Here is a 57,671-nt window from a genome sequence, read left to right on the forward strand (position 1 = left end):
GCCGGACAAAAAAGTTGAAAATTATGATGTCATAGTCATCGGAGGCGGAGCAGCAGGCATGACGGCAGCGATATATGCCGGACGAGCCAGGCTTTCCACCCTGCTTATCGAAAAGACGCTTATGGGCGGTCTTGCAACTTATACTAACGAAATAGAAAACTATCCGGGCTTTCCTGAAGGCACAAACGGGGAAGAACTTATGAAACTTTTTGAACGTCAAATGAAGAAGTTTAATGTTAAGACAAAACTTGCCGATGTGCGGCAGGTGGACTTAAACGGCGATACCAAGATAGTAAAAACCCTTCGCACCGATTACCATGCAAAAGCTGTGGTCATTGCAACAGGCGGTAAACCCAGGCTTACTGGCGCAAAGGGAGAGGAGAAGTTTTTATTCGGCCGCGGTATATCCTTTTGTGCAACTTGTGATGCGGCTTACTACACCGACAAAGAAGTTCTTGTAGTAGGCAGTGGGGATGCAGCTATTGAAGAAGCAATTTTTCTTTCAAGGTTTGCCAAAAAAATATACATCTCAGTAATTCATGATGAAGGAATCATGGATGCAAATAAAGTAGCGCAGGAACAGGCTATGAAAAACGAGAAGCTGCATTTCATCTGGAATACCGTAGTAGATGAATTTGTAGGCGAAGAACAGCTGGAAAAGGTAATGCTGAAAAACGTAAAAACCGGAGAAAAAATTCCGGTTAAAGTGGATGGTTGTTTCTTATTCATCGGCTACCTGCCGAATACTGAGATTTTCCGCGGAATGGTAGATATTAGCGACAGAGGTTATATAATCACCGATGAAAACATGCAGACAAATATCCCCGGGGTCTATGCTGTAGGAGATGTGCGGGAAAAGGCACTGCGTCAAGTCTCAACGGCTGTAGGGGATGGAGCTGTTGCAGGCTATATGGCTGAAAGATATATTGAAGAAACCAATGTTTTTCAGAGGGAATTCAAAGAATACACAGGTATGCAGCTTGTTATGTGCTATGACCCTACTGACGCAGTGAGCAGAGAGAAGTTAGCTATTGTGGAGGGATTTGCTAAAGAAAATCCGGGAATCAAACTCAGCAAAATCGATGTGTATAAAGGCAAAAGCATGGCTAAAAGACTGGGTGTTGAAGGCGATCCCTGCCTGGTAGTTATGAACGGCGGATATGTGGACTATACCATACCTCTTTCTGAACTTAGCGAAGATATGCTAAGACATTTGAAAGAAGATAAGGCTGCAAATCTCTAAAGTTTAATAAAGCGGCACAATTTAATATAGCAAAGTATGCGGCATGTAACCTTGAGTTATTTGCTACAGCCTGCAAAATTTAAATTTACCTTCCGAGACTGATGTCTTTAATTCGGAAGGTAAATTTGTATTTCAATGCTGTATTTGCATATTACAATTGCAGCTTTTGCGCTGTACGATATAATGTAACAAGGCAACTTGTGCGAAAAATATGTTTATCATATAAAATAACAGGAGGTTTTGTTAGTTGAGGATAGTTTCATGGAACGTAAATGGTCTTAGAGCATGTCTTGACAAAGGATTTTTAGATTATTTTAAAAAAGTAGATGCAGATATATTTGCAATACAGGAAACAAAGTTGCAAGAAGGGCAAGTAGAGCTTGAACTGGAAGGTTATGAGCAATACTGGAATTATGCAAAGCGAAAGGGATACTCAGGCACAGCGGTTTTTACAAAAATAAAGCCCATTTCCGTTTCATATGGAATAGACATAGAGGAACACGACGGGGAGGGCAGGGTTATAACCCTCGAATTTGAAAATTTCTACTTTGTAAATGTGTATGTGCCTAATTCTCAAAGAGGCCTGACCCGCCTGGATTACAGGATGAAATGGGAAGACGACTTTAGAGAATACCTCATAAAGTTAGATGGTACAAAACCGGTGATCTGCTGCGGGGATAAAAACGTGGCTCATCAGGAAATAGATTTAAAAAACCCTAAAAGCAACAGAAAAAATGCAGGCTTTACTGATGAAGAACGGCAGAAGATGACAGAGCTGCTAAGCTCCGGCTTTATAGATGCATTTCGATATCTTTATCCTGACAGAAAAGATGCTTATACCTGGTGGTCTTATATGTTCAAGGCTCGAGAAAAAAATATCGGTTGGAGAATTGACTATTTTATAGTATCCGAAAGATTAAAAGATAAAATAAAGGATGTGGAGATTCATTCAGACGTTATGGGAAGCGACCACTGTCCGATACTTTTAGATATCGATATATGAACTACCTATACTTATAGAAGTGGATGGCTTCCCGTTTAGCTGAACTTGCCCGATAACTAGGTCTTATATGCTATTTGCAGGCTTTAATCGGGCAGTTTCTGCCCTAGATGGCGATATTATCAGCATCTCTAGCACCTTGGATATTTTACAGATAGAAGAAAAAGCTTATAGCGTAATTATCGCATTTTCAGTTAAAAGCGAAAAAGGCGAATCTTTCGCAGGTGAAATGGAAAACATGGAATCGAAAATTTTTATTCAAGTAAGCAAAAAACCAACAAAACTACAATATATATTTATTATTCTGACAGCAGGAGAGGAAAATGAAGATTACAAGCAAAAATAGTAAAATGCGTATTGGAATTGTTTCGTGCATAATCATTGGCATTTTTGTATTTCTATATGTAGAAGCAAACTGGCTGCAAGTAAGCGACTACACGATTGTATCGCCTAAAATCCCCAAGGAATTTGAAGGTTTCAGGATAGTTCAACTTTCTGACTTGCATAGCAAGGAATTTGGAAAAAACAATGAGCTTCTTATACAAAAAATTAAGGCTCAAAATCCTGATATTATTGTAGCAACAGGGGACATGCTAAGTTCCGGCGATGATAGAGGGGAAGTATTCTATGATTTAGCAAGAGAACTTGTGAAAAACTATGATGTATATTACATAAAAGGAAATCACGAACAAATAACGGAATTTAAAGCGCAAGAAGTAGGTTCCGAATGGTTTAAATCTTACATAGACAGCTTAAAGGAACTAGGCGTTATTGTATTAGAAAATGAAAAAGTCAGCCTAAAAAAGGATGATGCTTCAATAAATCTTTATGGTCTTGAGACTTCTCTGCTGCTTTACAGGGGAAGATACTCTTCTAACTATAGTGGAGAAAAATCCATAGATGTACCCAGCATTGAAAAAAAATTAGGCAGGTGCGAAAGAGAAAAATACAATATACTGCTTACCCATAATCCAGCGTATTTTCAGATATACAGCCAGTGGGGCGCGGATCTTGTTTTATCGGGTCATGTTCACGGAGGAATTGTAAGGCTGCCGTTTTTAGGCGGGCTGCTTTCCCCTGATGCCACATTTTTCCCAAAATACGATGCAGGCGAATTTGAACTTGGCGACTCAAAGATGATAGTAAGCAGGGGATTAGGCAACAGCACCCTAAAACTTCGAGTCTTTAACCGCCCCGAAATAATAACCATCACCCTGCACTGCTTAAATGCCAAAACTTAAAAATTATATATTTATACCTTAAACAGGCTCCAAACTATTTTCGTTTATCGCCTTACATGATTGGCGTATAATAAACTTTGTTTTAAGTAGAGTCCGCTGCTGGGTTTTTCTCCCCTCGATTAAATTGAATAACACTTTTGCTGAAACCTTTCCCAATTGTTCTATAGGAACATCTATAGTGGTGAGTTCAGGACTCATTATTGTAGAGTATTCATAATTATTATGACCCACTAAAGAAATATCATCAGGGATTTTTAAGTTCAATTCTTTGATGGCTTTATAGGCGCCAATTGCTTTAATATCATCTGTAGCAAAGATAGCAGTGGGAGGAGTAGGGCTTTTTAATATATTAATCGCGGCTTGATATGCATCATTTATTGTGTATTGACCATTTTCAATAATAGAATAGTCAACAGGGAGTCCTGATTCTTTGTGAGCGGCTATATATCCTTCAAGCCTGTCCACGCTTACTACATATTTTAGGGGGGCGTGTATACACCCTATTCTTTTATGGCCTAATTTTATAAGATAACTGACCGCTTCTTTGCAATCATTAAGATTATCTGTATCAACGGAGTAAACCTCATTTGCAAGTCTTTCGTCAACAACTCGGCCCACTACTACAAAAGGTATGTTAGACTGATATAGCTTTTCTATTAGCCTGTCGTTCATTCTTGAGCTAAGAAGTATAAGCCCTTGAACAATCTTACTTTCAATCATTGATAAGCATTTTTCTATTTCTTTTTCTTCATTAAGCGCATTGTTAAGAATAATATCGTAATTTTTTTCTTCAGACACTTCGCCAATTGCCTGTATCATCAAGCTAAAGTATGGATTATGAAAAGCTTGCTGCAAAGAACGTGTAGAGACAACTCCGATGGCATTGAATGAACCGCTGCCCAAACTTTGAGCAATTCTATTGGGTTTGAAATTAAGTTTTTTTATGGCATCCATAACATTTTGCCTTGTTTTATCATTAACATTAGAAGCATTGTTTATAACTCTCGAAACGGTTGATACAGATACTCCTGCCAGTTTAGCCACATCACGTATTGTTGCACTCACCTTATCATCCCCTAAAATATTTCTATATCTGCGCTCTTAGTACATAATTATAATCCTAATAGTATAAAAAAGTCAATGAAAAAACCGGTTTCATAACATATAATGTGACAAAATATTTTAATAATGAAAAATGAAGAAAATCAAAGAAAAATCAAGTATATGCGGAAAATTTATTTTAAGTTCCTTTAAAACGAAACATTATAAAATTGTAAAAACGGTTTCATAATGTTATAATGAAAACCAATAATAAAATTAAAAGGGGAGTTAGAGATGAAAAAGTTTTTAGCCCTGCTGATAGTTATGGTTTTAATGGTAAGTGCTGTTGGTTGTGCATCAAATTCTTCAGAAAATACTACCCCAGGAAAAGATAGTGAGACAAGCGAAGAAGTAAAAATTCAATTCATGCACACGATGATTGAGCAAGAAAGGCAAGAGATAATCGATGGCATAATAAAAGATTTCGAGGCGAAGAATCCAGGTATTAAAGTTGAGCAGATGCCTACTGATGAAGACAGCTATGAAACAAAAATTACTGCATTAGGTAATAGCGGAGAGCTTCCGGCTATAATGGAAATGAGTCAAGATCAGGCGAAACTCAATGCAAAAAATGAATTTATTGATTTTGCCGCAGTTAAAGAGGTTATTGATTCAAAGGGCGAGAGCGCTTTCTTCGATGGAATTTTGAACGTTATCAAAACTGAAGACGGCACAAACTATACGGGAGTGCCTATAGGCGGTTGGGTACAAGGAATATGGTATAACAAAACTGCATTTGAAGAGAAAAATTTAGCGGCGCCAGATACTTGGGATAATATATTAGCTGCAGCGAAAGCCTTTTCCGATCCCGCTAACAAAAAGTACGGCATAGCAATACCAACTGCCAATGATGGTTTTGCCCAGCAAGGTTTTTCACAGTTTGCCCTTTCTAACAATGCGAACGTTTTGGATGCAGACTGCAAAGCAACATTTAACACCCCTGAGATGATTGAGGCTTTGGCATTCTACAAATCGTTATATGAGTACACTATGCCGGGCTCAAATGATGTAACTGCTGTCAGGGATGCGTTTATGAATGGATCAGTGCCCATGGCAATTTACTCTACATATATGATTCCGTCTCTTTATGAAGCAGGTAAGATGGAAGAAGTAGGTTTTGCCATTCCTAAAAATAAAGTAAGCGCAGCATACGGGCACGTGGGCTTGATAACAATAAAGGCTGATATGCCTGAAGCAGAAAGGACCGCGGCTATAAAATTTGCAAGTTATTTATTAGATGATGAAGTGAATATAAAATGGCTGCACATGTCACCTGGTGGCCAGCAACCGGTCTTAAAATCTGTAGCGGCTTCGGATAAATATTTAGACAACCCGGTTATCCAATCTTTTGCCGGAATCGCCGATGATATTGCAGGAGCCTTTAACAGTTTGCAAGCCTTTGGTTCAGTTAACGGTAAAAATTTCTTGATAATGGGCGATATTACAAGCAGTGGGATTATATCTAATGCAGTAAATCGAGTTACAGTCAAGGGCGAAGATCCGGCAAAGGTCGCAAATGAAACAAATGCTGAAATAGAAGCTCTGTTAGAACAATAAAGATAAGTGCGGTAAAATATACTTGTAGAAGAAGCTAGTACTGTTTCCCCTGTATATTGAAATTACACAGTTATTCGCGGTATGCAGGGGAACGTTTTCTTCACCTAAAAATAATCATTAGGAGCATAAGCTGTGAAAAGATTAAAAGAATCCCATTTTGCTTATATATTATTGGCACCATGTATCTTACTTGTTTTGCTGCTAATCGGCTACCCTATGATTAATAATATCATAATAAGTTTTTATAAAATTCCGTTAAATCCTAAACTTCCATCTTACTTTATAGGATTAAAGAATTACATTGACACATTTTCTGATGTAAATTTTTATAAGTCATTAGTTACTACAATCCTATTTACAGCCTCAGTAGTTGTACTTAGCACAGCGTTAGGTCTGTTTGTAGCCATATACATAAATAGAGAATTTAAATTTAAAAAAACAGTAAAAGCGCTAATAATCCTGCCTTACATTGTTCCATCCATTGCTTTGATTTTTTCATGGAAGTATATGTTTAATAACATATATGGCGTTGTCAATTACATTCTAGTGGATGTTCTTCATTTATTTAATGCTGCTCCTCTTTGGTTTGACAATGAATACAGCGCATTTATATTAGTTGTTTTATTTTCGGTGTGGAGATTCTTCCCGTATGCCTTTATATCCTTTTATGCAATATTACAAACCATAGATAGCAGCCTATATGAAGCAGCGGAAATTGATGGTGCCAACGGTTGGCACAAGTTCAAATATATTACAATACCCGAAATAATGCCTGTATTAGCAACAATAGTAACATTGAGGACAATTTGGGTTTTTTATATGTTTACGGAAGTTTACCTTTTAACAAAAGAAGTTAATACTATAAGCGTCTACCTTTACATGGTTGCCTTTGCAAGAAAAGATATGGGCAAAGCGGCTGCTATTTCTATTATTCTATTTATAATAATATTTACTATAATACTCAGCGGCAGAAAGAGGGTGCTCAAAGATGCCGGCAGTGAATAAAAAGATTTTAAAAAATATATTATTTTATGTTGGTTTAATAGTTTTTTTAGCGGCAATACTGTTTCCTTTTTTAATTATGTTTGTAGTTTCTATAAAAACTACAAACGAAGCTATCCAATTTCCACCGACATTTTTACCTAAAAACATAACTTTCGAGCATTACAAGAGTATTTTTAATCCTAGGATATTTCCATTTTTGACATATTTTAAAAACAGTATGTACGTCTCCGTGTTGTCCTCTTTTATTTCCGTGGCTTTGGGGATTTTAGGGGGATATAGTCTGTCAAAGTTGAAATTTATGGGGAAAACGGTCATAAATAATGGCTTTTATTTAGTATATATGTTTTCGGGCATACTTTTAGTAGTGCCTCTATTTAAAATAATTTCAGCAATTGGATTGTACAACCATAGAGAGGCGCTAATAATTACAATGATTGTGCAGACGCTTCCCACGTCTATTTATATGTTAAAAAGCTATTTTGACACAATACCCGTTGAAATAGAAGAAGCCGGACGCATCGACGGTCTGAATAGGTTACAAGTCATTACTTATATAATTATTCCACTTTCGCTATCTGGCATAGTTTCGGTTTTTGTATACGCCTTTATGGTTGCATGGAATGATTTTTTGTTTGCTTCTATTTTCTTAAGCTCATCAGATATGTTTACTCTATCTATAGGCTTAAACTCACTGTTTAATCGACCTGATTACATTTGGGGCAGGATGATGGCATCCGCCATAGTAACCTCAATACCCGTTGTCCTAATGTATGGAGCAAGCGAACTGCTTATGCGCAAAGGCGCAACTGAAGGTGGAGTAAAGGGTTAAATAGTAGCTGCTTATACTTTATAGGAGGATTTCTATGAAAAGCCTAAGAATAACATCAAACGAAGATGCAAAGATATATTTATTAGAAGAAGAAGTAGATGATCCATCTGATACACAGGTTCAAGTGGAAGTGATAACGTCAGTAGTGAGCCCGGGGACCGAAAGAGCATTTATATTGAGCATGGAAAACACTGATAAGAGCTATCCCAGAACTTTAGGTTATAGTGTTGCGGGCATAGTAACAAAAGTCGGCAGTAATGTTAAAGGATTTAAGCCTGGAGACAGAGTTGCAGGAATCCTTGCCCATAGGACAATCGGTAATATAGAACAGCATAATTTGGTGCATATTCCTGATGGGGTAACTTTTGAAGAAGCTGCTTTTGTTAGAATAGGTGTTATTGCTATGCAAGCCGTCAGAAAAGCAAGGATAGAGCTTGGAGAAGGAGTTTTAGTTTTTGGCCTTGGGCTGATAGGTCAAATGGCTATGCAGCTTGCAAAAGCTAATGGGGCATTGCCTATTATAGGTATAGATGTTGCTGAAAGCAAGCTTGAACTTGCTAAAATAAATGGCTGTACATATACATTCGATGCCAATATGAAAAATCTGGAACAAGAATTCAAGAATGTGAATAATGGCTGCCTGCCTCAGGTAGTAATTGAATCCACAGGTTTTCCCGAACCAATTAAATTATCATTGCAATATGCATGTAATTTTGGCAGGGTAATAATTTTAGGCAGTACTCGCGGAAACACAGAAATTAATTTTTATAAAGATATACATAAAAAAGGGCTTGTTGTTATTGGAGCGCATATTTCTACCAATCCCGCAATGCAATCCTATCCCGCCCATTGGTGTTTCAGAGATAATGCTCTTTGCTTTTTAAATCTTTTAAAAGAAAAAAGAATAAACGTAACCTCTTTGATATCACAGAAAGAAAGTTTTGAGAACTTCAACAATATCTATAAAAATGTTTTGGAAAGAAACGATGATTATATAACTTCTGTTATTACCTGGAAATGGAGATGATTAGTTGAAGGAGATTGTAAATTTTGCCATTATCGGATTAGGGTCTATATCGACAACCCATATTGCAGCCTTAAAAGAAATCGATGAAGCCAATCTAGTCGCTGTATATGACAGAACTATAGAAAAAGCAAAAAAAGTAGCAGCTTTGGAAAATATCAAGGGGTATAGCGATATTGATTTATTACTGAAAAATGAGGATATTGATGCAGTAATTATCTTGACAGCCAGTGGACTGCACGCAGATTTAGGCATAAAAGCTGCTCAGGCAAAAAAGCATGTTATAGTAGAAAAACCTATAGATATTAAAGTCAATAAGGCAAGGGACTTAATAGAACATTGCAAGAGAAACAATGTTAAGCTGAGTTGTATTTTTCAACATCGTTTTGACTCTGATATTTTAAACTTAAAGAAAGCGATAGATGAAAATAAACTGGGAAAGTTAAATTCCGGTTGCTGCCATACAAAATGGTTCCGTCCACAGGAGTATTATAATGAGGTGGCATGGAGAGGCTCTAGAGAACTTGGCGGCGGCGCCCTTATTAATCAAGGCATTCATCAGTTAGACTTATTTCAATATTTAATGGGGGATGTTGAAGAAGTCTATGGATATGCAGAAACCCTTGCTCATGTAGGTATTGATGCAGAAGATGTTGCTATGGCTGTGCTAAAGTTTAAGAATGGTGCGATAGGTATTCTTGAAGCTAATGTTTGCGCATATCCGGGTTTTAATACCAGAATAGATATCTCAGGCAATGATGGTACAGTTATATTGGAAAATAACACTGTTAAGCAGTGGAAACTGAGAAACGGTGAGGAATATGCAGGTTCAGAAACGGTTTTCCCTCACAAAATTCAATTACAGGACATTGTTTCTGCAATCAAGGAAAACAGAGAGCCGGCGGTAAACGGCGAAGAAGCACTGAAATCCTTAATATTAGTTGATGCAATATATAAATCGAGCACAACGGGTAAACCAATAAAGGTCAATTACAATACTTGATAGAGGTGCTGTATGAAATACTCAGAAAATAGCTGTTCTGATATTAATATTTGTTATATTGGCGGTGGTTCTCAAGGATGGGCATGGAAATTAATGAGTGATTTGTATTTGGAGGAAAGCTTGTCCGGGACGGTAAGGCTTTATGATATTGATAGCAAATCAGCTGAAACCAATGCCATTATCGGGAATATTATTTCAGGATATGAAGAAGCAAAAGGGCATTGGACTTACAAAAGCGTTTCAACGCTGGAAGAAGGCTTATCAGGAGCCGATTTTGTCATAATATCAATTACGCCGGGGACGTTTAATGAAATGTTTTCAGATGTTCACACTCCGGAAAAATACGGAATTTATCAGCCCGTAGGAGATACTACCGGCCCAGGCGGTATATTTCGGGCATTAAGAACGATTCCAATGTATGAAGAGATTGCAAACTCTATTAAAAGATACGCTAAAGATGCATGGGTAATAAACTATACTAATCCCATGTCGATTTGCGTGGCTACGTTATACGCCGTTTTTCCTGAAATAAAAGCCTTTGGTTGTTGCCATGAAGTTTTTGGAGCTCAAAGACTTTTGCTGATGGCTTTAAAGGAATTTGAAGGTATTGAGGAAACAGACAGGCATAATTTAAACACCAATGTTTTAGGGATCAACCATTTTACATGGATCAATGAAGCAAGCTATAAAACTTATGACCTAATGCCCATATATGACAGACTTGTCAAAAAGTATTATAAAGATGGGATTTGTGATAAGATTACCGACGTTCATTTTATGTCAAAAAACCTGGTCAAATTTGATTTATATAGAAGATATGGAATTATCGCAGCAGCAGGAGACAGGCATCTTGCAGAATTTGTGCCTGACTACGCCAGAGATAAAAAAACAATAGCTCAATGGGGTTTCAACCTTACTCCCGTAAATTGGCGCATAGAGAACAAGGCAATGCTCGCAAAATTGAGCAGAGAATATGCTAATAAAGAGAAGAAAGTACCTATAACGGCATCTGGCGAAGAGGGCGTGCGCCAAATAAAAGCGCTGCTAGGCTTAAAGGATATAATTACAAATGTGAATCTGCCAAATCATAATCAGATGGATTGCGATGAAGGCATTGTCGTTGAGACTAATGCGCTATTTACAAAAAACAGTGTACGTCCTTTGACTGCAGGCAAGCTGCCTGATGAAGTTAACTTGATAATGAGTGTTCATATGAATAATCAAAAAGCAATACTTAAGGCAGGGCTTGAAAAGAAAAAGAAGTTAGCTTTTGCTGCATTTTTAAATGATCCATTAGTTAAAAATATCAGCATCTCTAATGCAAAGGCATTGTTTAATGAGATGTTTTCAAATACACGGCAATATTTGACAGGATTTGATTCTACACCTATTAGATAGACACAAAAAATCAAGGCTTAGAACTTAAAAGTGTATAAGATAACAAACTATTATTTTTAAAAGGGTGATATATCATGCCAAGACAATTGGTAGCTGTAGCGCCGCGCGTGGCGGAAATAGTAGAATACGAAGATAGAGAAATTTTGCCAAATGAAGTAAAAGTTAAAGTTGAATATGCTGCGCCAAAGCATGGAACGGAATTGACGGATTTTAGGGGCAACAGCCCATTTTTGAAAGAAAAGTACGATAGCGAATGGCACATGTTTGTTCCGAGAGCAAAAGAGGAACAAACCGAAATAGTCTTCGGCAAGTGGAACTTAGGAAACCAATGGGTTGGTAGAATAATAGAAAAAGGCAGCGAGGTAAAGGATTATGAATTAGGTGATAGAGTATGTTCTTATGGAGGCATTAGGGAGACCCATATTGTTAATGCCGTAAACAACTACCGACTGCGAAAACTTCCAGAAAATGCCTCTTGGAAAAATGCACTGTGTTATGATCCGGCGCAATTTGCTATGGGCGCAGTAAGAGATGCCAATATAAGAGTAGGCGATAGGGTTGCGGTGTTCGGATTAGGCGCCATAGGACAGATTGCTGTTCAACTATGCAAGAAAATGGGGACAAGCCTTGTGGCTGCTATAGATCCGATTGAGATAAGAAGACAGGTAGCCAAGAAAAACGGAGCAGATGTTGTTTTAGATTCCACGACGACGGATGTAGGAATGGAGCTTAAAAAATTGACAGAAAAGATGGGAGTCGATGCAGTAGTTGAGACCAGCGGTCATCCGGCGGCACTGCAAAGCGCGTTGAGAGGTCTTGCTTATGGCGGAATCATTGCATATGGAGCATTTGGAAAGGAAATAACCGGAGGTCTAAATTTTGGGAAAGAGGCCCATTTCAACTATGGCAGAATTGTTTTTTCCAGAGCTTGCAGTGAGCCAAATCCGGAATATCCCCGCTGGAACAGGAAAAGAATAGAAGAAGTTTGCTGGCAACTCTTAACCAACGGATACCTGAACTGTGAAGATATTATAAACCCTGTAGTGCCTTTCGAAAAATCTGCAGAGGGATATATGAAATATGTAGATAGGGAGCCGCACCTAAGCATAAAGATGGGCGTGGAGTTTTAGGAGGTTATTATGAAACTTGCAACTCAGGATAAACCATTTTACTCCAGTGAAATTGAACAAAAACTTTTGGAGATAAAAGATATGGGCTTTGATGCCTTTGAAATTGATGGCGCATATCTTATTGAAAAGTTTGATAAAGTAGAGGCAGCAGTGAGAAAGACTAGTGTCGATATTTCTAGTGTATGCGGAGGATATAGGGGTTGGATAGGGGACTTCGATGAAGAAAGACGCATGCAGGCAATATCTGACATTGAAAATATACTTAAGCGCGCAGGTTCGATAGGGGCTAAAGGCATAGTAGTCCCGGCTGCATGGGGAATGTTTTCATTAAGGTTACCTCCCATGGTACCTCCAAGGAGCCCGGAAGAGGACAGATATGTTCTCTTGGACTCGCTAAAAAGGCTTGATAATATAGCAGGTTCTACAGGCACAGCTATTTTTCTTGAGCCTTTGAACAGGTACGAAGATCATATGATAAATACCTTGGAGACAGCAAAACAATTAATTTGCGACGGTGGGTTCAAAAATGTAAAAATAACCGCAGATTTTTTCCATATGAACATTGAAGAAAAGAATATTGCAGAAAGTATTTTAAAATATAAGGAATTTATAGGACATGTCCATATTGCAGACAGTCACAGGTATCAACCTGGGGACGGGCACCTTGATTTCGTCGAGGGTTTCAGAGCGCTGCTTGATATAGACTATAAAGGATACATGGCTTTTGAATGCAGGGTTTTAGGCGAAAATCCTGCCGAGGAATATAAGAAATCTGTTGAATATATAAAAGAATGTATCGCAAGGGCAAGGTGGAGTAAATGCAAAAACTAAGAGTCGGTATTATAGGTGCAGGCCAGATCGTAGAAACAGCACATATCCCTGCCTATATAAAACACAGAGATATAGTCGAGCTGACAGCTATTTGTGATATAAACGAAGAAAAAGCAAGGCATATGGCAGACAAATACGATATAGCAGCTTATTATAAAGATTACCAAGATATGCTAAAAGAATGTAAGCTTGATGCAGTAAGCGTATGTGTTATAAATCGGTTTCATGCTCAGGCTGCCGTAGATGCATTGAATGCAGGATGCCATGTATTGTGCGAAAAACCTCCTGCTATGAATTATGAAGAAGCCTTAGCCATGTATGAAGCTTCAAAGAAAAATAAAAAAATACTTACATTCAACTTTCATTTTAGACATGCTCAGGAGATTAAAATTTTAAAAGAATTGATAGACAAGGGAATGTTCGGCAACATATATGCAGCTAGGGTTCAGGCTTTGCGGAGAAGAGGTATTCCTGGGTGGGGGAACTTTATTAACAAAGAAGTTCAAGGCGGTGGTCCGCTTATAGACATAGGAATACATATGCTAGATGCAGCCCTGTATCTGATGGGTTTTCCTGAGCCTGATTATGTGGCTGCAGGAGCCCATCAGAGAATTGGAAACCGGTCCGGCGTAGGGCTTATGGGTTCCTGGGACCCTGCTAAGTTTACTGTAGAGGATTCATTATTCGGCTTTATACGTTTTAAAAATGGCGCCACATTAAATCTTGAAACATCTTTTGCCTTAAACATGAAAGAAGAATCTATTATGAATGTGCATATTTTTGGTGAAAAAGCAGGGGCATCGGCTTTTCCTCTAGAGGTATTTTCTGAAACAGATACTGCATTAACAAATATGGAATTTCCTTATCTGCAAGAAATAGATAAACGCTATGAGAGTATTGCAGATTTCATAAATAGTTGTGTTTACGGTAAAAAGCCGTTGTACAAAGCGGAAGAAAGCCTTATTATCCAAAAAATCATCGACATCATGTACAAATCCTCTGAAACAAGCCAGCCATTAAAATGGTGATATCAAAAGTTTCTTTTAGAATTAAAATATAGAACTAACAAGGAGAAAATGTAGCGATGCTGCTATATGATTGCGGAAATAAGGAATATAAAAATTGGATCATATGTGAAACTTCTTTTGATGCCCAGTTACTGGGAAAATGCGAATCAATCATGGCTTTAGGAAATGGTTACATGGGTCTTAGATCGTCAATGGAAGAAAATTATACAAAGCAAACTCGCGGCCTCTTTATAGCTGGAACCTTTAATAAGTTCGACTGTTATGAACCCTCAGAACTACCTAATGCCGCAGACGTAGTCGAACTAGAAATTGTGCTTAACAATGAAGTTTTTTCTCTTGAGAAAGGGGTTATATATTCATACCAAAGGAGTTTAAATTTAAAGACAGGCGAGTTGGCGCGCCATATAATCTGGGAAAGTCCGAGCAAAGATAAGTATGAACTTTGCTTTAAACGATTTGTTTCACTGGATAATTTACATCTGATTGGCATGAAAGTTTATATTACACCCTTGACTGGCGAATCTTGCATCCGGGTCACTTCGGGTATAAATGGCCAAATGACTAATTCAGGAGTGCAGCATTTCCGCGAAGGCGAAAAGAGAATATATGACCAAAATATAATGGAATTTATTCAGACTACTTGCCAATCAAAAATTGATTTTATATTTCATTCTGGTCATACATGGAAAATAGACAGCGACAAGCAAATTCCAACTCCAAGAATGATTATAAGCCGCCGCAAATTAGAAATGATGTATGACTTTATGATTCCCAAAGGGAAAACTTTAATAATGGAAAAAATATGTACAGTTCATACCAGTCTAGACAAATCTTATTGCTATAAAGAATATAGTTTGCAAGACTTACGTGATAAGACTTTAACTGAATTTATAGAGCTGAATCGTAAAGGATATGATTTATTATTTAATGAAAGTGCCAAAAAGTGGAAAAGGTATTGGAAAGAAGTAGATATAAAAATCGAAAGCAAAGATTCCTTTGACCAGTTGGCAGTTCGATTTGCTCAATATCATCTATTGATTATGACACCTGCTCATGACTCGAGATTTGGAATAGGTGCAAAAGGCTTAACAGGCGAAGGCTATAAAGGTCACACATTTTGGGATTCGGAGATTTTTATTCTTCCATATTTTACTTTTACAAACCCGCAAATTGCGCGAAAACTGTTGGAATACCGCTATCATACTCTAAATGGCGCACGAAAAAAAGCTATAAAAAACGGATTTGAAGGCGCTATGTATCCTTGGGAATCAGCTTTTACCGGTGATGAAGAAACGCCTGAATGGGGTGCCGTAAACATACTAACGGGAGAAGCGACAAGGATATTATCAGGATTAAAGGAACAGCACATAACCTGTGACATTGCTTATGCCTTATGGCAATATTACAAAGCTACACAAGACATAGACTTTATGAAGAAATACGGTAGTGAAATATTATTTGAAACAGCTTCGTTTTGGGCAAAGCGCGTTGAGTGGGATGAGGAGAAAAAATCTTACTGTATAAATGACGTAATAGGACCTGATGAATACAAAGAACAGGTAAATAATAATGCTTTTACTAACTATATGGCCCATTGGAATATACAAACAGCTATTAACCATTATAGAGAATGCAAAGAAAAGATGCCTCAAACCTTCAAGAGATTAAATAAGAAATTAGATTTGGAACGTCGATTTAAACTTTGGAATGAAGTAGTTGACAAGATATACTTACCTCAACCTAGAAAAACCGATAAGGTGATTCCTCAGGATGATACCTATCTATCTAAACCCTTGATTGACATAACGAAATATAAAAATGCTTCTGCCGTGCAAACGATTTTGCAAGATTATAGTCGGGAACAGGTTAACAACATGCAAGTTTCAAAACAAGCAGATGTGGTTATGCTATTGTATTTGCTAAAGGATAAATTTTCAAAAGATGTAAAAGAAGCAAACTGGCAGTATTATGAGCCGAAAACCCTTCATGATTCTTCTTTGAGTTTGTCTGTACATTGCATAGTAGCTTGCGATATTAATGACAAAAATACTGCATATGACTTTTTTAAAAAAGCAGCTCAAATTGACCTTGGCCCGAATATGAAATCTTCAGATTTAGGGATACATGCTGCTTCCCTTGGAGGGATATGGAAAGCTATTGTTTTCGGTTTTGCAGGAATCAGCATCGAAGATGATAAATTACACATAAACCCTAAAATCCCACCATTGTGGCTTAAACTGAAGTTGCCATTAAAGTTTCAAGGCTACAACATGGAAATTGAAATTACACGTGATTGTGTTCAAATAAAAAATAAAACAAAAACCGATTATCCATTAGAAATTTTTATAGGGAATGATAAATATTTGCTCAAAGAGAAGTTAAGAGTGGATTTACAAGGGGTTAGCCCGCAAAAATAGGGTTAATAATCTTGCTTCATGGTTGAAATTAAAAGCTAAATGGTATTTCCTTTTTAGCAAAAATGCATTATGTATCCATATTGGAGGTTGACGATGGTAATACAAGAAGAAATCAATTGGGAAAAAAGCATTTTTAAAAAATTAGAATTTTTATATGGAACTCAAAGTAATTTAATCCTTGAAGATATCAAAGCATTGGTTAAAAAATACAAGCATAAAAAAAAGCCTTCTAAATCTTGGGTAGATGAAAATGATATAATTTTAATTACGTATGCGGATTCCATATATGAAAACGGACAGCTGCCTCTAAAAACTTTAAAGGAGTTTTTGGTTACTTATGTTAAAGATTCCATAAGCGCTGTACATATTTTGCCATTTTATCCTTACTCATCTGATGACGGGTTTTCTATCATTGATTATCGTCAAGTCAATCCAAAGCTGGGAGATTGGTGGGATATAAAGGCCATAGGCGAGAACTATGATTTAATGTTTGATGCGGTCATAAATCACGTATCAAAAAGCAGTGAGTGGTTCCAAAATTTTTTGGCAGGACATGAAGAGTACAACAATTACTTTATTGAAGCCGATCCTAACGGGGATTATAGCAAGGTGTCTCGGCCTCGTGCTTTGCCACTTCTTACACCATTTGAAACGGTGAACGGAAAAAAATATTTATGGACTACCTTCAGTGAAGATCAAATCGATCTTAATTACAAAAACCCGGCAGTGCTGTTAGAGATTCTTGAAATTTTAGCGATGTATGCTGCTAATGGCGCTCGCTATATTCGACTTGACGCCATAGGGTTTTTATGGAAGAAAAAAGGTACTACTTGTCTGAATCTGGACGAAACCCATATGGTGGTAAAAATAATTCGCGAAGTACTAGACAAAGTAGCACCGGGTACGATTTTAATTGCTGAAGCCAATGTTCCACACAAGGAAAATATAAGTTATTTTGGGGATGGATATGATGAAGCACATATGGTATATCAGTTTGCTCTTCCGCCCCTGACCTTATTTTCTTTTTATACCGGTAACGCTCAAAAGCTGCTTCAATGGGTTGATAATTTAAAACAGACCTCAGAAATGACAACATACTTAAATTTTCTTGCATCTCATGATGGCATTGGCATGCGTCCAACAGAAGGGATTCTAGAAGAAGAAGAAAGAGACCTGATGTTAAAAACCACTATTAAACATGGCGGGCTGATTTCATATAAAGACAACGGAAATGGGACAAAATGCCCCTACGAATTAAATATAAATTATTTAGATGCTCTAACTGATAGTAAGGAAGATGATGCAACCCGTGTTAATAGATTTTTAGCCGCTCATGGAATTCTATTGTCCCTTGTCGGAGTGCCGGGTATTTATGTTCATAGCTTACTTGGTTCAAGAAACTATTATAAAGGTGTCCAAGAATCAGGGATTTATCGCAGAATTAATCGTGAAAAGCTAGAAAAAAATATCCTATTTGCTGAATTAGAAACAAACACGATTCGCAGAAATATTTTCTATGGGTTATCCCGATTAATTAGCATAAGAAAAAAACAAAGCGCCTTTAGTCCGAGAGCAACTCAGAATGCTTTATTCCTAGATAGTCGTGTATTTTCTGTTTTAAGAACTAATGAAGATACAGGAGATCAAATTTTGGCCATGATAAACGTTTGCGGCGAGACAGTGCTGATTAATACAGCTTATTCAGGATATGAGCTGATAAGTAACAGGCGATTGGAAAATCAATTTGTTTTACAACCTTATCAAATTATGTGGGTGAAAATCAGCTAATTTATTGAGGTGATATTCTTGCGGTATGAGGCGGTTATCTTTGACCTGGATGGAGTTATTGCTGACACAGCAAAATTTCATTATGAAGCTTGGAAGAAAATAGCTGAAGAATTAGGAATTTATTTCGATGAGAAAATCAATGAAAGTCTTAAGGGAGTCAGCCGAATGGAAAGTCTAGAAATCCTTTTGAAGCAAAGCGAAAAAGAATACTCCCAGGAACAAAAAAACTATTTTGCGTCAAAAAAGAATGATTACTTTAAAAGCATGATACAAAAAATAACACCCGGCGATATATTGCCCGGCAGTATAGAATTAATAAAGATATTGAAAAGATATAACGTAAAGTTAGCCGTAGCATCGGCTAGCCGCAACGCAAACACAGTTTTAGAAAACTTGGGCATAAAGAGCGAATTCGATTATATTGTAGATGCTGCAAAAATAGTAAATGTAAAACCTGATCCGGAAATATTTCTTGCGGCTGCAGAAAATTTAGGAGTAGAACCGAAAAAGTGTGTTGGTATAGAAGATTCAGTAGCTGGAATTGAAGCAATTAAAAGAGCGGGAATGTTTGCTATAGGCATAGGAGATCCGACAATATTAAAAAAAGCCGATATGGTATTAGAAGATCTAAGATACACACAAAAAATTGTAAAATTAGTTATCGGGGAATGAATTATAAGGATGATTTTAGAGTAACAATAAGACTATATAATCACCGTCTTTATTATATCATATCGAGTAACTATGAATAGCTAGTAAAATCCCGAAATACTTAAAAAAGGCCGGATTCTAAGAAATGTAAAGAATTGCAGCCAAATAAGCAGGAGATATTTCATATATTGTTAACCATAATGGAAATTAAAGTTGACAATTACCCCTCCCTTTGCTATTATAAGAGAAAATATTATGGGAAGGGGTAATTTTTATGAACATAAAGACTAGGGATATGGCTTTAATAGCTTTATTTGCCGCACTTACGGCAATCGGGGCATTTATCAAAATACCTACCCCCCTTGTCCCTTTTACGCTGCAGTATTTGTTTTGTGCTTATTCAGGCATTCTGTTGGGCGCAAAGCGGGGTCTTTACTCACAACTTTTATATTTAAGCGTTGGCTTAATGGGTTTCCCGGTTTTTACTCAGGGAGGCGGCCCTATGTATATTTTCCAACCGACATTTGGCTACATAATAGGTTTTTCACTTTGCGCATATATTATAGGCAAACTTACGGAAAGATTGGATAAAATCACACTGACCAGCCTACTAGGCCCCATTTTGGCGGGTATGTCTATTGTGTACTCATGCGGTATTATTCACTTATATTTAATCATGAATTTCTATTTGGGCAAACCTATGTCATTTAAGGCAGCTGTAATTGCAGGATTATTCCCATTTGTGTTTTCTGATTTGATTTACAGTGTAGTAATCGCCCTTACAGCTACGGCAATCGTGCCTTCACTCCGAAAATTAGGTTTAGCAGATGAACCTCGCTAAAATTTAAATTTATGGTACCTCTTTTCTATCTATTTTTGAAATAAGAAGGTCATATAGCTTGTAGTTTCTATCATGTTACTTCCAAGCAATATGCCTGAGTTGGTGTAGCTTACCAGTGTAAAATCAGGGATGCCGGCGTTTTCCATGGCAAAAAATAGTGTGGCTAAAGACGCGGGAGAGTCCAGATGGTCATTTCCCATTAAAAAAATACTGTCCCAATTGTTGTCGTTTAGAGCTTTTAAAGTTTCTTTATCCATTTTCGCCGCTTCATCAGCAGTCAAATAATGAGAAAAATCCACTGAAGCTACAACTGTTGCTCCGTTTTGAATCAAGGACAAAAGGTTTTCAGCCAGCTTCTTTGTCTCTTTTTTTGATACATCATAATGGCATATAATAGGCAGCACCTTAGTGTTTGGCAAGTAATATTTTATAAAAGGCATGAGGTTGCCCATGGAGTGCTCGCCATCGAATACATACTCATCTTCTTTTGCTATATTGTAAGATACTAAGTAATCTACAGCCTCCATGTCTGCTTCTACCGTCCCAAAAGGCGTCTGCCATCCCAGCCGACTTACTAAAATTTTTGGACCCAGGTTTTTATGGTTAGGTCCCACCAAAATCAGCAAGTTGGGCGGTGCGTTTTGCATTTTGGAAAAGACATCGGCTATCATCCTGTGTGCCAGCAGATGATGAGGCACTACAGCTCCCCGAATCTTTTTATCCGAAGGAATCGGCTTTTGAGAAGATTCAGGTTTAAAATATCTAGGATCGAAGAAATTATTAGGGTGAACCTTAGAGGAGGAGGAAAATTGAGGCAAAAATTTCTCCTCCTCTGTTTTATTTGAGGCGCCTCCAATTACAAACATAACACAAAGTATTACAAAAAATACAGCTCTCCTCTTCATTTTATGCTCATCCTATCTTCCGAGCTCGCCCCATATACTATACCGCTTGTCATATGCTGAATTATAGCAGGCTCTGCCTTAAACTCGCCGGGATTGACAATTCTTGCATAGTAATTTAAGGTCCAATTCTTCTTTTCGTAAACTACAAACATCACCTTTTGACCATCTATTAATATTGGATATTGAGTATATTTGTCGCCTGCTCCCCGATAAAATGGCATTTCGACCATCTTAAGCCCTGCCGGCAGCAAATCAGTCAGAAGATACGGTCCATCAGGAGCTGTTTTGCCAAACTCATAAGAAATACTCACTTTAATTAAATCTCCTGCCTTAAAGGAAGTTTTAGCCTTGCCTTCAGATGATTGATAGCTTCGGCTGATTTTTACACCATCTAGGCTTGAAACAGCAGAGGCATCGAAAGACTTTGGATAAACAGCTGTAATTCCCACCTTGCCCCGGAAGTTCTTAAATTTTAATCCTGCAAGTTTTTCAGGTGCAACCAGCAAAGAAAAAGTCTTACCGGGCTCAAGTGTCACCTTTTCTGTTTTGCCTTCTAGCACATATTCAAAGCTTGCCTGATTTTTTGGCAGATTCGGAAGAGCATTTTCAAGGAACATTAATTCTTCAATGTAAAAAAGCTCATCTTTCGGCAGATTTTCTGCAACATATGCTTCTAGCTTGTTCTGCTCTGGCATATTAAGACCTGCGCAAATCGCCGATGCAAGAGATGTGGCTTCCAATATATCATCTTGATCCGTTCCGTATTTTATACGCATTTGGGTTTGCAGGTTTTCTCCGTATTTCGTTAAAACTTCTTTGATACATGTGGATGCTGAGGGCTTGTCTCCGATTTCAAGAAAAGCCAAGGAAAGATAAAGCTGCTCCTTTACAGTAAGATCCTTTTGTGAAGAAAAAATTTTAAGTTCTGTAAGCACCGGCTCATTTAAAGCCGAAAGGCCGCAAAGAGCTATCATGCTTCTTTCTCGACTTTCTGTAGGATCTTCTGCAATCTTATAAAAATAGTTTGCAAGGGCTGCCTTATCAAATTCATTGCCGCATAAGGCAGCAAGCTTTGTCGAAAGTTCCAAATCGGCACTGCTATAAGGAAGAAGCGCAATACCGCCTTCTTCGGTTTGATACTTAAGAAGATTTATGTCTTCTTTACTTCCCGCCGCAATTCCCAGATCCAAGTCATTGAAATATTCCTTAAGCAACTTTTGAGCTTTTATCGCTGCAAGCTGCTGGTCTATTCTGCTGCCATCAACCCATCTGAGTTTGAAAAGCATATTTAAATATTGACTGCGTTCGTAGTCGCTAAAGGTTAAAGTTGTAAGTGTATTTTCAGCACCGGATATTTTAAGGTCTTCGCTCATCAGCCAAAAATCAACCTGCTGTTTTGTAAGCAAACTGTCTAAAACATTAAAGTTTAAGATTAATTTATCTGCAAGATCGCCGGAGGTCTTTGCGGCAATAGCAAGTTCATAGTTTCCTTTTTCTAAAGCAGGAAGCGAGAATCCGGTAGATGTAAAAGCACTGCCGCTCAGTTTTCTAGATATGGCGCTATTTAGTCCTTTAAGTGTTATCTCGTAAGATACCGGCATTCCTGACTTTATTTTAGCGCCAAAAGCGCGAATAGGTATTACAGGTTTATCGCCGGTAAGATAAGTGTCATTTGTAACGGCAGTTACAAAAAATGGCAGTTTAACGACGATGGGAGCTGTTTTTGTCCCAGCAAAAATGTCCTCTGTTACTGCTTGACATGTAAGCCTCCAAGATGTCAGATTATCAGGGACGCTAAATGAAAACTTTGCTTTTCCGTTCTTATCTGTGCCAACTGTTTTAAAGAGCACTGCATCCTTAAAGTCTCTCCGCTCAGAACCTCCTTCGCCTCCGCCTTCAGCCCCAGATCCCATCGAGCCGTCAGGGCTTTCGTGAGTATAACCGGTCATGCGTATACCTGAATCGTAAAAATCGCTATATATGCTGTATAATATATCTGTATACTCTTGGCGTAATGCATACAGCGCTTCATCCACTAAATTCACATTAACCAGTGCTTTAATAGGTTTGCCATTCTTATCTTTTACTTCAATTACCGCATTTACTGTATCTCCCGGCTTGTATTCGCTTTTATCTGTTTCGATGCCAATATCAAGCTCCTTTTCTTTGGAATCGTATCTTACCAAGAAATCAGAGGCTTCATGGTAATATCGCCCATCAAAGTAAACTCCTTTAACCCAAAAGTTTGGGATAAATTCTTCTTTAAAGACGCTCTGAAACTTCGGATCATCTTTTACATAGCTTTCCTTAATCCCATCTCGCGATGTGATAAACAGGAAGCCCTTAGGTCTGGATGACAGCGGAGCCTCGTTTTGCTTCATTGAAAGCTCTACATTTTCATTGACTTTGTAAGAATCTTTACCATCCATATAATACCATGTATAACCGTAATATTTAGGTTTGCCGCTTCCAGAAATCCCATATTCGCATACAGCAGGATTACCCCTAAAATCTACTGCAGTGATCTCGATAATATAAGAGTTCTCAGATTTTACCGGAATATCAAGCAAAGCCTTTCCATCTTTGCCGGTTGTAGTCTCGATTTCAGATTCTAAGACCTTGCTGAATTCATATTCATAACGCGGCTGAACCTTCTTATTTATAAAATCGTAATATGTGCCACTCTCATGTTTTTTCCACACTTCCCGGAAGACTCGAACTTTAAGAGGGTGGTTTGCTGCAGGACCGCTTATATAAGAGTTTTCATCACAAGGATCTGATGTGCCGCTGTTGACCTTATCTACCGTAAGCCTGTCAACGGATACCTGGATTTTACCGATTCTGTTTTTAATATCGCCTGCTGCACTGATTTTAATATCATTATTTAGCACAAAAAGGGGTGCTTCGGCACTAATGTCTCCGGCTTCAGGCAGTTTTGCGGTAAGAAATAAAATGGCATATTGAAGAAATCCGTATTCTTGCTTGAATTCGGGAGAAAAACTAATTGTGGCACTACCTTCGCTATTTGTAACGACGTTTCCGCGGCTGTAGTCATGTATGTAATATTCTAAAGAGGTATTTGGCACAGGAGTTCCTTCGAAAAAGGCGGCTTTAACTTCAAAATCAACTTTATCGCCTACATATACAGCCTTTTTGGAAGATGAAATCTCCAGCTGATAGGCAGGCTTATCATAGGTCGCAACCTCAAATCCTTTAGATGAGAGGACATTGCTGCCTTGCTTTACTTCTAGAAAATAATAACCCGGAATCAAATTTGGAAGCTTAAAACTTCCTGTATAACTGAAGCCATCTAAGGAGATATTTTTTGTCTCTATGGGTATGGCATTTTCTACTTGAGACGATATTAAAGACACAGTTATATCATTAATAGGCTTTGCGCCGCTTTCTCTCGGCTTAACCAATCCCCAGAAATTAACAGTGCTGTCAGGCTTATACAAAGGCCTGTCAAGATATAGATACTTCCAGTAACTTTTTGCAGAATCATCCAGATCCTGATCGAAATAAAACTGGTAGCCGGGATAAATAGCCGCCACTGCTTCCTTGCCGTCTTTTGAAACGATAGGATAAACTTGAGTAAAACTGCTGTCCAGGCCTGAAATTTTGGCTAATCCGGTATCGTCTGTGGTGGAAGATGCTTTTTGCTGCCAAATCCTTACATTGGCTTTAGGTACCGGTTTGCCAGATGTCAAATCATTTACCCAAACAAGAGTCTGTTCTTTGTCTACGGCTGCGTATACCGCAAGGTCGGTAACCTCAAACCACACCTGGTATGTCTTGCCCTCTTTTGTAACAGCTTGGGCTATATAGTAGCCGGGAGGCATAACATCCGGAAATTCAACAAAAGTTGTATCATCGAAATTTCTTACAGGTAAAGAAAATTTTGCAGCAGATTCTAGCCCCGATATATCTTCTCGATAATTTTGTCGGCTTAAATAAGCCCAAAACGGTATTTCTTGTCTTTTGCTTAAGGCATTTATATAATCATCGGCTGTTTTATATTTATATACAGTAAAGTCAATGCTTTTAGGCAGTGAATTTTTGTTCAAACCATAATATCCGAATTGGAAAACAGGGTTTTCAGACGACGAAAATTCACTGACAGGTCTGAAAAAAGTAAGCTCTGTTCTTTGATCATCTTGAGATTTTTCCAAAGTTTCAAACTGAAAAGCATAGTCTTCCTTCAAAGTTTGGCTGCTGCCGGAAAGAGGCAGACCCTTCTTGATTGTAACAGTATACAGAGTCTCAGGCTCTAAACCCTTTGGCACAAATACCGCCGTTTTTTTATGAATTTCAAAACTGCCCTCTACTGCCGGAGTGATGCTAAAGAATTTTGGCAGATTTTCGAAATTTACATGGCTAAATGTGATTTCAATGCCTGTATTTTGAGGAACGCCGGTAGCTTGATTTGCGGGAAGCGTAGATATTACCTTAAAATCTCCCTTTGTTTGAAATGCCCACATGAAAGGGGTGGAAGTATCCCCTGAAGAAAGGATAAATTTATATATTTTTTGAGGCTCTAACGGCCGGGTTGGCGAGATAATAACTTTTTTATTATCTTTAGAATCCCTTGAAACAGTAAAGTCCAGCGCAGGCTCTACTGAAAGATTTTCACGGATGAATTTTGGATCAAGGGCAGAATTTGCCGAAAGGACGAATTTGGTATCGACAGCAGCGCCTGCACTATCTTCATCGGTGGGCTTCATAGTAATCTCAGACGCAAGAGCTATACTGGAAGGGCGCATATTTATATATAAACTCAGACCTAAAACCAAAAATATTATTAACGCAACAAAGATAGCGGCATAATGTTTTGATTTTTTCATTTTTTCATCTCCCTGGTTTTACCTTCTCATAATATAGACGATAGGTCAAGAAAATTGTTCCGGAAAAATAAAAAGATATGCACCCTTGCAAAACCGCTTGATGATTTACGCATCTTCCGCAATGTAAAGGCAGCATATCTAAACTAAAATCAGAACTGTTATTGTTTTTGAGCCTCGGCTATAAGTTTTTTAATTTGCCCTTTAGTGAGCACCTTGCCGGATGATTTAACCTTACCGTCAATTATTAAGGCCGGGGTCAAAAGTATATCGTATTCCAAGATTTTTTTAATTTCGGTTATCTTTTCCACATTTACGTTTATACCAAGTTCTTTTACAGCTTCCTGAGTGTTCTTTTCTAAGATTTTACACTTAGGACAACCTGTACCTAAAACTTTTATATCCATAAGCATTCCTCCTTAGCTTTATAATAACATTATTTTCTAATATCTCGCAATAGAAGCCTTAAAAAAGAATGTTGATTTATTAGGCTGTAAAGGTTGACACAAGCAGAATATATCGATATCCTAGTTATAGGTGAGTGGTTGAAGGCGAAAATTAGCGTATTGATTAGATAAGGGAAGGAGTTGGTAAATCAATGACCGTATTCGACATTTTAAAGGCATTTTGGGAAACAGCAAAAAATGTTTTGCCAATAGTTCTGTTCTTATGCGTTTTTAAAGTGATCATTTTAAGAAAACCATTGGAAGAAATAAACACTCTTATTATCGGGACGCTCCTTAGCATAATAGGACTTCATCTGTTTTTGAAAGGGATATCCCTTAGTTTGATTCCGCTGGGGGATTCAGTAGGAGAAAATCTGGTAGTGCTTAATAACAAATACCTGATTGCGATATTCGCTTTTGTGGTAGGATATTTTGCAACAATGGTAGAACCCGGCCTTAAGGCTCTTGCTATGGAAGTAGAAGAAATTTCAACAGGAGCTATACCTATGAATGTGCTGATAAAAGCTGTAGGAATAGGCTTTGGAGTGGGGATGAGTTTAGGAATTGTGAAGATACTAAATAACATACCAACCAAAACCATTCTTTTCCCTGTGCTGCTTCTGGCAATGGTTTTGGGTTATTTTGCACCTAGAGAGTTTGTGGATATTGCAATTGACTCAGCCAGTGCAACGACAGGACCTGTAAACATACCGCTTAATATGGCTATCGCTCTTGGCCTTTCGAAAATACTGGAAACTTCAGACCCGTTACTTAATGGTTTTGGAATAATAGGTCTTACTTCCATGGGTGCGGTAATTTCAGTATTGGTGTTAGGCGTATTAACTAGAATTTAAGGAGGGATAAAGGTGACCGAAGTTATGGCTATTGTGGCAATTGTTGAAAGGGGTAGAGCTGATTATGTAGTAAAACGGGCTAAAAAGGCGGGAGCTCAAGGAGCTACTATATTATATGGTCGCGGTACCGGAGAAAGCGAAGCAAAAAAGTTTTTGAATGTGCATATCGAATCTTCTAAAGAGATTATCTTAATACTAACTGAAAAAGAGAAATGCAGGCAGATATTTGAAGAAATAGTTGAAGCAGGCAAACTCAAAGAACCGGGAACAGGTATAATATTTACATTTCCTATCTCGAATTTGGTCGGCCTGCATCACCGCGAAAATTTTTCTTTAGATTAGATGTTAATTTTCCATGAACCTATTTAAAACGGGATATCATTACTTAAGAGCCTTATTGCAGAAGAACCTTAAAAGACGCCTTAGTATAAGATTCCGCTTTATTTTATGTCCTAAATATGACCTTTACAAATATAAACACTTCCTGTGCTTGCGCTAAACACCTTGACCTTTATTGTCTTCGTTAAAAAGTTCGGCAATTCCTCCTGCCAGCTCAGTTTTCTTAGTTTGCTATCCCCAGCTCTTCTTTAACAAAGTTAGGGAGAGCAAAACAACTTTCTATGATTTCCCGATTCACATATTTAGTTTCCTTATCAAATTTGCCGGGATCTACATCAGAATATTTTTTAGAACCTATAGTAAAAGTCCAGAATCCGCCGGGATATGTAGGAACCGTTGCCATATAAGGTTTTACAATGGGGAAAAGACTGCTTAAATTTTTATATATCCTGGTAAAGATTTCAGTATAGAAGATAGGTGATTCGCTTTGGCACACCATTAGACCATCTTTACACAAATTGTCATAAACATCTTTGTAAAAGTCAAGTTCAAAAAGTTTAACTGCCGGTCCTACAGGGTCAGAGGAGTCGATAATAATTACGTCATACAGATAATCTCGTTTTTCTTTAACATAACAGGTTCCATCTTGGAAAATAAAGTTTACCCTGGGATCAGGTTTGCCGCCGGAAACCTCAGGCAAGTATTTAAGGGATGTCCGGACTACCATTTCATCTATTTCTACCATATCAATTCTTTCTACATTAGAATACTTAGAAACTTCTCTTGCAACTCCGCAATCGCCGCCCCCTATTATCAGCACATTTTTGGGACTGGGGTGGATATTTAAAGGCACGTGCGAAATCATCTCATTGTAGATATATCCATCGCCGCTTGTGGTTTGGACGGCATCGTCTAACACCAGCATCCGCCCAAAATCGTAAGAATCAAGTACTATTATTTCCTGGAGCGGTGAATTTTCTCTATATACTACTTCTTTTATGCGATAATCAATTTTAAGGTTGTTCCGATCTATCTCGGTGAACCACAGATCATCTCCTATTCTTTGCAAGCATTCTTCTGTTTTCATTACAGAACCCCCTTAGCGGTTTATTATAAAGCTGTAATACATGATAGCATGTATCGAGAAATTTAGCAAAAAGCCAAGGGGAAGCAATGAGGATTAGTCTAAAATATTTTCAAACAACATCTGATTGCGATATAATAAAGAGAGGATAAGTTGTGTAGAACAAAATAAGTGCTAAACTTGCAAAATTAGCTTGCAACTAAGCATACAATCAATTGAAAGGAGTTTTACAATGAAAGAACTACATATTTCTGAAGTGTCTGAAGAAATAATAAATGAATTGCCGGGTGGCGCATTGCTTACAGTGAAGTCTAAAAACGGCTTGAACACCATGGTAATAGGCTGGGCGACTTTGGGACGTGTCTGGAATAAGCCTATACTTACGGTTATGGTCAGATTTTCTAGATTTACTCATGATATTATTAAAGATGCTGATTCTTTTACAGTAAGTTTTTCAACAAAAGGCAAATTAAAAGGGGCTATAGCAGGATGCGGCAGCAAAAGCGGAAGAGATATTGACAAGTTTAAGGAATTCAACTTAACGCCTTCTTATGTTGAAGGCATAGAGTCACCGTATATTGCCGAGGGAGACCTGCACATTATCTGCAAGATAGTCTATAAGAACACTATGGAACCGGAGCTTCTCTCTGATGAGATAAAAGAGCGCTGGTACAGTGACAATGATTACCATACTATTTATTACGGAGAAGTTATTAAGGTATTGGCAGATGAATAAAAAGAATGCCTGCATGTGTTTATGAAAGTCGTAGAAAGCAATAAACTAAAACAAGGCCTTTGTTATAAAATGGCCTTGTTTTAGTTTGTGTACATTTACATATTCGAACAATGAATTTTTACAGGACACTCGCTGCAAAGAGGCCCTTTATTTTTGCAGCATTCCTTTCCGAGACGTACTATTAAAGCATGATACTCGTTAAATAAAGCTGCATCAAGAGGCAGGTTATCCATAAAAAAACTCTGCATTTCATCATAACTTACATCAGGACAGAAAAATCCCAACCGCGAAAAAATTCTCCGCGTATAAGCATCAACGACAAAAATTGGTTTTTCGGCTGCATATAAAATTATTGAGTCAGCGGTTTCTGGCCCGATTCCTTTTATGCCTAAAAGTTGGTCTCGCATTTGGGAAACATCGTTTTTAAAAAAATTATGAATATCTCCTTCATAATTCCGGGCGATATATTGGCAAAAATTTTTTAGCTTTTTTGCTTTTTGATTATAGTACATAGTAGATCTTATAAGTCCGGCAAGTTTTTCATTATCTGCTGAAAGTATGGCCTCTAGAGACATCAATCCTTCTTTTTTTAAATTATCAATGGCTTTTTCTACATTTTTCCATGAAACGCTTTGAGTTAAAATGGCGCCGACAATTACCTCGAAATCATCATCGGCAGGCCACCAGTGCTGAGGGCCGAAAGCTTGGAACATGTCGTTGTAGATATTTAGTAAAGTTTCTTTCGGCAAAAATCCAACCTCCATCCTAAAAAGTTATTACAAGTCCTCCAATTCCCGTATATGCCCCAACAGTAGGACCGACGGGATAAATTAAAACATTTTGGCAGTTATATCTATTTATAATTTCGGTTTTTATAAGCTCTGCATCTTGAAGATTTTGAGCATGTGTAATACAGACAGTAGTATTTGACAGATTCCCATTTCCCCTCTCGCCTATCAATGAAATAAGCCGCTCTACTGCTCTTTTATTTCCTCGGACTTTTTCAAGAGGGACCACTTCGCCTTCAATGCCCTCACATATAAGTTTAATATTCATTATACTTGCAACCGTTCCTTGAAACCGTGTTATGCGGCCGCCTTTGACTATATTTTCCAGTGTCTGAAGGTATACAAAAATTGTCATATGCCGGCGAAACTCCGAAAGGGCATCTACAATTTCTGCCATAGAGCATCCTTTATCTCTCATATCTACTGCTTTCATGACCTGAAGCGCATGTCCTGATGATGCAGCAAGAGAATCAAAGACCGTAACCGGTATAGATGTCATAGTCTTTGCTACATTTGCCGATTGAAAAGTGCCGCTGAGCTTTGACGAAATAGTTATGCATAAGATTTCATCCCCCGGCGAAGCTGTTTCTTCAAAAACTTTCAAAAATGCTGCCGGCGATGGCTGAGTTGTTTTCGGCAAAGTGTTTGATGATGTCATTTTTTTATAAAATTCTTCCGGAGTGATGTCAATCTTTTCCCTATACTCCGCATCCGGAAATATTATAGTCAGCGGGACGATGGGGATGTGATGTGCCGCAAGATATTCATCCGGCAAATCACAAGAACTGTCGCTTACAATGTGTATCACTGCTTTTCCTCCTAAAAATTATTCGTACTTCAAGTTGAGTTTTTCCGCAATATCACAAAATACCTTTCCTATACTATCATGTATCACTATCTTTGCTCTTTCGTCAAGGGGAGTCGGGTCTCGGTTGATTATGGAAAATTGTCGGCAGTAAAGCGGAAGTTCCGCTACGGGGTAAACCTCTAAGCTGCTGCCCACAACAAGCAAGAAGTCACATTTTTTGACGGCTTTTAAGGCTTCATAAAAATCTTTATTCATCGGGTCTCCAAAGAGAACAACGTCAGGTCTTACAAGGCTGCCGCATATCTCGCATCGCGGCGGGTTAATACCTTCATAGAACTGTGTTACAATATCATTGAAATCATATTTATTAGTGCAATTAATACAGTGAGCCGTCCTGAGATTACCGTGGACCTCAAAAAGGTTTTTAGAGCCTGCTTTGTAATGAAGATTATCAATGTTTTGTGTGATTACCCCCTTAATATAGCCCTCCCTTTCCATGGCGGCTATTATGCGGTGAGCCGCATTTGGCTGAGCCTTGGCATACTTTGCCCAGTGCGGTATATTAAAACTAAAAAATTCTTCAGGATGTGAAAGCATAAATGTCACACTTGCCATTTTAGTAGGATCGACTTTTTCCCAAAGGCCTGTACCTTTACTCCGGTAGTCAGGGATGCCGCTTTCAGTGCTGATGCCGGCGCCAGTTAAAACTATCGCATTTCTAGAGGATTTTAATAAATCCACAAGTGCATCAATCATTTAGATCGCCTCTTTGCCCCATATTCTACTATGTTATATTATAGCGAAATTTTGCTTACTTTTCTAGACGAATCTATCATTAACGGCATCTGTTTATTGTAATACAAAGAAAATATGAGAAAAACAGTGAAGATCAGGGGAGCTCGAATGCATCCAATTACAAAAAAGGAATTTTGAGGGCGAAAATAGAATATGTAAGATGAGTTCGACGTTAATTTAATTTAAATTATAAATGTTATTTAATTTCAAGAGAAGAGGGATTACAAAATTGCCGTTAGAAAACCTGGAAAAGGAACTTCAAGAAATAGCTGAGGCTATAATGTCTGTTACAGGTCTTGATGTAACCATCCTTGATAGCTCGTTGAAAAGAATAGCCGGAACTGGAAAATACCGCGAAAAGATAGGTAAATATGCCGCAAAAAATTCTGTTTTTGAAAAGTGCATAAAAACCGGCAAAGAATATGTTATTACGGAACCGAGAACTTGCACTGAGTGCATAAACTGCAGCGGCAAAAAGAACTGCCGGGAAGAGGCGGAGGTTTGTTATCCTATAGAAAGCGATGAAGGCATTGCAGGTGTAATCGGAATGATAGCCTTTAGTCCTGAGCAAAAAGAAGCCTTTATAAGAAATCAACTTAAGTACATGAACTTTGTAAGCCGCATGAGCAAATTAATAGCTTCAAGCATTAAGGAAAAGATTTTACATCAAGAGCTGCAGTATAAGTCTATTGAGCTTAAAACAATTATCGATTCAGTAGATGATGGGATTCTTGCAATAGATAACAACAAAAAGATCTTATGTGCAAATCGATGTGCATATAAAATCTTTGGTGTGAAAGATGAAATAATAGGGAAAAATATTGAGGAATTATTTTTCGAAAATAACTTAATAAAAGCGCTAACAATAACCGACGAAATAAAAGATCGGGAAGAAATCATAAAAATACATGGCAAAACTTTTCGGTTTTTGATTTCTATTAAACCAATTATTTTTAATGAAAGAAAAACCGGAACTGTAGTTATTTTTAAAGATTTTAACAAACTTCACCATTCAATTTTCAGAATAAGCGAAAATACAGAACCTTTTACTTTCTCTAAAATATTAGGGAATAGTCCAGCTTTTACAATGGTAAAAGAACAGGCTAGACAAATAGCGGATCAAGACATAACAGTATTACTTCTTGGAGAAAGCGGGACAGGAAAAGAACTTTTTGCAAGAGCAATTCATCATGAAAGTTCAAGAAGGAATGAAATATTTTTGCCCATAAACTGTGGTGCTATTCCAGACAGTCTTATAGAAAGCGAGCTCTTTGGTTATGAAAAAGGCACTTTTACCGGTGCAAATCCAAAAGGAAAGGTAGGGAAATTTGAAAGCGCAAGCGGCGGGACCGTTTTTTTAGATGAAATAGGTGATTTACCGCTTCACATGCAGGTTAAAATTTTAAGAGTTTTACAAGAAAAAGAAATTTATAGAGTTGGGGGGATCTCACCCGTCAGAATAGACGTACGGATAATTGCAGCTACGAACAGAGACCTTCAACTAATGGTTCAGAAAGGTGAATTTCGCGAAGATTTGTTTTATCGATTAAATATAGTTCCAATTAAAATTCCGCCACTTAGGGAACGTTTTGAAGATATTTTAGAACTAGCTGAAGCTTTTCTACAACGATATACGAAAATTTATAATAAGGATATTAAGGGAATTTCTAAAGATGCAAAAAAAATTTTACTTTCATATTCATATCCTGGCAATGTTCGAGAATTAGAAAACCTTATAGAATATAGCGTTATCTTTGAAAAAGACCATTTTATTCAAGAAGAAACGCTTTTGAAAAAGATTAAATTAGAAGAGCCTAGCCTCAAAACAGGAATAGAAAGAAGAGGACTCAAAGAAATGGTAGCAAGATATGAAAAGCAGATAATAGAAGATTTGCTGCATAGTTATGGCGATAGTACAGGAGCTAAACGAGATATAGCTAAAAAATTAAATATAAGCCAAGCTACTTTATATCGGAAACTAAAAGAACTAAATCTAGATAGATAAGAATAAATTTTTCTTAATAGTTAAAAATATGTTTTTAATAAGCATAAATTATATTCTCAAAATTGATAATGACATTCTCAAAATTGATAAATCAACATTTAATAGGCATTGTTGTTGTTTTTATAGCAATATTTTGTCAAATTTGATAAAAACATTTAATAAGTTTTTCATGATTAATCACAAATATCGATATAAAGATATTAACAAAATAAGATTCTTAAAAAAGAATTTGTAAAAATAACTCTTGGCATAAAATTTGCACTCTATATTTATATATTTAATAAATGAAAAAAATAATTTAAGTTTTAAAGATTTTTTCGAAATATTATTAATGATTATATTTAAATTTTACTTATTAGTAAGATTATTTTTATTTTATATAAGCATTCTAATATTGTAAATTAAATATAAATTGAGGAGGATTATATGTGGAGAAAAACGAACTACTTAGTAATATTCTAAAATTTGAAGTAACTCCTGCATTAGGATGTACTGAGCCTGTGGCAGTTGCATATGCTGTAGCTAAAGCTAAGGAAACTGTTTCTGGTAAAATAGAAAAACTAGATATAATTGTAGATCGTAATGTATTTAAAAATTCTATGGCTGTTAAAATACCTGGAAGCGACAAAAAAGGTTTAAAATTTGCCGGAGCATTGGGAATAGTTGGTGGAAACTCAAACTATAAATTAGAAGTATTAAAAGATATATCTAAAAATGACATTGTAAAAGCTCAGCAATTGGTAGAGCAAGATATTATTCATGTAAGTTTGAAGAATGATGCTAAAAACTTGTATATCGAAGTAGTTGCCTGGACATCAAATGAAAATGCACGAGTAGTTATAGAAAATAAACATGATGAAATTACACTTATTGAAAAAAATGGAAAGGAGGTATATCAAAAAAATCCCTCATTAGAAGATAGAGATTCATATATGGAGCTTATCAAATCATTTATGATAGCTGATTTTAAGAAATATGCTGATGAAATTGAATTGGATAAAATCCAGATTGTGGAGCAAGGGATTAAAATGAACAAAAGAATGGCAGAGGCTGGTTTGAAGAATATTTGCAAAACAGCAAGCATTGATGTCCCGGATGAAAAAGTTGATTTTACAAAATATGCAAAAATGTTGACTTCTGCTGCATGCTATGCACGCATGTCTGGCTATCTTTTACCGGTTATGAGTTGTGCTGGTAGCGGTAATCATGGACTTACAGCAATATTGCCAGTAGTTGCAGCAGGAGAAGTAAAGGGTATAAATTCTGAGACTGTAGCCAGAGGAGTAACTTTAAGTCTTTTAATTACAATTTTTGTTAAAAGCTTTACAGGAATTCTTTCCCCTGTTTGTGGATGCGGAGTGGCTGCTGGCGTTGGGGCAAGTGCAGGGATTACTTACATTTTAGGGGGGACCTTAAGCCAAATAGAAGGAGCTATAAATAATATGATTGGAGGCATTCCGGGTATAATATGTGATGGTGGTAAACCTGGATGCGCATTTAAACTTTCAATTTCATCTAACGCAGCAGTCGAAGCTGCAATAATGGCCTTAAACGACTTCTTTATATCCTCAGAAGAAGGAATAGTAGCTAAAACAGCTGAAGATTCAATTAAAAATCTGGGCAAAGTTTCAACTGAAGGAATGCATGATACTGATGAAGTTATATTAGAAGTTATGATGACAAAATCTGTGTAGTTTTGTTGAAATAATAAAAATATAAGGCGGAGGTCAACGAAATGGCAAGAATGGATGGATTACAAGATTTTGTTTTTAATGAGCCAACAAAGATTATTTATGGGGAGGGATGTCTAAGAGAACTCAAAAATGAACTTATACGATTAGGCTCTAAATCAGTTTTAATAGTTTGTGATCAAGGAATAGTAAAAGCAGGTATTGCAGATGAGGTTGTGGAAATTGCAAAGGAAATACCAAAGGTACAAACACATTTGTATGATAAGATAATTGTAAATCCTCTTGACATCACAATGGATGAAGGTTATGAATACGCCAGAGAAAAAAACGTTGATACTGTGGTGGGTGTTGGAGGAGGTAGTTCGATGGATTCCGCCAAAGGCATAGCATTGCTTATGACCAATGGCGGAAAAATGCGCGAGTATTTAATGGAGGGCAAAATAGTTAGTAAATTAATTGCACCGACTATTTGTATCCCAACTACAGCAGGCACAGGGAGTGAAGTTACAAGAACGGTTGTAGCAACAGATCATATAACAAAATTTAAAGATGGCTTTAAATATGCTGACACGATGTACGCAGATGTAGCAATCCTTGATCCGACATTAATGCGAAATTTACCACCTCCTACTTTAGCTGCTTGTGGAATGGATGCACTTACTCATGCAATAGAATCATATGTTACATGGAAGGCGAATCCCATTACAGATGCACTAAATATTTATGCAATTAAACTTATCGGAGGAAATATAGGAAAAGCCTTTTCACAGCCAGAAAATTTTGACGCAAAAGGTAAAATGTTGCTAGCTTCAGCTATTACTGGAATAGCCTTTGATCAAGCAGGTTTAGGTCTAGCACATTGTATGGGACATCCTATGGGAGGATTATTTAATGTTTCTCACGGAGTAGCATGCGGAATGGCATTGCCAGTGGTTATGGAATTTAATTTAATATCGAATACTAAAAAATTTGTAGACATTGCAGCAACACTTGGCGGAAATATAAACGATCTTAACGAGTATGAGGCTGCGCAAAAATCGGTATCTATAGTAAAAGATCTATTAAAGATTTTACAATTACCAACGACTCTTGGCGAAGTAGGCATTAAAGAAAAAGATATTTCACAACTAGCCAAGGATGCAATGGGTTTTCCCGGAATGAGAGGAGCGAATCCGAGGATCGCGACACAAACAGATATTGAAAACTTATTTAAAAAGCTTCTATAAAAACTTTTATATTTTTAGGAAAGAGGATTCATTTGGAAAATATCATTGTGCTAAATGAAAATGATAATGTAGGCAATGCTATAACGGACATTAAGCCAAAGCAACTTATTTCGTATTTATTGAATGGTAAAATATGTAAAATTATGGCGGAAGAAACTATACCATTTGGTTTTAAGATTGCATTAAGAGATATAAATAAGGGCGAGCCTATAATAAAATATGGAGAAATAATTGGGCAAAGTACCATAAATATACCTAAAGGACATTTAGTTCATGTGCATAATATGGAGGGACGAAGAGGACGCGGAGACTTAAAATCAAAATATTAAGAAAAGGTGTTATATACCATGAAAATATTAGGATATAAAAGAACCAACGGAAAAGTTGGTATAAGAAATTATTTGTTAATATTGCCTGTTACACGCGGATGCCACATGTTAGCAGTAAAAATAGCTGAAAATGTTAGATACGCTAAGGTATTTATTCCATGTGATGAAGACGGGCGATGTTCTGAAGATAGAAAAACAATCTCAAGAGTCTTTATAGGATTAGGACAAAATCCAAATGTCGGGGCTGTTTTAATAATTTGTAACAAAAAAAATAGCGGATATGATGAACTGTTGCCAGAATATATAACATCTGAAATAAGCATATCTGGTAAAAATGTATACTTACTGGATGTTAGTGAAGAAGGCGGTCTTTATAATGCCCTAGGAAAAGGAATAAGAATATCCCGACGGATGCTTCTCGAGATATCAGAAATCCAAAGAAGCTTTATAGATTTTAGTAAATTAGCAATTGGTATAAAATGTGGTTTATCTGATGCTACATCAGGCATTTCAGGAAATCCAACTGTTGGATATTTAGCAGATGAACTTGTTGACAAAGGAGGAACAGTATTTTTTTCAGAAACTACTGAAATTATAGGGGCAGAAGATATATTAGCAAAGCGATGCAAAAATGAAACTATAAAAAAGGCGTTTCTCGATTGCGTATACGACACAGAAAAAAAAGCTAAAGCCATTGGCGAAGATATAAGATCCATAAATCCTATACCTGCAAATATTGAAGCTGGTATAACGACATTAGAAGAAAAATCTCTGGGTGCCATTGCAAAAACAGGACACGGAACTATAAACGGAGTTTTAAAGTATGGAGAGCAACCAAAAGAAAATGGCCTTTATTTTATGGACGCATGGATGTCATCTACATCTTTGTTTATTGGATATGCTGCTGCAGGTGCCAATATAATCATATTTCAAATGGGAGGAGGAGCTTTGCCCGAAGATCCTCCTATGCCAGCTGTATCAACGGGTATAGTTGCTCCAATATTTTACACGACTGGCAATCCCAGGACTTACGCAAAATCGCAAGATGAAGTAGATTTTAATTGCGGCACGATAATTGATAAAAAAGAAAATATAAAGCATGCTGGACTAAGATTAATTCATGATATAAGTAAAATAGCTTCAGGAAAACTTACAAAGATGGAAACTTGGAATTATCAAGATCCTGTGGAGATATTTTTAGAGGGCCCAAAACTTTAGGAAATAAAGTCAATTGATTTTTATCGGAATTTAATTTGAGGAGGAGAGACAATGTAAAGTGAAGTAAGATAAAATATTTTTCTAAGTAGATATTTATATTTTGAAAGGAGATAAGAAGATGATAAAAAACAGGTCATTAGTAATATGCATGATTTGTTTGTTTATAGTTGGTCTACTAAGCGGTTGCGGCGGCAAATCAAATAATACATCAGCAAACAATAACGAAGAAATAGTGATCGGCGTATACTTACCAATGACTGGCCAGAATGCTGCTGGCGGACAAATGTCAATGGAAGGTATAAATTTAGCTCATGAACAAAAAGGCGAAGTTCTGGGCAAAAAAATTAAGTTAGTATTAGTAGATGATAAAAGTGATAAAGTTGAAGCTGCTAATGCAGTTAATCGGTTAATTGAAAAAGAAAAAGCCGTTGCTATCATCGGTAGTTACGCTAGCTACCTGGCGATACCAGGAAGTGAAGTAGCAAATAAGGCCAAGATACCAATGATGGCTAATACCGCTACTAATCCATTAGTAACATTAAATAAAGAATATGTATTTAGAGCATGCTTTATTGATCCTTTACAAGGGACAGCATTAGCTAATTTTGCTACAGATGAATTAAAAGCTAAAACGGCGATGATAATCCTTGATAGAGCAAATGATTATTCAGTAGGACTTGCTAATTACTTTAAAGAAGCATTCGAAAAAGCAACTAGCTCTACGATTGAAGAACTCAAATACAACAGCGGGGACCAGGATTTTTCTGCACAACTTACAGTTGTAAAAAGCAAGAATCCTGATATACTTTTTATACCAGCAGGCAATTATGGCGATGCTGGGCTTATAGCCAAGCAAGCAAGAGATTTGGGCATAACAAGTACTTTTATGGGGGGAGATACGTGGGATACCCCTGAATTTGCTCAAATTTGTGGATCAGCTATTGAAGGAAGCTACTTTAGTACTCACTTTGATCCTGAACAAACAAGCGAATCTGCAAAAAAATACTGTGAGGCTTTTTATAAAAAATATAATAAACAATCAAGCTCTGCGGCAGCTTTGAGCTATGATGCTTATATGCTTGTTGTAAATGCAATAGAAAAAGCTGGTTCGACAGATCCAAAAGCAATTCGAGATGCATTAGCTAGCACCAAAGATTATCAAGGCGTGACAGGAGTTTTTACATTTGATGAAAACAACAACCCTATGAAAGACGTGGTAATTGAACAAATTAAAGATGGAAAATTTAATTTTGTTACACTAGTGAGACCGCATTAAAGGATAAAGTAAAATTAATCAAGATAATTCAAATAAGTAGTATAATAAACTGCAGAAACACACATTAGTAAAAAATAAATTTAAAATATTCATCTTTATGTCTCAAAAACGTTTCTGCAGTTTTATACTTTATTTGCAATGTGGAGGTTTGCAAAATGACCTTATCTTTATTTGTTCAAAATCTCGTAAACGGTATTTCTCTAGGGAGCATGTATGCCTTAATTGCCATTGGATATACGATGGTATATGGAATAATTAGACTAATCAATTTTGCACATGGAGATATTTTAATGCTAGCAGCATATTTTATAACATTTGGAATTGAAATATTTTATTTACCATGGTGGGCTGCACTAATCTGTTCTATTATGCTGACTGCCTTGTGCGGAATGCTTATTGAAAAAGTTGCTTATAGACCATTAAGGCAAAAAAATGCCTCTAGAATTTCACTATTAATATCTTCAGTAGGAGTTTCTTACTTTTTAGAAAATGTAGCTATTGTGGTTTTTGGTGGCCGGCCAAAGTCCTTTTATACACCTCAAATTATGACACACGTAATAAAAAGTAAAACAATTTCAATTCCAATACTAGGTATTATAATTCCAATTACGACGTTAGTCATTTTAGCAATACTTGTATATATTATAAATAAAACAATTCTCGGTATGTCAATGCGAGCCTGCGCTAAAGATACAGATACTGCAAAACTTATGGGTATTGATGTAGACAAGGTTATTACAACTACTTTTGCTATAGGTTCTGCTTTAGCTGCTATTGGTGGAATAATGTGGGGTTTAAAATATCCTCAGATACACCCTCTAATAGGAGTAATGCCTGGCCTCAAGTGTTTTATAGCAGCTGTGGTTGGCGGTATCGGCAATATTCCTGGAGCGGTCTTGGGCGGAATGGTGATGGGTCTTGGTGAAATAATGTTAGTAGCCTTAATGCCAAGCCTATCGGGCTATCGGGATGCTTTTGCATTTATTATTTTGATCTTGATTTTGCTTTTTAAACCTACAGGAATATTAGGCGAAAAAATGGCAGAAAAAGTGTAGGTGATAGAGTTGTTTAAAAAAAGAAATATATTGACAATTTGCGTTATCGCTTTACTATTTATATTTTTAATATGGGCTCAGACGACTTTAGATGCTTACAAAATACGAATTTTAAATCTTTGTGCTATAAATATAATACTTGCTCTTAGCCTAAACTTGACAAATGGTTTTACTGGGTTATTTTCTTTGGGGACAGCAGGCTTTATGTCTATCGGCGCATATACAAGTGCGCTTTTGACTATGAGCAAAGAGACAAAAGAAATGAACTTTTTTATGACGCCGATGATGCCTAGCCTTTTGAATTTAAACACTTCATTTATTGTGGCACTATTATTAGCTGGCATGTTTGCGGGGATAATTGGATTTCTCATAGGCGCTCCTGTTCTAAGATTAAAAGGAGATTACCTGGCTATAGCAACCCTTGGTTTTGGAGAAATAGTTGCAGTAGTATTTACGAATATTCAAACAATTACTAACGGAGCATTAGGCCTTAAAGGATTGCCTCAATACACAAATCTTTATTGGAGTTGGGGCATAGCAGTAGGTGTAATATTACTTATGATAAATTTAGTAAATTCTAGTTATGGCAGAGCATTTAAGTCAATAAGAGAAGATGAGACTGCAGCACAAGCTATGGGTATAAATTTGTTCAGACACAAGACTATGTCTTTTACCTTGAGCGCTGCAATAGCAGGTGTGGGAGGCGCTTTACTAGCAAACCTATTATCAACAATTGATCCAACAATGTTTAGATTTTTTTATACCTATCAAGTGCTTTTGATAGTGGTTTTAGGAGGAATGGGTAGCATAACCGGGTCGGTTATAGCAGGATGCATAATGGCCGTTTTAATGGAAGCCTTACGATCTGTAGAGTCAACCCTTAATTTAGGTTTTATTACAATACCAGGCATTCCAGGGATGAGGATGGTTATATTTTCTCTTATGCTTATTTGCGCGGTAATATTTTTACGTAATGGCATAATGGATGAAAATGAGATATCGTGGGAAAGTATTTTAAAAAGAAGGAGTGACCACTGTGAGCCTTTTAAAAATTAAAGAAATAACTGTAAAATTTGGAGGACTCATAGCGGTTTCAAATTTTAATCTTACTCTTGAGACTGGAGAAATCGTTGGGTTAATTGGTCCTAACGGTGCTGGCAAAACCACTGCATTCAATACTATAACAGGAATATGCAAACCAGCCTCTGGTTCAGTAAATTTTAATGACAATGAGATTGTTGGACTATCTCCAGATAAAATTACAAAATTAGGAATTGCGAGAACATTCCAAAACATAAGGCTTTTTCAAAACTTGTCGGTGCTTGAAAATGTTATGGTTGGCCAACACCTAAGATTAAAATCTTCATTGGTAGCTGCCATTTTACGTATTCATTCTTATATAAAAGAAGAAGAAGCTATGAAAGAAGAAACTAGAAATCTCTTGAAGAGTGTGCATTTAGAAGAAATGGTTGAGGAAAAAGCTGGCTCACTTCCTTATGGCAAACAAAGAAAATTGGAAATAGCAAGAGGTTTAGCTACACACCCAAAGCTACTATTGTTAGATGAACCTGCCGCTGGTATGAATCCTCAGGAAGCTGTGGAATTGATGGAATTCATAAATGAAATTAGAGATAAGTTTGGCCTTACAATTTTGATAATAGAACACCAGATGGCAGTTATAATGGGGATATGTGAGAGAATTTTGGTAATGGATCATGGGGTAACAATTGCTGAAGGTAACCCGTCTGAGATTCAACATAATCAGCAAGTTATTGAAGCTTATTTGGGGGTTGAGGACGATGCTTGAAGTCACAGAATTAAATATTAAATATGGCGGGATACATGCTGTAAGAAATGTAAGCATTAATGTACCTGAAAATAATATAGTTGCACTAATAGGCGCAAATGGAGCAGGAAAAAGTTCTATATTGCGAGGAATATGCAATCTTGTAAAAAAAACTGGCAAAGTTTCTTTTCTAAACGAAGATATATCTGCATTACCTACAAAAGCTATAGTTGAACATGGAATTACAATGGTTCCTGAAGGAAGAAGAGTTTTTAGTGATATGACAACTTATGAAAATCTTATATTAGGAGCATATACACGAAGAAGAGACTTAAGGAAGGTAAAGCAAGATATTGATATAGTATACGGATTCTTTCCGCGATTAAAAGAGCGAGAATTCCAGCTAGCTGGCACACTATCGGGCGGCGAACAGCAGATGCTAGCGGTAGGCAGAGCTCTTATGTCAAAGCCTAAGCTTATGATGTTAGATGAACCATCTATGGGTCTCTCACCGATTCTAGTTAATGAGATATTTAAGATTATCCAAAAGATAAGAGAAGATGGTGTGACAATATTATTAATTGAGCAAAATGCACGAATGGCTTTGAAAATAGCTGATTTAGCTTACGTTATTGAAACAGGTTCCGTAACACTTTCAGGAGCCGGAAATGAACTTTTAAAAAATAACAAAGTTCAGGAGGCATATTTAGGCGTCCAAAAGCCTTTCACGGCCAGAAGTGAAAAAGATAAATTAAGTTAATATTTTCTAAACATGACTTTAATTAGAAGTTGCTTTAAAAAAATTATGAAAGGAATGTGCTTATGAAGAAATACAAGGTATTTATTAATGGTGAATTTATAGATGCTGAATCTCAAGAGATAATCGAGGTTACTAATCCTGCCAATGGAGAAATTGTTAGTCAAGTTCCTTCCTCTTCAAGAGACGATGTAGAAAAAGCAATAAGATCAGCAGTATCAGCTCAAAGTAAATGGAGAAGAATGCCTCAAATAGATCGAGCTTTATATCTGAAGAAAATTGCAATAAGATTGAGAGAACAATCTGATTATTTTGGAAAAATTATTTGTGAAGAACAAGGGAAACCTTTATCACACGCTATTGGCGAAGTTTTAGGTGCTGCAGACTTATTTGAATATCATGCTGAGTGGGCTAGGAGAATAGAAGGAGAACTTATACCAAGCGATTCCCCAAATGAAAATATTTTTCTTTATAAAGAACCTTTGGGTGTTGTAACATGCATACTTCCTTGGAATTTTCCCATGTACGTATTAGCAAGAAAAATGGCTCCAGCACTTATAACCGGAAATGTGACAATTTTAAAACCCAGTAGCGAAACTCCTAATTCAGCACTCGAATTTGCCAAAATATTGCAAGATATAGACTTACCGGCTGGTGTAACTAATGTGATAACGGGAAGAGGTTCCATAATAGGTAATACCTTAACAACAGATCCGCGAATAAACATGGTTACTGTTACTGGAAGCACAGAATCAGGTAAAGATATAATGAGAAGTTGTGCGGAAAATATTACAAAAGTGTCGCTCGAATTGGGCGGGAAAGCTCCAGCTATAGTTATGGATGATGCAGATATTGAATTGGCTACAAGAAGTATTATTGATTCAAGAATATCTAATGCTGGCCAAGTCTGCAATTGTACTGAAAGAGTGTACGTCCATGAAAACATATATGATAGTGTTGTAGAGCGAATTGTGGAACTTATGAAAAATATTACTTTTGGAGATGGTATGCGAGATAAAAATGTTCAGATGGGTCCATTAATAAATCATTCTGCAGTTAAATCTGTTCATGATATGGTTATTAAGGCCATAAAAGACGGTGCAGAATTACTCTTGGGTGGCTACATTCCTGAACAATATAGCAAAGGAAGTTTTTATCCACCAACAGTGCTTGTAAATTGCCAACAAAGTATGGAAATTATGCATAAAGAAATATTTGGTCCAGTTTTACCCGTAATGAAATTCAAAACTTTAGATGAAGCCATATCTCTTGCAAATGATTGTGAATATGGATTAACATCTACAATTTATACAAAAGACCTCAATAGAGCACTTTTTGCAGCAAATAATATGGAATCAGGAGAAGTTTATATTAATAGAAAACAAAGTGAAGCATATAATGGCTATCATGCTGGCTGGAAAAAATCTGGTTTAGGCGGCGATGATGGCAAGCACGGTATGGAAGAATTTTTGCAAACAAGAATAGTATATATTAAATATTGATTATTTTACAGCTTAAAAGTATTTTAGAATTAATTATACTATGTATAAATTTAGCTAAACAAGAACTCCTAATAATTTGAATTTCGGCGATTGCCTCCTAGGTATAAGGAGGCATTTTTAATTCTAGTGCGCCTGGCATGGGCGATAGCTTGGTGGCGAGAGTCCGCTATGGGCGGTTTGGCGGTGGGAACCATTAGCCAAGGGCAAAGGTGTCCATAACGAGCGCGAGATGGAATCTGAAGGAAGCCTAAGGCAAAGTCCCGGCCCGATGAATAAGAATTGCATATAAGGCTGAATTGGAGCGGACGAGTTTGCTAGATAAAACCAAGTCCAACACCGCCCAAGCTCCATATAGTATATGCTGCGGGTAGATGGGATGAAGGCTATCGTTCTTATTCGGGGAGGTCTGGTAGGTATGCTATGGAAGCGTAGTCAGAGGCGGTAACCAATGCAGTGATGTATGGCTAAACTGCCAGAAGTCAGCAGAGGTTATAGTACTTTTCTGGACATGTGCAGAAAAGGAAGGAGCGAACAATAGGAGGTTTCCTGAAATTGAGGGACATGAAGGAGTATGTAGAGAGTAGACAACTTCCAAAAGAAGGCTACCTGCAAGAAGTACGGGTGAAATTGGGAGATAATATAGGAGTGCAGAGTACTCTTTCTATGTCTGATACGGAGGGGAATATTGGCAGCAAATACGCCAATGAATTATTTGAGAAAATCCTTGACCGCCACAACATGAACAGAACATACAAGAAGGTTAAGGTAAACAAAGGCAGTCATGGAGTGAATAGTATGACAGTAGATGAAATTCTACAACACCTGAAACAAAATGGCAGTCAACTCACAGAGTCCATTCGGAACGAGGAATATCGCCTCCAATGTCAGACAGGTAGAAATACCAAAACCTGATGGGGATAAAAGATTGTTTGGCATCCCTACAGTTAGGTGATACAGCAAGCCATAGCCCAAGTTCTTACTCCAATCTACAAAAAGCAATTCTCGGATAATAGTTATGGATTTCGTCCGGGACGCAGTGCAAAACAGGCAGTTAAGAAATGTAAGGAATGCATTGAAGCTGGCTACAATCGAGCAGTAGATATTGATCTTGCTAAATACTTCGATACTGTCAACCGTGGCAAACTTGTGAGGTTATTATCAAAAACGATTAAAGACTGAAGGTACTGTCCTTAATACGGAAGTACCTTCAGTCTGGAGTCATGATTAATGGGGTTGTCATGAGAACGAAAGAAGGAAAGACACATGGCGGAAACTTATCTTCACTCCTGAGCAACATCATGCTTCATGAACTGGATATAGAATTTACTAGAAGTGGTCTGAGGGGGTCTGAAATGCCGATACTGCAATATCTATGTCAGAAGCAGGAAAGCAGCAAATAGAGTAATAGCAAATATCACTCGCTTTATTGAGGATGAACTAAAGCTCAAAGTCAATAAGGAGAAGAGTGCTAGGGATAAGCCATGGAAGCTTAAGTTTAATGGGTTTTCATTTTACACCAAAAAAGGCGAAATCGGGATATGAGTTAATCCCAAACTTGTTGCTAGACTTAAGCAAAGACCAAAGGAAATCACGGATAGGAGTAATGCCATGAGTATGTTACAGAGGATGGTTAAGTTAAGACAAATTATTGTTGGATGGGCCAATTCTTTCGAAAACCCTCACCAATGAATACCTTAAGAAGATAGGACTTCAGTCAATCAGTGAAAGATATTTGTCAGTCCACCAATTTTATTGAACTACTGCATACCGAACGGTATATACGGTGGTGTGAGAGGACACTGAATAAATTAATTATTTAGCTCCTACTCGATTTTTTATTGTAATCATTATTATATAATTTGTTTAATAAAGCTAATACCTCATTAAGATCTTGGTGTTAGTATATAAATATGGACATGAAAAGTTTAACACGGCAAAATGATTACAAGAAACTTGTGTTAAACAATGTCCAATAACGGTATCCGATACACAGATGATTTCAAACAGCAGATTGTAAATCTGTATAATTCTGGCCAGACTGTATTAGAACTAAGCCGTGAGTATTGCGAGCAACGTTAACTTATTTATAAGTAGATTAAACAGCATTCTCCGATAAAGAAACTTGTAATAAGGAAATCACAGCGAAGGAGTATCAAGCAATGCAAAAACACATTGCTGAACTTGAAACGGAAAATGAAATATTAAAAAAAGCTACTGCCTATTCCTAAGAAAACGATAAATGAACTCGCTATATTTATCGAAAAATACAAGTCAAAATATACCGTCAAACTTATTTGCAAAGTTTTAAAGTTTCCTTTAGCACAAAAGGTAATCCATATGATAATGCTTGCATCGAATCCTTTTACTCGGTATTAAAGAAGGAAGAGGTAAATCACCATAAATATTACGCTTTCAATGCTGCACGTAAGGCAATATTTGAATATATAGAATCCTGGTATAACAGAAAAAGAATTCATGTTCTATCGATTATATGACTCTGCAAGCAGCACATGAAGCTGCAAGTGTAGTATCATAAAAAGTTAAACTTTTTATGACTAAATTATTGACACAAAACCAAACCTTATATAATTAATCTTTATTAATATCTGTAAAAAATATATAATTAAAAAAGGATAGAGACAGAAATCTAAGGTTCTTAAGAGTTTTAAGATAGTAATTAAGGATATTGGTTTGTGTAATATCAAATTATTCAAATATCTTAAGGAGGCAAATTATGTATAAACCTATTGGCTCTTGGGTGGCTATACCCACACCCTTTAACGAATCAGGAACTATTGACTGGAAAGGTTTTGAGATTCTTATCGACCATCAAGCAGCACATGGTACATCAACTTTGCTTGTAATGGGTTCTGCCGGAGAAGTTACTTTATTGTCAGCGGAAGAGCGAAAAGAAATCGTAAGGCGCATATCAAAATATGCCAAAGGAAAGATACCGGTATTCTTCGGAGCCGCATTTCCTACCACTGAGGAAACCATCAAATTTAGTCAGTATGCGGAAGGAGAGGGTGCCGATGGGTTAGTTTATACTGCGCCCCCTTATTTGCTGCCGCCTCAGTCGGCACTGGCAGACCATTTAGTAGCTTGTGCAAAATCCGTATCTATTCCGGTAGCTGTCTACAATAATCCCAGCCGGGTAGGGGTTTTTATTGAACCTGATACTATAGGACGTTTGGCTGAGGAATGTCCTAATTTTGTAGCAGACAAAGAGGCCATGGGAAGTGTTCAGCATTTAGTAGAAGTAAAAAGGAGAGTGGGAGAAAAAGTCCACATACTCTGCTGCGACTATCCGAAATATTCCATTTTACTGCCTACTCTTGCCATTGGCGGCCATGGAGCAGCAAATATCGGAGGGAATATAATACCTGAGGAGATGGCTGCAATTGCAAGACCTTGGGACAGCATAGAAAAAGTTGAGGAAAGCCGCAAACTTTATTTTAAGTATTACCCGCTTCTTGAAGCACTCTACTGGTTTTCAAATCCGATTGTAATAAAAGCGGCCTTAAACATTCTCGGACTTCCGGGAGGCATGCTGCGCAGACCTTACCAGGATCTTAGAGGAGAAAAGCTGGAAGACCTAAGAAAGCTGATGGATGAGATGGGCGTTATCGAAAAATATGGACAAAAATAAAGCTAAAGATTATAGAGGGAGGGAAGTTTTTTATGAATAAAAATTTGGTGGTAATCGGAGGAACTGCGGCGGGAATGAGCGCCGCAGCACAAGCCCGTCGGGGCGACCCATCACTTCCCATAATTGTCTTTGAGCGCACAGGTTATATAACTTACGGATCTTGCGGTCTGCCTTATTATATCGGAAATGTCATAAAAGATGTTAACAAACTTATAACTTATACCCCTGAATACATGAAAGAAGAAAGAAATATCGATGTTTATATATTGCATGAAGCTGTAGGCATAAATACCCAAGAGAAGTACGTGAAGGTTAAAAACCTTAAAAGCGGTGAGACGTTTAATCAGCCATACGGTCAGTTGGTAATAGCCACCGGCGCAGTTTCAGTTGTCCCTAAAATACCGGGTATTGATAATAATGGCATATTCACATTAAGAAATATTGAAGATGGAATTAAAATTAAAGAATTTTTATCATCGAAAAATGTGAAACACGCTGCAATTTTAGGGGCAGGCTTCATAGGGCTTGAATTAGCAGAAGCTCTTAGAAATTGGGGCATAGATGTAGATATTTTTGAAATGCTTCCAAGAATTCTTCCCCAAATCGATGAAGAACTTAGTGCTCTTATTGAAGCAGAGCTGGAAAAAAATTCAGTAAAATTATATAAGAACACAAAAGTTGTTGAGTTTAAACCTGCCGAAAAAGGCGGCTTGAAGATAATTACTGAGGGCAATAATATTTTTGATGCAGATATGGTAATTGCCGCAGTAGGAGTTAAGCCGAATACACTTCTTGCACAAAATGCAAAGATACAGACGGGGACTTTAGGCGGTATAGCAGTAGACAAATATATGCGCACAAGCTGTCCTGATATATGGGCTGCCGGAGATTGCACGGAAACTTACAATCGTATTACAAAAAAGCCCGTATATGTTCCTCTAGGAACTACAGCTAACAAGCAGGGCAAGATTGCAGGGGAAAATGCAGCAGGGGGCAGCGCTATCTTTCCGGGCATTATCGGAACTCAAGTAACTAAGATTTTCAATACATATATAGCAACTACAGGCCTTAATGAAATATCAGCAAAAGATGCAGGAATGCTTCCAATTTCTGCGAAGATAAAACATGTAGATAAAGCAGGCTACTATCCCGGCTCCAAATCCATACATGTAAAGATCATCATTGACAAAAATACGGCTAAAGTCATTGGAGCCCAGATGGCGGGGAGCGAGGGAGTTGGAAAGCGTATTGACATTTTTGCCACTGCCATTACTGCAGGTATGACGGTCTACGAATTAAATGAACTGGATCTTGCTTATGCACCACCGGTATCGCCGGTTTATGATCCTGTGCTTATCGCTGCATCAGCAGGGATAAAGGCATTAGAAAAGGCATAAACGAAAATATTAAACCCCTTCATTAATAAATAATTTGGAGGGGTTTAATATTGTGCGCACCCGTGGATTTTAAGCTATCCGATTTTTAAATAAAATATTAAAATAAAAAATTCACAAAGAAGGAATATTAAAATATTTGTCGAATATTTAATATACAATAGGTGGTATATACCACAAACCACTAAAAAAGAAAGTGATTAAATTGAGATCTAAAGAACAGCTACCTCCAATTTACGATCAAATCAAAAGATTGCTGGAAGAAAAAATTGAAAATGGCGAATACCCTCCCGACTCTAAGCTGCCTTCGGAAAGAGAGCTTAGCGAGCAATACAAGATAAGCCGAATGACTGCCAGAAATGCTCTAACTTCGCTGGTAAACGAAGGCAGGGCTTACAGAAAACAGGGGAAAGGCACATATGTTGCAAAGCCGAAGATAAAAAGAGATTTGCTGCATTTGACAGGCTTTTCCAAAATGCTTAAAGAAAGAGGCATAGAGCCAAGCAATTATACACTTGGAGCAGAAATCTTTGAAGCGGATAAAATAATTTCAGAAAAATTTAATATTTCAATTGGAGAAGAAGTATATAAAATAACAAGACTGCGCCGAGGAAATCAGCAAAATTTTGCTCTTGAGTATTCTTATCTGCCGGTAAAGCTTTTTCCGGGCCTTTTGGATTATGACCTGGAAAAAGATTCTTTATACAGAATCATAGAAGAAGAGTACGGTTTTAAACTAAAATTCGCAAAACAATGGATAAAACTTGCAAAAGCCAACGAATACGAGGCAAAAGTCCTGGAGATAAATCCGGACACCCCTATACTGATTTTAGAATCAATAACCTATACCAAACATGATATGCCTGTTGAAATGACATATTCTCTTACAAGAGGCGATCTGTGCGAATTTTATACTGAGCTTTGGAGCGATTTGTCATAATATTTTTTAAGTTGGGAGTGGCATGAAATATGGCAAAAATTATCGGAGTCGGAGACAACGTAGTAGACAAATATTTAGATTTAGGGCTTATGTTCCCGGGAGGCAATGCCCTAAACGTAGCTGTTCTTTCCCACAGATATGGAGCCGATGCCGCCTATATGGGTGTGCTGGGAGAAGACAGAGCCGGCAGACATATATACGAAACATTGCAAAAAGAAGGCATAGACATATCCCATTTAAGGATAGCAGAAGGTCCTAATGCGTATTCAGAAGTAACCTTAGTAGATGGCGACAGGGTATTTGTGGGAGGGGATCCGGGGGTATCCACTCAGCTTTCATTTACTGAAGATGATTTTGAATATATGAAAAAATTTGATCTGATTCATACTAGCGTTTATAGTTACATAGAAGATGAACTAAAAAACCTAAAAGAAACTGGTAAAATTGTTTCATTTGATTTTTCAGATAGTTATGAACAATCCTATCTAAATAAAACACTTCTATATGTTGATTTTGCCTTTTTTTCCGGTTCAGGCAAATCTTTGGAAGAAATCAAGGATTTCCAAAAAAAAGTAAGCGAGCAAGGTCCCTCTTTAGTTCTTATTACAAGAGGCTCCAAAGGAGCAATCCTTTATTATAATGGCAAATACTATTTACAAGACAGTGTTCCTACAAAGGTTGTGGATACCTTAGGGGCAGGAGACGCTTTTATTGCAAGCCTGATAGTAAGTATTCTTGATGGGAAGGAGGTAACTTTTGCTATGCAAAAGGCTGCCGAAGATGCAGCCAAAACTTGCACCTATTACGGTGCTTTCGGCTATGGAATAGAATTTTAATTTTTATAAGGAGGGAGAACAATTTTGAAGAGCTATAGAAAAACCTTATCACTGGTGATTATCTTTGCTCTTGCACTATCTTTGGTTGCCGGCTGCGGAGGAGGCTCTCAGGAAACAGGAGGCACTACGGAAGAGACGCAAGGCGAGCAGGTAGTATTAAAATTCTTGCACAAATGGCCTCAGCCAGAGAATATGCCTTATTTTGAAGATGTGGTAAAAGATTTTGAGGCTACGCATCCTAATATAAAAATAGATATGGAAGCTGTAGCGGATGAACCGATTAAAGATAAGCTGCGGGTTCTTATGGGAACAGATTCCCAGCCGGACATATTCTTTTCCTGGAGTGGCGAGTTTGCCAAAAAATTTGTTCGTTCTAACAACGCCTTAGACATAACTGAGGCCTTAAATGCAGATACAGACTGGAAAAACAGCATTATGCAGGCAGGCCTTGAGCCCTTTACAATGGATGGAAAGGTTTATGGAATTCCCTTTAGAATTAATGGAAAATTCTTTGTATATAACAAAGAGATATTTGCAAAGCACAATCTCCAAGAGCCTGAAACCTGGGCGGATTTTATTAAGATATGCGAGACATTAAAAGCAGACAATATTACCCCTATAGCGCTGGGAAATCAATATCCATGGGCAGCATGCCATTATCTCACCGGTTTAAATCAGAAGCTTGTGCCTCAAGATGTACGCATGAAGGATTACAATCCGAAAACCGGAGAATTCACAGACCCTGGGTATGTCCAAGCTCTAGAGTATTTAAAATCCCTAAATGACAATGGCTACTTTAATGAAGGCGTAAATTCTACATCTCATGATATGGCTCATGAAATGTTTTATGCAGGACAAGCGGCTATGTTCTATGTGGAATTAGAAGAGTTCCAGCAGGTAGAAGATAACTTTTCGGGTAAATGGGATTTCTTTGCGCTGCCAAAGATACCTGAAGGCAAAGGAAATCAAAACTTCTTAACAGGCGCACCTGATGGATTTATGATATCAGCAAAGACGAAACATCCGGAGGAAGCCATAGAGTTTTTGAAATTCTTGACCTCAAAAGAAAACAGTGAAAAACTTGTGAAAGATTTAGGCTGGCCAAGTCCTATAATTGGAGCTGTTAACGAAACGAATGCTTTCCCGCTATTAGTAGAAGGAATGAAAGCAATTGAACAGGCAGAAGGTATGGCTCTGTGGCTAGATACAGACGTTCATGTAAAAGTAGCGGAAGTGTATCTTGCCGGTTTGCAAGAACTTCTGAACGGCAGCAAGACACCGGAGAAAATAATGGAAGAAGTAAGACAAGTAGCTAAACAAGTTCAGAGTGAAGTCGAGTAACAATAAGCAATTTAATGTTTGCCCTGCTTTAAAGCAGGGCAAACATTAGGGGGTGCTAGCCGTGAATATATACAAAAATAAACGTTTAGCTTTTTTATATCTGCTGCCGGCTGTCGCTTTTGTTGTTGTGTTTATTTATTTTCCGGTAGTGCTCAATATATTTTACAGCTTTTTCAGATGGAGCGCTTTTTCTGATAAAGTTTATATTGGAATAGAGAATTATAAAAGACTTTTCAAAGATCCTATTTTTTATTTGGCTTTAAGAAACAACACATTATATGCAATAATCTCCATAATTTTTCAGGTAGGCCTGGGATTAGTTTTAGCTGCTATCCTGGAAGAAAAATTTGTTAGGAAATTTCAGCCGTTTTTCAGAACTGTTTATTTCATGCCTTCGGTTATATCACTTACTGTGGTAGGACTTTTGTGGCAGTTGATTTACAATCCCAACATAGGAATTGTAAATGCAGGGCTTAAGGCAATTGGTCTGGAAAGATTTGCCTATGATTGGTTAGGCAGCGGTAAAACGGCGATATATGCGATAATAGCAGTGTCGCAGTGGCAATATACAGGTTATATTATGCTGCTATTTCTGGTTGCCATACAAGAAATACCCCCGGATCTTTATGAAGCTGCCATGATAGATGGCGCTAACAGAATCCAGGTATTTTTCAATGTTACAGTCCCTCAAGTTAAAGAAATGATACTTGTGTGCACCACCATAACTATAATCGGCGCTTTCAAAGTGTTTGATGAAGTATATGTTATGACGGCAGGAGGACCCGGAAGAGCATCTGAGGTTCTTGCCACATACATGTATCGTTCGGCGTTTAGAAATGATGAAATGGGATACGCGGCTGCAATTGCGTTTATTATATTTGTAATAACATTTATTCTATCGTTTTTGCAAAACAAATTCTTCGGATCCGATAACAAAGCTTAGGAGGTGCATGGTTTTGGGGAAAACTTCGCTGTCAACTAAAGTTGTCCATTTTATTATTATGGCACTGCTGATAATGTACGCTATAAGCATAATATATCCGCTGTGCTGGATGGCTATGAGCGGTTTTAAATCAAACAGAGAAATAATGCTCAACACCTGGGCACTTCCGAGCAAATGGCTGTGGGACAATTACGAGCTGGCATGGGAATACGGAGTAAAACAATATTTTCTAAATAGTGTAATAGTAACAATAGCCTCAGTAGTGCTGACTATTGCTATAAGTGCGATAGCTGCTTTTGCACTTAGCAGATTCGAGTTTAGCTATAAGGAATTGGTGCTAGCTATAATTATAGGCGGCCTTATGCTTTCTCCACAGGTAGGACTTATTTCTCTTTACAAGTTATTGAGCAGTCTGAGAATTTACAACACATACTGGGCGCTGATTATATCCTACACTGCCTATAGAATTCCGTTTACTGTTTTTCTAATGCGTTCGTACTTTATTACGCTGCCTCGAGAAGTGGAAGAATCTGCATTTATAGACGGATGTAATAGCTGGCAAGTATTTTCGAAAATAGTACTGCCCATGAGTCGGCCTATAATTGCTACATCGGCTTTGCTTACTGCCATGTTTACCTGGAATGAATTTATGTTTGCTTTGGTATTTATCGAAGATAACAGTCTTAGAACAGTTCCTGTAGGTCTTATGAACTTAAGAGGGGCACTTACGACTAAATGGTCTGTGCTGCTTGCGGGGCTTACGCTTTCTGCGCTTCCGATGATTATCATGTTTTTGATATTCCAAAAGCAATTAATCAGGGGCTTGACATCAGGAAGCGTAAAAGGATAAATTTTACAAACTAAATTTTAAGGGGGAAAGGTTATCGTGGAAAACAATTTATTGGATTATCAAGAATCATTAAAACATGCTCTGAGCCAAAGGGATGAAATTGAAAAAACCGTTAAGGAGTTACTAAAAAGAGATATAAAAAATGTGATATTTGCAGGATGCGGCGGTTCTTTGGCTATTATGTTTTCTTGTGAGTATATAATGCGCCAAAATTCGTCCATACCTGCCTTTGCATATAATGCAGGAGAATTTAATAAACTGTGCCCCAAGCTTCTTGGTAAAAATTCCTTACTTATTACTGCTTCATATTCGGGAACAACACCGGAAACAAATGAAGCAGTCCAGATTGCTAAAGAGAAAGGAGCTGCAACAATCGGTTTTACCGGAAAAGCCGATTCTCCACTTAGTAAAAATGTAGATTATGTATTTTTAAATAATGCAAAAACAGGTGCCACCAACGCGAATTTGATAATGCTTTATGAGATTATATTTAGCATAATGCGCGAATTAGATGGCTTCGAAAAATATGACGCTGTAATGCAGGCATTAGATACCCTTCCTGATAACCTGGCAGAGGTTAAAAAACTTGCGGAAGAGAAAGCTGAAAATTTTGCAAATGAATATAAAGATGAAACGAAGTTTTTGACGATAGGAGCCGGTTTGAGCTGGGGAGAAGCCTATGCCTATGCAATTTGTATATTAGAGGAAATGCAGTGGCTGTATGCTCAGCCTGTCCATGCCGGCGAATACTTCCATGGACCCTTTGAAATTGTCGATGAAAATGCGAACTTAATAATATTAAAAGGAGAGGATTTTGGCAGGCCCCTTGTGGAAAGAGTAATTGATTTTTCACAAAAATACACTAAGAGATTGGTAATATTAGATACAAAAGACTACCCCCTGCCCGGGGTTGATGAAGAAATGAGGGGATATTTAACACCTTTTGTACTATCGGCAGCCCTTGATAAATATTCAGAAAAACTTGCAGAAATAAGAAATCATCCGCTCTCAATTAGAAGATATATGGGAAAAGTACCTTATTGATTGATTTGTGATAAATTATTAAAGCTCGATTGCCAAACCAATAAATAATTTAAACCACCCGTTTTATTCAAGTATATCATCACGGGTGGTTTAGTTTTTCAAAGCCTTAAATTACTTTAAGCGTAATGGGGTAAAAAATTTTATAATCTATTTCTCGACAACAACAGGCGTAATTTCCTCTAACATTTCTAGCATTATATCTACTACTTCAGGGTCATATTTTACTCCCTTGCCATTCTTGAGCTCATCGATAACTTCCTGCCTGCTCCTTGCAGGTCTGTAAGGTCGATGAGACCCCATGGCTTCAACTACGTCGCAGACTCTGATAATGCGATTTTCGATACTTATTTCAGAATCTTTAAGGCCGTCCGGATACCCCGAGCCATCTAAATTTTCATGGTGATGTAAGGCTACATCTGCTACAGGCCACGGTAGGTTACAGTCCTTTAGTATTTGATATCCGTGGAGTGCATGTGTTTTAATTAAAGCCCATTCTTCTTCAATAAGGGCTCCTGGTTTACACAGCAAGCTTTCCGGTATGGATATCTTGCCAATATCGTGCAAAAGTCCGCAGGCATAAAGACCGCTTATTCTATCCTTATTAAAGCCCATTTTTTCACCTATTTTCTGAGCATACTCCGCTACCTTTCGCGCATGACCTGCAGTATAAGGATCCCTAGAGTCCATGGCTCTTGCCACGGTCTCGGCAAGGTCAAAAAAGGATTGTTCAAGCTGAAGCTCGGTCTCTCGCTGTTTGCGGCGAATTTTTGCCTCTTCCAATTCCCTTTCTATAGCTGCAACAAGTCTTGTTAAGTTATCCTTCATTATATAATCATGAGCACCGGCTTTCATTGCAGCTACAGCTGTTTCTTCGCCTACAGCGCCGGAGACAATAATAAAAGGGATATCAATACCTTGCTTCTTCAAAATTTCAAGGGCTTCAAATGCGCTAAACCGCGGCATATGATAGTCGCAAAGCACCACATCCCATTTTTTGCTAGATAAAGCGGCCTCCATAGCTTCGGCGGTTTCTACTCTCTCAACTATGGGAGCAAAGCCGCCCCGCTTTAATTCATAAACTAAAAGCAGTGCATCATTTTCCGAGTCATCCACAATAAGGACATGAAGCAGTTTTTCCACTTAACTTCATCACCTTCCGAAGATATTTGCTAGTTAAAAGATTTATGATAGCAAAGTAAAATAAAATGTTGTACCTACATTTTCTTCACTTTCTACCCAGATTTTGCCGCCGTGCCTTTGAATAATCCTTTGAACAGTGGCAAGGCCTATACCGGTACCGGAAAATTCACTTTCACTGTGCAGCCGCTGAAAAGGTTTAAACAATTTTTCCGCATAAGCCATATCAAAACCGATACCATTGTCTCGAACGAAATACACACAGCCCTTTTCGGAATTCTCGACTCCGAACTCTATCTTTGCCCTGAGATTTTTAGATGTAAATTTCCACGCGTTTTGAAGCAGATTTTCCATAGCTGCCCGTAAAAGGTTCCTGTCGCCGAAGACTGTAACATTTTCTGCAATAACTGTTTCAACTTGTCTTGCAGGCTCAAGAGTTTTTAAGTCCTGTAGTATATCCATACACATCTTGCTTAAATTGACTTGACTTATATAAAGTTCTGCTCGCCCAATCTTTGAGAGCTTTAACAAACCGTCTATAAGTTCTTGCATGCGGCGGGCAGATGAGAAAATCCTTTCAAGATAATCTCTGCCTTTTTCATCGAGGATATCCCCATAATCTTCCAATAAAATTCGAGAAAATCCTATGATGCTTCTTAAAGGGGCCTTCAAGTCGTGGGAAACGGTATAACTGAAAGATTCTAACTCTTTATTTGCTTGTTCAAGTTCAATTCGGGACTTGGTATCTGTTATATCTGCGATATTAAATAATGTGGCAACTTTCCCTTCGTATTCTATCAAAACATTGCTTATAAGCGCATAAAAATAGCTGCCGTCGCTTTTTAAAAACCGCATTTCATATGTCTCCGGTTCACTGCTTCCCTTTTGCCTTCTTTCTGCCCGTTCTAAAATCAGTGCTCTTTCTTCAGGGTGTATGATATCTTCAATAGGCTTGTCCAATATTTCTTCCAGCGAATAGCCCAGCATTGAGGCAAACTTCTGATTAGCA

The 57,671-nt window shown here is 37.4% G+C and carries 52 protein-coding genes and 2 pseudogenes (1 of these 54 running past the window's edge); 44 read left to right on the forward strand and 10 right to left on the reverse strand.

Annotation, left to right across the window (positions count from 1 at the left end; genetic code table 11):
• The 4 genes from trxB to BUE08_RS09275 form a co-directional block, all read left to right on the forward strand.
• A partial coding sequence (gene trxB / locus BUE08_RS09260; protein WP_286680791.1) for a thioredoxin-disulfide reductase occupies window positions 1-1,243 on the forward strand: 1,243 nt, incomplete at its 5' end.
• 247 nt (window positions 1,244-1,490) lie between these two features.
• Window positions 1,491-2,246: an exodeoxyribonuclease III gene (locus BUE08_RS09265; protein WP_286680792.1), complete on the forward strand. Its 756-nt coding sequence runs from the start codon at window positions 1,491-1,493 to the stop codon at window positions 2,244-2,246.
• Window positions 2,247-2,313: 67 nt separating this feature from the next.
• Window positions 2,314-2,589 carry a hypothetical protein gene (locus BUE08_RS09270; RefSeq protein ID WP_286680793.1) on the forward strand — a complete coding sequence of 92 codons (276 nt, stop codon included), beginning with the start codon at window positions 2,314-2,316 and terminating at the stop codon, window positions 2,587-2,589.
• Window positions 2,567-3,484 (forward strand): metallophosphoesterase, encoded by a 918-nt coding sequence (locus BUE08_RS09275; protein WP_286680794.1) that lies wholly within the window; start codon window positions 2,567-2,569, stop codon window positions 3,482-3,484. Before BUE08_RS09270 ends, BUE08_RS09275 begins: the two co-directional genes overlap by 23 nt.
• An 18-nt stretch (window positions 3,485-3,502) precedes the next feature.
• Here BUE08_RS09275 and BUE08_RS09280 read toward each other — a convergent pair whose 3' ends face one another.
• On the reverse strand, window positions 3,503-4,549 hold the full coding sequence (locus BUE08_RS09280; protein ID WP_059032226.1) for a LacI family DNA-binding transcriptional regulator: 1,047 nt from the start codon (window positions 4,547-4,549) through the stop codon (window positions 3,503-3,505).
• Window positions 4,550-4,819: 270 nt separating this feature from the next.
• On the opposite strand from BUE08_RS09280, the gene BUE08_RS09285 reads away from it, so the two are divergent.
• The 13 genes from BUE08_RS09285 (at window position 4,820) to BUE08_RS09345 (ending at window position 20,087) form a co-directional block, all read left to right on the forward strand.
• On the forward strand, window positions 4,820-6,142 hold the full coding sequence (locus BUE08_RS09285) for an ABC transporter substrate-binding protein (RefSeq protein ID WP_059032228.1): 1,323 nt from the start codon (window positions 4,820-4,822) through the stop codon (window positions 6,140-6,142).
• A 132-nt stretch (window positions 6,143-6,274) separates the two neighbouring features.
• A complete protein-coding gene (locus BUE08_RS09290) occupies window positions 6,275-7,147 on the forward strand; it encodes a carbohydrate ABC transporter permease (RefSeq protein ID WP_213950468.1) in 873 nt (290 codons plus the stop codon).
• Complete coding sequence (locus tag BUE08_RS09295) at window positions 7,131-7,976, forward strand: carbohydrate ABC transporter permease (protein WP_059032232.1); 846 nt, start codon at window positions 7,131-7,133, stop codon at window positions 7,974-7,976. Before BUE08_RS09290 ends, BUE08_RS09295 begins: the two co-directional genes overlap by 17 nt.
• Window positions 7,977-8,010: 34 nt before the next feature.
• A complete protein-coding gene (locus BUE08_RS09300; protein ID WP_286680795.1) occupies window positions 8,011-9,003 on the forward strand; it encodes a zinc-dependent alcohol dehydrogenase in 993 nt (330 codons plus the stop codon).
• A 4-nt stretch (window positions 9,004-9,007) separates the two neighbouring features.
• Window positions 9,008-10,003 carry a Gfo/Idh/MocA family protein gene (locus tag BUE08_RS09305; RefSeq protein ID WP_286680796.1) on the forward strand — a complete coding sequence of 332 codons (996 nt, stop codon included), beginning with the start codon at window positions 9,008-9,010 and terminating at the stop codon, window positions 10,001-10,003.
• A gap of 12 nt (window positions 10,004-10,015) precedes the next feature.
• On the forward strand, window positions 10,016-11,401 hold the full coding sequence (locus BUE08_RS09310; RefSeq protein WP_286680797.1) for a family 4 glycosyl hydrolase: 1,386 nt from the start codon (window positions 10,016-10,018) through the stop codon (window positions 11,399-11,401).
• 74 nt (window positions 11,402-11,475) lie between these two features.
• Window positions 11,476-12,531 carry a zinc-dependent alcohol dehydrogenase gene (locus tag BUE08_RS09315; RefSeq protein WP_213996339.1) on the forward strand — a complete coding sequence of 352 codons (1,056 nt, stop codon included), beginning with the start codon at window positions 11,476-11,478 and terminating at the stop codon, window positions 12,529-12,531.
• Between the two features lie 9 nt (window positions 12,532-12,540).
• Window positions 12,541-13,362 carry a sugar phosphate isomerase/epimerase family protein gene (locus BUE08_RS09320; RefSeq protein ID WP_286680798.1) on the forward strand — a complete coding sequence of 274 codons (822 nt, stop codon included), beginning with the start codon at window positions 12,541-12,543 and terminating at the stop codon, window positions 13,360-13,362.
• Window positions 13,350-14,390 (forward strand): Gfo/Idh/MocA family protein, encoded by a 1,041-nt coding sequence (locus BUE08_RS09325; protein ID WP_213950463.1) that lies wholly within the window; start codon window positions 13,350-13,352, stop codon window positions 14,388-14,390. The genes BUE08_RS09320 and BUE08_RS09325 overlap by 13 nt, the downstream gene beginning before the upstream one ends.
• Before the next feature lie 56 nt (window positions 14,391-14,446).
• Window positions 14,447-16,807: a glycoside hydrolase family 65 protein gene (locus tag BUE08_RS09330; protein ID WP_286680799.1), complete on the forward strand. Its 2,361-nt coding sequence runs from the start codon at window positions 14,447-14,449 to the stop codon at window positions 16,805-16,807.
• Between the two features lie 93 nt (window positions 16,808-16,900).
• Window positions 16,901-18,595 carry a sugar phosphorylase gene (locus BUE08_RS09335; RefSeq protein WP_286680800.1) on the forward strand — a complete coding sequence of 565 codons (1,695 nt, stop codon included), beginning with the start codon at window positions 16,901-16,903 and terminating at the stop codon, window positions 18,593-18,595.
• Window positions 18,596-18,613: 18 nt separating this feature from the next.
• Window positions 18,614-19,267, forward strand: coding sequence for a beta-phosphoglucomutase (pgmB, locus tag BUE08_RS09340; protein WP_059032246.1), 654 nt, complete (start codon window positions 18,614-18,616; stop codon window positions 19,265-19,267).
• Window positions 19,268-19,520: 253 nt separating this feature from the next.
• Window positions 19,521-20,087, forward strand: a complete 567-nt coding sequence (locus BUE08_RS09345) for a biotin transporter BioY (protein WP_286680801.1) — start codon at window positions 19,521-19,523, stop codon at window positions 20,085-20,087.
• A 29-nt stretch (window positions 20,088-20,116) separates the two neighbouring features.
• Here the strand turns inward: BUE08_RS09345 and amrB are convergent, their stop codons facing one another.
• The 3 genes from amrB to BUE08_RS09360 form a co-directional block, all read right to left on the reverse strand.
• Entirely contained in the window at window positions 20,117-20,992 is an 876-nt protein-coding gene (gene amrB, locus BUE08_RS09350; RefSeq protein ID WP_286680802.1) for an AmmeMemoRadiSam system protein B, read from the reverse strand.
• Window positions 20,989-25,836: an Ig-like domain-containing protein gene (locus BUE08_RS09355; protein WP_286680803.1), complete on the reverse strand. Its 4,848-nt coding sequence runs from the start codon at window positions 25,834-25,836 to the stop codon at window positions 20,989-20,991. Before BUE08_RS09355 ends, amrB begins: the two co-directional genes overlap by 4 nt.
• Before the next feature lie 158 nt (window positions 25,837-25,994).
• A complete protein-coding gene (locus tag BUE08_RS09360; RefSeq protein WP_059032254.1) occupies window positions 25,995-26,240 on the reverse strand; it encodes a thioredoxin family protein in 246 nt (81 codons plus the stop codon).
• Between the two features lie 191 nt (window positions 26,241-26,431).
• Between BUE08_RS09360 and BUE08_RS09365 the strand changes: the two genes are divergently transcribed.
• Both BUE08_RS09365 and BUE08_RS09370 read left to right on the forward strand, forming a co-directional pair.
• Window positions 26,432-27,133 (forward strand): DUF1538 domain-containing protein, encoded by a 702-nt coding sequence (locus tag BUE08_RS09365; protein ID WP_273038775.1) that lies wholly within the window; start codon window positions 26,432-26,434, stop codon window positions 27,131-27,133.
• A gap of 12 nt (window positions 27,134-27,145) precedes the next feature.
• Window positions 27,146-27,475: a P-II family nitrogen regulator gene (locus BUE08_RS09370; RefSeq protein WP_059032257.1), complete on the forward strand. Its 330-nt coding sequence runs from the start codon at window positions 27,146-27,148 to the stop codon at window positions 27,473-27,475.
• A 220-nt stretch (window positions 27,476-27,695) separates the two neighbouring features.
• Here the strand turns inward: BUE08_RS09370 and speE are convergent, their stop codons facing one another.
• The gene (speE, locus tag BUE08_RS09375) at window positions 27,696-28,559 is read right to left on the reverse strand and encodes a polyamine aminopropyltransferase (RefSeq protein WP_286680804.1); all 864 of its coding nucleotides are present in this window, start codon (window positions 28,557-28,559) and stop codon (window positions 27,696-27,698) included.
• A gap of 229 nt (window positions 28,560-28,788) precedes the next feature.
• Here speE and BUE08_RS09380 point away from each other — a divergent pair, with 229 nt between their 5' ends.
• Window positions 28,789-29,292 (forward strand): flavin reductase family protein, encoded by a 504-nt coding sequence (locus BUE08_RS09380; protein ID WP_213996352.1) that lies wholly within the window; start codon window positions 28,789-28,791, stop codon window positions 29,290-29,292.
• A gap of 95 nt (window positions 29,293-29,387) precedes the next feature.
• Here BUE08_RS09380 and BUE08_RS09385 read toward each other — a convergent pair whose 3' ends face one another.
• From BUE08_RS09385 to BUE08_RS09395, 3 genes are read right to left on the reverse strand one after another with little or no spacing between them, the layout of a single operon-like run.
• Complete coding sequence (locus BUE08_RS09385) at window positions 29,388-30,041, reverse strand: endonuclease III domain-containing protein (RefSeq protein WP_059032265.1); 654 nt, start codon at window positions 30,039-30,041, stop codon at window positions 29,388-29,390.
• Window positions 30,042-30,057: 16 nt separating this feature from the next.
• Window positions 30,058-30,888, reverse strand: coding sequence for a DegV family protein (locus BUE08_RS09390; RefSeq protein WP_286680805.1), 831 nt, complete (start codon window positions 30,886-30,888; stop codon window positions 30,058-30,060).
• Window positions 30,889-30,906: 18 nt separating this feature from the next.
• Window positions 30,907-31,644, reverse strand: a complete 738-nt coding sequence (locus BUE08_RS09395; RefSeq protein WP_213996354.1) for an NAD-dependent protein deacylase — start codon at window positions 31,642-31,644, stop codon at window positions 30,907-30,909.
• Window positions 31,645-31,912: 268 nt separating this feature from the next.
• On the opposite strand from BUE08_RS09395, the gene BUE08_RS09400 reads away from it, so the two are divergent.
• From BUE08_RS09400 to BUE08_RS09505, 24 genes and pseudogenes are all read left to right on the forward strand, one after another.
• Window positions 31,913-33,688, forward strand: a complete 1,776-nt coding sequence (locus BUE08_RS09400) for a sigma 54-interacting transcriptional regulator (protein WP_286680806.1) — start codon at window positions 31,913-31,915, stop codon at window positions 33,686-33,688.
• Between the two features lie 428 nt (window positions 33,689-34,116).
• Window positions 34,117-35,382, forward strand: coding sequence for an L-cysteine desulfidase family protein (locus BUE08_RS09405; protein WP_286680807.1), 1,266 nt, complete (start codon window positions 34,117-34,119; stop codon window positions 35,380-35,382).
• Window positions 35,383-35,423: 41 nt separating this feature from the next.
• Window positions 35,424-36,605 (forward strand): iron-containing alcohol dehydrogenase, encoded by a 1,182-nt coding sequence (locus BUE08_RS09410; RefSeq protein WP_286680808.1) that lies wholly within the window; start codon window positions 35,424-35,426, stop codon window positions 36,603-36,605.
• Window positions 36,606-36,637: 32 nt separating this feature from the next.
• The gene (locus tag BUE08_RS09415; RefSeq protein WP_286680809.1) at window positions 36,638-36,934 is read left to right on the forward strand and encodes a UxaA family hydrolase; all 297 of its coding nucleotides are present in this window, start codon (window positions 36,638-36,640) and stop codon (window positions 36,932-36,934) included.
• A gap of 18 nt (window positions 36,935-36,952) precedes the next feature.
• Window positions 36,953-38,152 carry a UxaA family hydrolase gene (locus tag BUE08_RS09420; RefSeq protein ID WP_286680810.1) on the forward strand — a complete coding sequence of 400 codons (1,200 nt, stop codon included), beginning with the start codon at window positions 36,953-36,955 and terminating at the stop codon, window positions 38,150-38,152.
• Window positions 38,153-38,270: 118 nt separating this feature from the next.
• The gene (locus BUE08_RS09425) at window positions 38,271-39,428 is read left to right on the forward strand and encodes an ABC transporter substrate-binding protein (RefSeq protein WP_286680811.1); all 1,158 of its coding nucleotides are present in this window, start codon (window positions 38,271-38,273) and stop codon (window positions 39,426-39,428) included.
• Window positions 39,429-39,583: 155 nt separating this feature from the next.
• A complete protein-coding gene (locus BUE08_RS09430; RefSeq protein ID WP_286680812.1) occupies window positions 39,584-40,483 on the forward strand; it encodes a branched-chain amino acid ABC transporter permease in 900 nt (299 codons plus the stop codon).
• A 9-nt stretch (window positions 40,484-40,492) separates the two neighbouring features.
• Window positions 40,493-41,539 (forward strand): branched-chain amino acid ABC transporter permease, encoded by a 1,047-nt coding sequence (locus BUE08_RS09435; protein WP_353682118.1) that lies wholly within the window; start codon window positions 40,493-40,495, stop codon window positions 41,537-41,539.
• A complete protein-coding gene (locus BUE08_RS09440) occupies window positions 41,520-42,290 on the forward strand; it encodes an ABC transporter ATP-binding protein (RefSeq protein WP_286680814.1) in 771 nt (256 codons plus the stop codon). The genes BUE08_RS09435 and BUE08_RS09440 overlap by 20 nt, the downstream gene beginning before the upstream one ends.
• Window positions 42,283-43,029 (forward strand): ABC transporter ATP-binding protein, encoded by a 747-nt coding sequence (locus BUE08_RS09445; RefSeq protein WP_286680815.1) that lies wholly within the window; start codon window positions 42,283-42,285, stop codon window positions 43,027-43,029. Before BUE08_RS09440 ends, BUE08_RS09445 begins: the two co-directional genes overlap by 8 nt.
• A gap of 62 nt (window positions 43,030-43,091) precedes the next feature.
• Window positions 43,092-44,528, forward strand: coding sequence for an aldehyde dehydrogenase (gene aldA, locus BUE08_RS09450; protein ID WP_286680816.1), 1,437 nt, complete (start codon window positions 43,092-43,094; stop codon window positions 44,526-44,528).
• 552 nt (window positions 44,529-45,080) lie between these two features.
• Window positions 45,081-45,440: a hypothetical protein gene (locus tag BUE08_RS10995; protein ID WP_286680817.1), complete on the forward strand. Its 360-nt coding sequence runs from the start codon at window positions 45,081-45,083 to the stop codon at window positions 45,438-45,440.
• A gap of 36 nt (window positions 45,441-45,476) precedes the next feature.
• A complete protein-coding gene (locus BUE08_RS11000) occupies window positions 45,477-45,707 on the forward strand; it encodes a reverse transcriptase domain-containing protein (RefSeq protein WP_502689442.1) in 231 nt (76 codons plus the stop codon).
• A 59-nt stretch (window positions 45,708-45,766) separates the two neighbouring features.
• Window positions 45,767-45,928: a hypothetical protein gene (locus tag BUE08_RS11005; protein ID WP_286680818.1), complete on the forward strand. Its 162-nt coding sequence runs from the start codon at window positions 45,767-45,769 to the stop codon at window positions 45,926-45,928.
• 172 nt (window positions 45,929-46,100) lie between these two features.
• Window positions 46,101-46,217, forward strand: a pseudogene (locus BUE08_RS11010) (hypothetical protein); the annotation flags it as partial.
• Between the two features lie 617 nt (window positions 46,218-46,834).
• Window positions 46,835-47,023 (forward strand): annotated as a pseudogene (locus BUE08_RS09465) (IS3 family transposase); the annotation flags it as partial.
• Between the two features lie 239 nt (window positions 47,024-47,262).
• Window positions 47,263-48,177 carry a dihydrodipicolinate synthase family protein gene (locus BUE08_RS09470; RefSeq protein WP_059032275.1) on the forward strand — a complete coding sequence of 305 codons (915 nt, stop codon included), beginning with the start codon at window positions 47,263-47,265 and terminating at the stop codon, window positions 48,175-48,177.
• Between the two features lie 32 nt (window positions 48,178-48,209).
• Window positions 48,210-49,574 carry an FAD-dependent oxidoreductase gene (locus BUE08_RS09475; RefSeq protein WP_286680819.1) on the forward strand — a complete coding sequence of 455 codons (1,365 nt, stop codon included), beginning with the start codon at window positions 48,210-48,212 and terminating at the stop codon, window positions 49,572-49,574.
• Between the two features lie 202 nt (window positions 49,575-49,776).
• Window positions 49,777-50,511 carry a GntR family transcriptional regulator gene (locus BUE08_RS09480; protein ID WP_286680820.1) on the forward strand — a complete coding sequence of 245 codons (735 nt, stop codon included), beginning with the start codon at window positions 49,777-49,779 and terminating at the stop codon, window positions 50,509-50,511.
• 29 nt (window positions 50,512-50,540) lie between these two features.
• Window positions 50,541-51,347, forward strand: a complete 807-nt coding sequence (locus BUE08_RS09485) for a PfkB family carbohydrate kinase (protein ID WP_286680821.1) — start codon at window positions 50,541-50,543, stop codon at window positions 51,345-51,347.
• Between the two features lie 24 nt (window positions 51,348-51,371).
• Window positions 51,372-52,688 (forward strand): ABC transporter substrate-binding protein, encoded by a 1,317-nt coding sequence (locus tag BUE08_RS09490; RefSeq protein WP_213997118.1) that lies wholly within the window; start codon window positions 51,372-51,374, stop codon window positions 52,686-52,688.
• Window positions 52,689-52,755: 67 nt separating this feature from the next.
• Window positions 52,756-53,631 (forward strand): carbohydrate ABC transporter permease, encoded by an 876-nt coding sequence (locus BUE08_RS09495; RefSeq protein ID WP_059032349.1) that lies wholly within the window; start codon window positions 52,756-52,758, stop codon window positions 53,629-53,631.
• A gap of 13 nt (window positions 53,632-53,644) precedes the next feature.
• Window positions 53,645-54,481: a carbohydrate ABC transporter permease gene (locus BUE08_RS09500; protein ID WP_202859723.1), complete on the forward strand. Its 837-nt coding sequence runs from the start codon at window positions 53,645-53,647 to the stop codon at window positions 54,479-54,481.
• 36 nt (window positions 54,482-54,517) lie between these two features.
• Window positions 54,518-55,525: an SIS domain-containing protein gene (locus tag BUE08_RS09505; RefSeq protein WP_213996643.1), complete on the forward strand. Its 1,008-nt coding sequence runs from the start codon at window positions 54,518-54,520 to the stop codon at window positions 55,523-55,525.
• A 147-nt stretch (window positions 55,526-55,672) separates the two neighbouring features.
• On the opposite strand, the gene BUE08_RS09510 is transcribed toward BUE08_RS09505, so the two are convergent.
• Together BUE08_RS09510 and BUE08_RS09515 are read right to left on the reverse strand one after the other, a co-directional pair.
• Complete coding sequence (locus BUE08_RS09510; RefSeq protein ID WP_281796600.1) at window positions 55,673-56,665, reverse strand: HD domain-containing phosphohydrolase; 993 nt, start codon at window positions 56,663-56,665, stop codon at window positions 55,673-55,675.
• 42 nt (window positions 56,666-56,707) lie between these two features.
• Window positions 56,708-57,671, reverse strand: the 3' end of a protein-coding gene (locus BUE08_RS09515; protein WP_213996646.1) for a PAS domain S-box protein. The gene runs 1,145 nt beyond the window's last position; only the last 964 of its 2,109 coding nucleotides appear in the window; the start codon falls outside the window, past its right edge; its stop codon occupies window positions 56,708-56,710.

It is taken from the genome of Tepidanaerobacter sp. EBM-49 (genome assembly GCF_001896645.1).
GTDB classification, from domain to species: Bacteria; Bacillota; Thermosediminibacteria; order Thermosediminibacterales; family Tepidanaerobacteraceae; genus Tepidanaerobacter; species Tepidanaerobacter syntrophicus.

Excerpts from the sequence above, each read along its gene's own strand:
- BUE08_RS09270 (WP_286680793.1), top strand. The coding sequence starts at position 2,314 with ATGCTATTTGCAGGCTTTAATCGGGCAGTTTCTGCCCTAGATGGCGAT.
- BUE08_RS09275 (WP_286680794.1), top strand. The coding sequence starts at position 2,567 with ATGAAGATTACAAGCAAAAATAGTAAAATGCGTATTGGAATTGTTTCG.
- BUE08_RS09285 (WP_059032228.1), top strand. The coding sequence starts at position 4,820 with ATGAAAAAGTTTTTAGCCCTGCTGATAGTTATGGTTTTAATGGTAAGT.
- BUE08_RS09295 (WP_059032232.1), top strand. The coding sequence starts at position 7,131 with ATGCCGGCAGTGAATAAAAAGATTTTAAAAAATATATTATTTTATGTT.
- BUE08_RS09300 (WP_286680795.1), top strand. The coding sequence starts at position 8,011 with ATGAAAAGCCTAAGAATAACATCAAACGAAGATGCAAAGATATATTTA.
- BUE08_RS09310 (WP_286680797.1), top strand. The coding sequence starts at position 10,016 with ATGAAATACTCAGAAAATAGCTGTTCTGATATTAATATTTGTTATATT.
- BUE08_RS09315 (WP_213996339.1), top strand. The coding sequence starts at position 11,476 with ATGCCAAGACAATTGGTAGCTGTAGCGCCGCGCGTGGCGGAAATAGTA.
- BUE08_RS09320 (WP_286680798.1), top strand. The coding sequence starts at position 12,541 with ATGAAACTTGCAACTCAGGATAAACCATTTTACTCCAGTGAAATTGAA.
- BUE08_RS09325 (WP_213950463.1), top strand. The coding sequence starts at position 13,350 with ATGCAAAAACTAAGAGTCGGTATTATAGGTGCAGGCCAGATCGTAGAA.
- BUE08_RS09330 (WP_286680799.1), top strand. The coding sequence starts at position 14,447 with ATGCTGCTATATGATTGCGGAAATAAGGAATATAAAAATTGGATCATA.
- BUE08_RS09335 (WP_286680800.1), top strand. The coding sequence starts at position 16,901 with ATGGTAATACAAGAAGAAATCAATTGGGAAAAAAGCATTTTTAAAAAA.
- BUE08_RS09345 (WP_286680801.1), top strand. The coding sequence starts at position 19,521 with ATGAACATAAAGACTAGGGATATGGCTTTAATAGCTTTATTTGCCGCA.
- amrB (WP_286680802.1), bottom strand. The coding sequence starts at position 20,992 with ATGAAGAGGAGAGCTGTATTTTTTGTAATACTTTGTGTTATGTTTGTA.
- BUE08_RS09355 (WP_286680803.1), bottom strand. The coding sequence starts at position 25,836 with ATGAAAAAATCAAAACATTATGCCGCTATCTTTGTTGCGTTAATAATA.
- BUE08_RS09360 (WP_059032254.1), bottom strand. The coding sequence starts at position 26,240 with ATGGATATAAAAGTTTTAGGTACAGGTTGTCCTAAGTGTAAAATCTTA.
- BUE08_RS09365 (WP_273038775.1), top strand. The coding sequence starts at position 26,432 with ATGACCGTATTCGACATTTTAAAGGCATTTTGGGAAACAGCAAAAAAT.
- speE (WP_286680804.1), bottom strand. The coding sequence starts at position 28,559 with ATGAAAACAGAAGAATGCTTGCAAAGAATAGGAGATGATCTGTGGTTC.
- BUE08_RS09380 (WP_213996352.1), top strand. The coding sequence starts at position 28,789 with ATGAAAGAACTACATATTTCTGAAGTGTCTGAAGAAATAATAAATGAA.
- BUE08_RS09395 (WP_213996354.1), bottom strand. The coding sequence starts at position 31,644 with ATGATTGATGCACTTGTGGATTTATTAAAATCCTCTAGAAATGCGATA.
- BUE08_RS09410 (WP_286680808.1), top strand. The coding sequence starts at position 35,424 with ATGGCAAGAATGGATGGATTACAAGATTTTGTTTTTAATGAGCCAACA.
- BUE08_RS09420 (WP_286680810.1), top strand. The coding sequence starts at position 36,953 with ATGAAAATATTAGGATATAAAAGAACCAACGGAAAAGTTGGTATAAGA.
- BUE08_RS09425 (WP_286680811.1), top strand. The coding sequence starts at position 38,271 with ATGATAAAAAACAGGTCATTAGTAATATGCATGATTTGTTTGTTTATA.
- BUE08_RS09430 (WP_286680812.1), top strand. The coding sequence starts at position 39,584 with ATGACCTTATCTTTATTTGTTCAAAATCTCGTAAACGGTATTTCTCTA.
- BUE08_RS09445 (WP_286680815.1), top strand. The coding sequence starts at position 42,283 with ATGCTTGAAGTCACAGAATTAAATATTAAATATGGCGGGATACATGCT.
- aldA (WP_286680816.1), top strand. The coding sequence starts at position 43,092 with ATGAAGAAATACAAGGTATTTATTAATGGTGAATTTATAGATGCTGAA.
- BUE08_RS11005 (WP_286680818.1), top strand. The coding sequence starts at position 45,767 with ATGAGAACGAAAGAAGGAAAGACACATGGCGGAAACTTATCTTCACTC.
- BUE08_RS09470 (WP_059032275.1), top strand. The coding sequence starts at position 47,263 with ATGTATAAACCTATTGGCTCTTGGGTGGCTATACCCACACCCTTTAAC.
- BUE08_RS09475 (WP_286680819.1), top strand. The coding sequence starts at position 48,210 with ATGAATAAAAATTTGGTGGTAATCGGAGGAACTGCGGCGGGAATGAGC.
- BUE08_RS09485 (WP_286680821.1), top strand. The coding sequence starts at position 50,541 with ATGGCAAAAATTATCGGAGTCGGAGACAACGTAGTAGACAAATATTTA.